Source organism: Fulvimarina fulva, assembly GCF_039652615.1.
GTDB lineage: Bacteria > Pseudomonadota > Alphaproteobacteria > Rhizobiales > Rhizobiaceae > Fulvimarina.
In genome coordinates this window covers 171,638-226,375 of sequence record NZ_JBDJAC010000005.1, presented here as the reverse complement: position 1 = coordinate 226,375, position 54,738 = coordinate 171,638, and the positions used below count along the sequence as shown (strand labels likewise).

The 54,738-nt window shown below is 62.7% G+C and carries 62 protein-coding genes (2 of these 62 only partly in view); 40 read left to right on the top strand and 22 right to left on the bottom strand.

Annotated elements, in window-relative coordinates:
- A protein-coding gene (gene bchI, locus ABDX79_RS09670; RefSeq protein ID WP_346220074.1) for a magnesium chelatase ATPase subunit I crosses the window boundary here: on the bottom strand, positions 1-277 show its beginning. The gene continues 749 nt to the left of window position 1, outside the view; 277 of the gene's 1,026 nt are visible here — the first part of the coding sequence; it begins with the start codon at positions 275-277; its stop codon lies off the left edge, out of view.
- 145 nt (positions 278-422) lie between these two features.
- Here bchI and ABDX79_RS09665 point away from each other — a divergent pair, with 145 nt between their 5' ends.
- Positions 423-1,550: an ATP-dependent DNA helicase gene (locus ABDX79_RS09665; RefSeq protein WP_346220073.1), complete on the top strand. Its 1,128-nt coding sequence runs from the start codon at positions 423-425 to the stop codon at positions 1,548-1,550.
- Position 1,551: 1 nt separating this feature from the next.
- Here ABDX79_RS09665 and ABDX79_RS09660 read toward each other — a convergent pair whose 3' ends face one another.
- From ABDX79_RS09660 to ABDX79_RS09635, 6 genes are all read right to left on the bottom strand, one after another.
- Positions 1,552-1,977 carry a DUF6691 family protein gene (locus ABDX79_RS09660; protein ID WP_346220072.1) on the bottom strand — a complete coding sequence of 142 codons (426 nt, stop codon included), beginning with the start codon at positions 1,975-1,977 and terminating at the stop codon, positions 1,552-1,554.
- A gap of 13 nt (positions 1,978-1,990) precedes the next feature.
- The gene (locus ABDX79_RS09655) at positions 1,991-2,425 is read right to left on the bottom strand and encodes a YeeE/YedE family protein (RefSeq protein ID WP_346220071.1); all 435 of its coding nucleotides are present in this window, start codon (positions 2,423-2,425) and stop codon (positions 1,991-1,993) included.
- Positions 2,426-2,496: 71 nt separating this feature from the next.
- The gene (locus ABDX79_RS09650) at positions 2,497-3,393 is read right to left on the bottom strand and encodes a hypothetical protein (RefSeq protein ID WP_346220070.1); all 897 of its coding nucleotides are present in this window, start codon (positions 3,391-3,393) and stop codon (positions 2,497-2,499) included.
- A 188-nt stretch (positions 3,394-3,581) separates the two neighbouring features.
- Positions 3,582-4,208: a DUF1254 domain-containing protein gene (locus ABDX79_RS09645; protein ID WP_346220069.1), complete on the bottom strand. Its 627-nt coding sequence runs from the start codon at positions 4,206-4,208 to the stop codon at positions 3,582-3,584.
- Entirely contained in the window at positions 4,201-4,788 is a 588-nt protein-coding gene (locus tag ABDX79_RS09640) for a DUF1214 domain-containing protein (RefSeq protein WP_346220068.1), read from the bottom strand. Before ABDX79_RS09640 ends, ABDX79_RS09645 begins: the two co-directional genes overlap by 8 nt.
- 43 nt (positions 4,789-4,831) lie before the next feature.
- Complete coding sequence (locus ABDX79_RS09635; RefSeq protein WP_346220067.1) at positions 4,832-7,012, bottom strand: transglycosylase domain-containing protein; 2,181 nt, start codon at positions 7,010-7,012, stop codon at positions 4,832-4,834.
- A gap of 136 nt (positions 7,013-7,148) precedes the next feature.
- On the opposite strand from ABDX79_RS09635, the gene ABDX79_RS09630 reads away from it, so the two are divergent.
- The 26 genes from ABDX79_RS09630 (at position 7,149) to ABDX79_RS09505 (ending at position 30,079) form a co-directional block, all read left to right on the top strand.
- Positions 7,149-7,652 carry a YcgN family cysteine cluster protein gene (locus ABDX79_RS09630; RefSeq protein WP_346220066.1) on the top strand — a complete coding sequence of 168 codons (504 nt, stop codon included), beginning with the start codon at positions 7,149-7,151 and terminating at the stop codon, positions 7,650-7,652.
- Between the two features lie 310 nt (positions 7,653-7,962).
- Positions 7,963-8,235: a hypothetical protein gene (locus ABDX79_RS09625; RefSeq protein WP_346220065.1), complete on the top strand. Its 273-nt coding sequence runs from the start codon at positions 7,963-7,965 to the stop codon at positions 8,233-8,235.
- A gap of 119 nt (positions 8,236-8,354) precedes the next feature.
- Complete coding sequence (locus tag ABDX79_RS09620) at positions 8,355-9,578, top strand: DNA-packaging protein (RefSeq protein ID WP_346220121.1); 1,224 nt, start codon at positions 8,355-8,357, stop codon at positions 9,576-9,578.
- Between the two features lie 120 nt (positions 9,579-9,698).
- Positions 9,699-10,910: a phage portal protein gene (locus ABDX79_RS09615; protein WP_346220064.1), complete on the top strand. Its 1,212-nt coding sequence runs from the start codon at positions 9,699-9,701 to the stop codon at positions 10,908-10,910.
- Between the two features lie 173 nt (positions 10,911-11,083).
- Positions 11,084-11,605 (top strand): HK97 family phage prohead protease, encoded by a 522-nt coding sequence (locus tag ABDX79_RS09610; protein WP_346220063.1) that lies wholly within the window; start codon positions 11,084-11,086, stop codon positions 11,603-11,605.
- A gap of 53 nt (positions 11,606-11,658) precedes the next feature.
- The gene (locus ABDX79_RS09605; protein WP_346220062.1) at positions 11,659-12,906 is read left to right on the top strand and encodes a phage major capsid protein; all 1,248 of its coding nucleotides are present in this window, start codon (positions 11,659-11,661) and stop codon (positions 12,904-12,906) included.
- An 85-nt stretch (positions 12,907-12,991) separates the two neighbouring features.
- The gene (locus ABDX79_RS09600; protein WP_346220061.1) at positions 12,992-13,543 is read left to right on the top strand and encodes a head-tail connector protein; all 552 of its coding nucleotides are present in this window, start codon (positions 12,992-12,994) and stop codon (positions 13,541-13,543) included.
- 1 nt (position 13,544) lies between these two features.
- A complete protein-coding gene (locus ABDX79_RS09595; RefSeq protein WP_346220060.1) occupies positions 13,545-13,883 on the top strand; it encodes a phage head closure protein in 339 nt (112 codons plus the stop codon).
- A 314-nt stretch (positions 13,884-14,197) separates the two neighbouring features.
- Positions 14,198-14,617: a DUF3168 domain-containing protein gene (locus ABDX79_RS09590; protein WP_346220059.1), complete on the top strand. Its 420-nt coding sequence runs from the start codon at positions 14,198-14,200 to the stop codon at positions 14,615-14,617.
- An 88-nt stretch (positions 14,618-14,705) separates the two neighbouring features.
- Complete coding sequence (locus ABDX79_RS09585; RefSeq protein WP_346220058.1) at positions 14,706-15,119, top strand: phage major tail protein, TP901-1 family; 414 nt, start codon at positions 14,706-14,708, stop codon at positions 15,117-15,119.
- Positions 15,120-15,123: 4 nt separating this feature from the next.
- Positions 15,124-15,567, top strand: a complete 444-nt coding sequence (locus tag ABDX79_RS09580) for a gene transfer agent family protein (RefSeq protein WP_346220120.1) — start codon at positions 15,124-15,126, stop codon at positions 15,565-15,567.
- A complete protein-coding gene (locus ABDX79_RS09575; RefSeq protein ID WP_346220119.1) occupies positions 15,564-15,710 on the top strand; it encodes a phage tail assembly chaperone in 147 nt (48 codons plus the stop codon). Before ABDX79_RS09580 ends, ABDX79_RS09575 begins: the two co-directional genes overlap by 4 nt.
- A gap of 12 nt (positions 15,711-15,722) precedes the next feature.
- On the top strand, positions 15,723-16,277 hold the full coding sequence (locus ABDX79_RS09570; RefSeq protein WP_463671143.1) for a phage tail tape measure protein: 555 nt from the start codon (positions 15,723-15,725) through the stop codon (positions 16,275-16,277).
- Positions 16,278-16,280: 3 nt separating this feature from the next.
- Positions 16,281-16,916: a DUF2460 domain-containing protein gene (locus tag ABDX79_RS09565; protein WP_346220057.1), complete on the top strand. Its 636-nt coding sequence runs from the start codon at positions 16,281-16,283 to the stop codon at positions 16,914-16,916.
- Positions 16,913-17,806 (top strand): DUF2163 domain-containing protein, encoded by an 894-nt coding sequence (locus ABDX79_RS09560; RefSeq protein WP_346220056.1) that lies wholly within the window; start codon positions 16,913-16,915, stop codon positions 17,804-17,806. The genes ABDX79_RS09565 and ABDX79_RS09560 overlap by 4 nt, the downstream gene beginning before the upstream one ends.
- Positions 17,807-17,820: 14 nt before the next feature.
- A complete protein-coding gene (locus ABDX79_RS09555; RefSeq protein ID WP_346220055.1) occupies positions 17,821-18,273 on the top strand; it encodes an NlpC/P60 family protein in 453 nt (150 codons plus the stop codon).
- Complete coding sequence (locus tag ABDX79_RS09550) at positions 18,273-22,166, top strand: baseplate multidomain protein megatron (protein ID WP_346220054.1); 3,894 nt, start codon at positions 18,273-18,275, stop codon at positions 22,164-22,166. The genes ABDX79_RS09555 and ABDX79_RS09550 overlap by 1 nt, the downstream gene beginning before the upstream one ends.
- Positions 22,167-22,193: 27 nt before the next feature.
- Positions 22,194-22,400: a hypothetical protein gene (locus tag ABDX79_RS09545; protein ID WP_346220053.1), complete on the top strand. Its 207-nt coding sequence runs from the start codon at positions 22,194-22,196 to the stop codon at positions 22,398-22,400.
- 173 nt (positions 22,401-22,573) lie between these two features.
- Positions 22,574-22,924: a hypothetical protein gene (locus ABDX79_RS09540; RefSeq protein WP_346220052.1), complete on the top strand. Its 351-nt coding sequence runs from the start codon at positions 22,574-22,576 to the stop codon at positions 22,922-22,924.
- A gap of 129 nt (positions 22,925-23,053) precedes the next feature.
- Positions 23,054-23,713 carry a response regulator transcription factor gene (locus ABDX79_RS09535; protein ID WP_346220051.1) on the top strand — a complete coding sequence of 220 codons (660 nt, stop codon included), beginning with the start codon at positions 23,054-23,056 and terminating at the stop codon, positions 23,711-23,713.
- A gap of 139 nt (positions 23,714-23,852) precedes the next feature.
- Positions 23,853-25,196 carry an ATP-binding protein gene (locus ABDX79_RS09530; RefSeq protein WP_346220117.1) on the top strand — a complete coding sequence of 448 codons (1,344 nt, stop codon included), beginning with the start codon at positions 23,853-23,855 and terminating at the stop codon, positions 25,194-25,196.
- A gap of 81 nt (positions 25,197-25,277) precedes the next feature.
- A complete protein-coding gene (locus tag ABDX79_RS09525) occupies positions 25,278-25,673 on the top strand; it encodes a hypothetical protein (protein ID WP_346220050.1) in 396 nt (131 codons plus the stop codon).
- 202 nt (positions 25,674-25,875) lie between these two features.
- On the top strand, positions 25,876-27,120 hold the full coding sequence (gene ccmI / locus ABDX79_RS09520; RefSeq protein ID WP_346220049.1) for a c-type cytochrome biogenesis protein CcmI: 1,245 nt from the start codon (positions 25,876-25,878) through the stop codon (positions 27,118-27,120).
- Positions 27,117-27,590 (top strand): cytochrome c maturation protein CcmE, encoded by a 474-nt coding sequence (ccmE, locus tag ABDX79_RS09515; RefSeq protein ID WP_346220048.1) that lies wholly within the window; start codon positions 27,117-27,119, stop codon positions 27,588-27,590. Before ccmI ends, ccmE begins: the two co-directional genes overlap by 4 nt.
- Positions 27,587-29,563, top strand: coding sequence for a heme lyase CcmF/NrfE family subunit (locus ABDX79_RS09510; protein ID WP_346220047.1), 1,977 nt, complete (start codon positions 27,587-27,589; stop codon positions 29,561-29,563). Before ccmE ends, ABDX79_RS09510 begins: the two co-directional genes overlap by 4 nt.
- Before the next feature lie 24 nt (positions 29,564-29,587).
- A complete protein-coding gene (locus tag ABDX79_RS09505; RefSeq protein WP_346220116.1) occupies positions 29,588-30,079 on the top strand; it encodes a cytochrome c-type biogenesis protein in 492 nt (163 codons plus the stop codon).
- Positions 30,080-30,127: 48 nt separating this feature from the next.
- Here ABDX79_RS09505 and ABDX79_RS09500 read toward each other — a convergent pair whose 3' ends face one another.
- The gene (locus ABDX79_RS09500; RefSeq protein WP_346220046.1) at positions 30,128-31,177 is read right to left on the bottom strand and encodes an aldo/keto reductase; all 1,050 of its coding nucleotides are present in this window, start codon (positions 31,175-31,177) and stop codon (positions 30,128-30,130) included.
- A 179-nt stretch (positions 31,178-31,356) separates the two neighbouring features.
- Between ABDX79_RS09500 and clpS the strand changes: the two genes are divergently transcribed.
- Positions 31,357-31,662: an ATP-dependent Clp protease adapter ClpS gene (gene clpS / locus ABDX79_RS09495; RefSeq protein ID WP_346220045.1), complete on the top strand. Its 306-nt coding sequence runs from the start codon at positions 31,357-31,359 to the stop codon at positions 31,660-31,662.
- A 7-nt stretch (positions 31,663-31,669) separates the two neighbouring features.
- Here the strand turns inward: clpS and ABDX79_RS09490 are convergent, their stop codons facing one another.
- From ABDX79_RS09490 to ABDX79_RS09470, 5 genes are read right to left on the bottom strand one after another with little or no spacing between them, the layout of a single operon-like run.
- Positions 31,670-32,878 (bottom strand): molybdopterin molybdotransferase MoeA, encoded by a 1,209-nt coding sequence (locus tag ABDX79_RS09490; protein WP_346220044.1) that lies wholly within the window; start codon positions 32,876-32,878, stop codon positions 31,670-31,672.
- A complete protein-coding gene (gene moaC, locus ABDX79_RS09485) occupies positions 32,875-33,396 on the bottom strand; it encodes a cyclic pyranopterin monophosphate synthase MoaC (protein WP_346220043.1) in 522 nt (173 codons plus the stop codon). Before moaC ends, ABDX79_RS09490 begins: the two co-directional genes overlap by 4 nt.
- Positions 33,393-34,223 (bottom strand): indole-3-glycerol phosphate synthase TrpC, encoded by an 831-nt coding sequence (gene trpC / locus ABDX79_RS09480; RefSeq protein ID WP_346220042.1) that lies wholly within the window; start codon positions 34,221-34,223, stop codon positions 33,393-33,395. The genes moaC and trpC overlap by 4 nt, the downstream gene beginning before the upstream one ends.
- Positions 34,220-35,251: an anthranilate phosphoribosyltransferase gene (gene trpD, locus ABDX79_RS09475; RefSeq protein WP_346220041.1), complete on the bottom strand. Its 1,032-nt coding sequence runs from the start codon at positions 35,249-35,251 to the stop codon at positions 34,220-34,222. The genes trpC and trpD overlap by 4 nt, the downstream gene beginning before the upstream one ends.
- The gene (locus ABDX79_RS09470; RefSeq protein WP_346220040.1) at positions 35,248-37,137 is read right to left on the bottom strand and encodes a SurA N-terminal domain-containing protein; all 1,890 of its coding nucleotides are present in this window, start codon (positions 37,135-37,137) and stop codon (positions 35,248-35,250) included. Before ABDX79_RS09470 ends, trpD begins: the two co-directional genes overlap by 4 nt.
- Before the next feature lie 171 nt (positions 37,138-37,308).
- On the opposite strand from ABDX79_RS09470, the gene tpiA reads away from it, so the two are divergent.
- The 3 genes from tpiA to ABDX79_RS09455 all read left to right on the top strand — a co-directional run bounded on the left by tpiA (position 37,309) and on the right by ABDX79_RS09455 (position 40,731).
- The gene (tpiA, locus tag ABDX79_RS09465) at positions 37,309-38,118 is read left to right on the top strand and encodes a triose-phosphate isomerase (RefSeq protein WP_346220039.1); all 810 of its coding nucleotides are present in this window, start codon (positions 37,309-37,311) and stop codon (positions 38,116-38,118) included.
- A gap of 64 nt (positions 38,119-38,182) precedes the next feature.
- A complete protein-coding gene (gene secG, locus ABDX79_RS09460) occupies positions 38,183-38,965 on the top strand; it encodes a preprotein translocase subunit SecG (protein WP_346220038.1) in 783 nt (260 codons plus the stop codon).
- Positions 38,966-39,102: 137 nt separating this feature from the next.
- The gene (locus ABDX79_RS09455) at positions 39,103-40,731 is read left to right on the top strand and encodes a CTP synthase (RefSeq protein ID WP_346220037.1); all 1,629 of its coding nucleotides are present in this window, start codon (positions 39,103-39,105) and stop codon (positions 40,729-40,731) included.
- 69 nt (positions 40,732-40,800) lie between these two features.
- Here the strand turns inward: ABDX79_RS09455 and ABDX79_RS09450 are convergent, their stop codons facing one another.
- A complete protein-coding gene (locus tag ABDX79_RS09450; RefSeq protein WP_346220036.1) occupies positions 40,801-41,454 on the bottom strand; it encodes an N-acetylmuramoyl-L-alanine amidase in 654 nt (217 codons plus the stop codon).
- Between the two features lie 153 nt (positions 41,455-41,607).
- On the opposite strand from ABDX79_RS09450, the gene ABDX79_RS09445 reads away from it, so the two are divergent.
- The 3 genes from ABDX79_RS09445 to eno all read left to right on the top strand — a co-directional run bounded on the left by ABDX79_RS09445 (position 41,608) and on the right by eno (position 44,711).
- The gene (locus tag ABDX79_RS09445; protein WP_346220035.1) at positions 41,608-42,477 is read left to right on the top strand and encodes a VOC family protein; all 870 of its coding nucleotides are present in this window, start codon (positions 41,608-41,610) and stop codon (positions 42,475-42,477) included.
- A gap of 11 nt (positions 42,478-42,488) precedes the next feature.
- Positions 42,489-43,322 (top strand): 3-deoxy-8-phosphooctulonate synthase, encoded by an 834-nt coding sequence (gene kdsA, locus ABDX79_RS09440; RefSeq protein WP_346220034.1) that lies wholly within the window; start codon positions 42,489-42,491, stop codon positions 43,320-43,322.
- A gap of 108 nt (positions 43,323-43,430) precedes the next feature.
- Positions 43,431-44,711 carry a phosphopyruvate hydratase gene (gene eno / locus ABDX79_RS09435; RefSeq protein WP_346220033.1) on the top strand — a complete coding sequence of 427 codons (1,281 nt, stop codon included), beginning with the start codon at positions 43,431-43,433 and terminating at the stop codon, positions 44,709-44,711.
- A gap of 115 nt (positions 44,712-44,826) precedes the next feature.
- On the opposite strand, the gene ABDX79_RS09430 is transcribed toward eno, so the two are convergent.
- The 3 genes from ABDX79_RS09430 to ABDX79_RS09420 form a co-directional block, all read right to left on the bottom strand.
- On the bottom strand, positions 44,827-45,228 hold the full coding sequence (locus tag ABDX79_RS09430) for a response regulator (protein ID WP_346220032.1): 402 nt from the start codon (positions 45,226-45,228) through the stop codon (positions 44,827-44,829).
- Between the two features lie 322 nt (positions 45,229-45,550).
- Positions 45,551-46,096, bottom strand: coding sequence for a hypoxanthine phosphoribosyltransferase (hpt, locus tag ABDX79_RS09425; protein WP_346220031.1), 546 nt, complete (start codon positions 46,094-46,096; stop codon positions 45,551-45,553).
- Entirely contained in the window at positions 46,093-46,821 is a 729-nt protein-coding gene (locus ABDX79_RS09420; RefSeq protein ID WP_346220030.1) for a hypothetical protein, read from the bottom strand. Before ABDX79_RS09420 ends, hpt begins: the two co-directional genes overlap by 4 nt.
- Positions 46,822-47,074: 253 nt before the next feature.
- On the opposite strand from ABDX79_RS09420, the gene ftsE reads away from it, so the two are divergent.
- The 4 genes from ftsE (at position 47,075) to ABDX79_RS09400 (ending at position 50,683) form a co-directional block, all read left to right on the top strand.
- A complete protein-coding gene (ftsE, locus tag ABDX79_RS09415) occupies positions 47,075-47,734 on the top strand; it encodes a cell division ATP-binding protein FtsE (protein WP_346220029.1) in 660 nt (219 codons plus the stop codon).
- Positions 47,718-48,716, top strand: coding sequence for a cell division protein FtsX (locus ABDX79_RS09410; protein ID WP_346220028.1), 999 nt, complete (start codon positions 47,718-47,720; stop codon positions 48,714-48,716). Before ftsE ends, ABDX79_RS09410 begins: the two co-directional genes overlap by 17 nt.
- A gap of 121 nt (positions 48,717-48,837) precedes the next feature.
- On the top strand, positions 48,838-49,545 hold the full coding sequence (locus tag ABDX79_RS09405) for a YdcF family protein (protein WP_346220027.1): 708 nt from the start codon (positions 48,838-48,840) through the stop codon (positions 49,543-49,545).
- Positions 49,546-49,885: 340 nt separating this feature from the next.
- Positions 49,886-50,683 carry a lysophospholipid acyltransferase family protein gene (locus ABDX79_RS09400; protein WP_346220026.1) on the top strand — a complete coding sequence of 266 codons (798 nt, stop codon included), beginning with the start codon at positions 49,886-49,888 and terminating at the stop codon, positions 50,681-50,683.
- Positions 50,684-50,700: 17 nt separating this feature from the next.
- Here the strand turns inward: ABDX79_RS09400 and ABDX79_RS09395 are convergent, their stop codons facing one another.
- Positions 50,701-51,240 carry a gamma-glutamylcyclotransferase gene (locus ABDX79_RS09395; protein ID WP_346220025.1) on the bottom strand — a complete coding sequence of 180 codons (540 nt, stop codon included), beginning with the start codon at positions 51,238-51,240 and terminating at the stop codon, positions 50,701-50,703.
- A 53-nt stretch (positions 51,241-51,293) separates the two neighbouring features.
- On the opposite strand from ABDX79_RS09395, the gene ABDX79_RS09390 reads away from it, so the two are divergent.
- A complete protein-coding gene (locus ABDX79_RS09390; RefSeq protein WP_346220024.1) occupies positions 51,294-52,304 on the top strand; it encodes a DUF2125 domain-containing protein in 1,011 nt (336 codons plus the stop codon).
- Between the two features lie 131 nt (positions 52,305-52,435).
- Here ABDX79_RS09390 and ABDX79_RS09385 read toward each other — a convergent pair whose 3' ends face one another.
- A complete protein-coding gene (locus ABDX79_RS09385; protein ID WP_346220023.1) occupies positions 52,436-52,654 on the bottom strand; it encodes a SlyX family protein in 219 nt (72 codons plus the stop codon).
- A gap of 181 nt (positions 52,655-52,835) precedes the next feature.
- Between ABDX79_RS09385 and ABDX79_RS09380 the strand changes: the two genes are divergently transcribed.
- Positions 52,836-53,243: a cytidine deaminase gene (locus tag ABDX79_RS09380; protein ID WP_463671142.1), complete on the top strand. Its 408-nt coding sequence runs from the start codon at positions 52,836-52,838 to the stop codon at positions 53,241-53,243.
- A 62-nt stretch (positions 53,244-53,305) separates the two neighbouring features.
- Here ABDX79_RS09380 and ABDX79_RS09375 read toward each other — a convergent pair whose 3' ends face one another.
- The 3 genes from ABDX79_RS09375 to ABDX79_RS09365 all read right to left on the bottom strand — a co-directional run.
- Positions 53,306-53,854, bottom strand: a complete 549-nt coding sequence (locus ABDX79_RS09375) for a retropepsin-like aspartic protease family protein (protein ID WP_346220022.1) — start codon at positions 53,852-53,854, stop codon at positions 53,306-53,308.
- Positions 53,855-53,999: 145 nt separating this feature from the next.
- On the bottom strand, positions 54,000-54,629 hold the full coding sequence (gene upp / locus ABDX79_RS09370) for a uracil phosphoribosyltransferase (protein ID WP_346220021.1): 630 nt from the start codon (positions 54,627-54,629) through the stop codon (positions 54,000-54,002).
- A gap of 49 nt (positions 54,630-54,678) precedes the next feature.
- On the bottom strand, positions 54,679-54,738 hold the 3' portion of the coding sequence (locus ABDX79_RS09365; RefSeq protein ID WP_346220020.1) for a phosphopentomutase. 1,137 nt of this gene lie beyond the right edge of the window; 60 of the gene's 1,197 nt are visible here — the last part of the coding sequence; its start codon lies off the right edge, out of view — the gene reads right to left on this strand; it ends in the stop codon at positions 54,679-54,681.

Genomic DNA, 54,738 nt, shown 5'->3' with positions numbered 1-54,738 from the left:
ACGCCTCAACCGTTTCCGGTGTCTCGCCGGCCTTCAGCTTCGCGCGGCATTCCGGGCAGAGCCGATCCTCGCGCGCAGGATCGCAGCGATAGGGGCAGTCGTTGGCGGAGAGTCGAGGCAGAACGGCGGCGAGGCCGCGCAAAGCGGTCGACTTCCCCGTTCCCCGATCGCCGAAGGCGAGAACGCCGCCGATGGCCGGGTCGATTGCGGCAAGCTTGAGCGCCGTCGTGAGGTCGCTCTGGCCGATGATGGCGGTGAAGGGGAAGTGACGTTTCATGGAAAAGGACGATACTTGATGGTGTTGCCGCGTCAAACGGGAAATGCGGACAAGGTGCTGGATCGTCAAGGAACATTGCGCCGGAAGAACGTGGCGGCTATTGCGGGAAGCGAACGAAACGAGAATCGTGGCGAGCGGCTTTCCCTTGGAATTTTCACCTCAGCAGGATGCGGCCCTCAAAGCCGTTGCCGAATGGCTGGAGAATGGCGATAGCCCGGTCTTCCGGTTGTTCGGCTATGCAGGGACCGGCAAGACGACTTTGGCGCGGCATTTTGCCGAAGGCGTCGATGGCGCCGTGCAGTTCGCGGCCTTTACCGGCAAGGCGGCCCAGGTGCTTCGCTCGAAAGGCGCAAAGAGCGCGCGAACAATCCATTCGCTGATCTATCGGCCGAAGGGCGAGGAGCAGGTCGAGGACGAGGGGACCGGGACGGCCCGGGTCTCGCCGACCTTTTCTCTCAACCGTCAGAGCCCGGTCGCCAAGGCCAAGCTCGTGGTGATCGACGAATGCTCGATGGTGGACGAGGCGCTCGGCCAGGACCTCATGTCCTTTGGAACGCCGATTCTGGTGCTCGGCGATCCGGGACAGTTGCCGCCGGTTTCGGGCGGTGGCTTCTTCACCGATGCCGAGCCGGATTTCCTTTTGACGGAAATCCATCGACAGGCGCGGGACAACCCGATCGTGCGGCTGGCGCTCGACGTGCGCGAGGGCAAGCAGATCATGCATGGCGATTACGGGACCGTGCAGGTGATCGGCAAGCGCGAGGTGGAGCAGGCCAGGGTGCTGGCGGCCGATCAGGTGCTGGTGGGGACCAACAAGACGCGGCGGGCCTATAACCGGCGGCTTCGCGAGCTGAAAGGCTTCACCGACGAGCTGCCCATGGTGGGCGACAAACTGGTCTGCCTGCGAAACGATCCGCAGAAGGGACTGCTCAACGGTTCGCTCTGGCAGGTGATGACGGCGAGCAAGGAATCGGTGAAGCCGGGCATCAACCTCATCGTGAAACCGGATGACGACGACATCGACAAGGGTGCGGCGAAGATCCGGCTCTTGAAGGCGGCCTTCGAGGACGCCGAGGCGGACATTCCCTGGGCGACGAAGAAGCGGTTCGACGATTTCGATTACGGCTATGCACTGACCGTCCACAAGGCGCAGGGCTCGCAATGGGACGACGTGATGCTGTTCGACGAGGGCTGGGCCTTTCGCGAAACCCGCGAGCGTTGGCTCTATACGGCGATCACGCGGGCCGCGAAGACGCTGACCATTGTCAGATAGGTCAGGCGAGCGCCGGCTTGCGGTTCTTCAGGACGGTGGCGAGTGCCATGCCGGCGAGCATGGCCGGAAGAAAGACCAAGGTTCCGGGCGCTGCGAGCGGCATGGCTGTCCAGGCCGGGCCCGGACAAAAACCGCCGATTCCCCAGCCGATGCCGAAGAGGGCTGCGCCCGTCAGTAGCGGCGCGTCCACATCGTTGCGGGTCGGCACCTGAAAATCGGTCAGAATGAAAGGGGCCTTGCGCCGCCAGACGAGGCGGTAGCCGATGAATGTCGTGAGCGCCGCGCCGCCCATGACGAAGGCGAGCGATGGATCGAACGTGCCGAAGACATCGAGGAAATTGAGGACCTTGGCGGGATTGGACATGCCCGCGAGGATGAGGCCGAGACCGAAGAGGAGACCCGAGAGAAAGCCGAAGAAGAGACGCATGATGTGTGTGTCCTCACATCGCGTGACGCAGGATGAAGACGGTGACGCCGGCAAACGCGATGAATGTGAGGACGGCGACAAGCGAGCGTGTGGAAAGTCGCGCGAGGCCGCAGACACCGTGGCCTGAGGTGCAGCCGGAGCCGAGTACCGTGCCGGCCCCGACGAGGAGGCCGGCGAGGGCCATCGCGGGCAGATTGTCAGGAACGGTCTGTCGGATGTCCTCACCCGTGACGAGCAGCGTGACGATCGGCGCTGCTACGAGGCCGAGGACGAAAGCGAGCCGCCAGTCCCAGTCATCGCGGCGCATGGGAAGTGCGCCGGTGGTGATGCCGGAGATGCCGGCGATGCGACCAAACAGCGCCATGACCATGACGGCCGAAAGACCGATGAGGATGCCGCCAAGCGTCGAGGCGAGCGGCGTGAACGGTGTGATGGTGTCGAGGGGCATGGCGGGATCCGAAAGTGCGCTTGCGGGCGTGCCTTCAGATAGAAAAGGAGAGGGCGTTCACCAAGTCCCGATCAGTTGCGGGTGCCGGTCCAACGGTTCTGATTGTCCGAGCGGCGTCCGAATTCCGAGCGGCGCGGTGCGGTCGATCGAATCGGCGTGAGGAGATCTGCCGAGGTCGGTTGCAGGCTCGGCGTCTGAGCCATCGGCTTCGCCTCCCGGCCGAAATGAGCCGCCGCAGCTTCCGCCGTCAGGCGATCATAGTGGTTCCTCGCGATGGCGAAGGCACTCATGTCGGATGCGATGGTCTTGTCTACGAACATCAGGACCGTCATTGCATCCGCGGTCGAGAGATCGAGGGCCTTCAGGGCCATTGAGAGGGCCGGCAGATTGTCGGGCTCGAGCAGAGCCTGGGCTTCGCTCGCGGAGAGCGACAGGTTTGTGGCGAGATATTCCAGAAGCAGAGCGCGATCACGGCTCTGGGCAATCTGGATGATTGGCCTTGGAGCCTTTTTCGGCGCAGCGGGACGGGCAGCGAGAGCACGCAGGGTCGCCCGGGCGTCCGCAGCTGTACGAGCCGTGCGGTCCGGATCGTCATCTGTCTTGCGCCGATCGGCGAGGGTTTCAAGATCACGCATGGAGATCGGCGAGGCTTCATCCGCGCCTTCGCGAGACTGATTATCGGCATCGGCTCCCTCAGCCGATGATGCCGGATCGTGTCCGATCAGGCTGGCGATGCTTGCCGGGACCATCGGGTGGGCGGACAGGAGCGAGGCGATGTGAATGCGCGTATCGCTCGCCAGATGGTGCCAGAGCGGTTCCAAGAGACGGGCATAGGCGTCTTTCTGGCGGGAGGAGGGCGCTGCAATCGAGAGAAAGTTGAGGCTGGCAGCCATCGCGATGGCGTCGTAGCCTTTCGCCGAACCACCCTTTTCCAGGGACCGGTAAAGGTCTGGCAGTTGGCTTCGCATCCGATGCTCCGATGGTTTCCCGAAGGTTTCGATGAAGTTGAGAATGCCGTAAGAAGTCTTGCCGCGCCGTTAAGCGGCATGGTTAACGCGATGATTAAATTTTGAGGAATTCCAGCGAAAACCCCTGAAGCGCAGGGCTTCGCGTCAAGCGGTCGGGTAGAGGCCGGGCTGTGGGAACGATTTGGCGCTTAGCTGTCCCGATCGGGACGGGCCGCCGTTGCAGTGGGACGGATGTCGATCGGAAGACAGGCGAGGGTGCGCAGGAAGCTATCCGCGGCCGCGCGCTTGCTCTCTTCTTCGATCAGCACTCGAACGGTCACATAGCCGCGCATGACATCGACGATGACCGGAAGGGCCGGGCTTTCCTCCAGGAGAGCGGTCGTGCGCACCTCATCGATCTGGTCGGCGGTGCCGATGACGAGATTGACGATGCCATCGATCGCGGCGCGATCGTTGATGGAATAGATGTTGCTGCCCTGGCTGTCGTAGATCGAGGCGGACCAGAAGTTATCGATCGTGCCGTTGGCGGTGATCTCGACAGGGCCCTCTGCAAGTTCGAAGCGGCAACTCGCGACGATGAAGGCAGGATCGGTAAAGGCGAAGCGCTCGCGGGGCGAGCGGGCAGAAGGCTGTGAAGGCCCGGCGGGCGCGTCGTTGAGCGGATTGATACGCACGACCTCGAAATAATCGCCAAGCGAGGAGAGGCGGCTCCAGGCGCTGTTGTCGGACAAGCGCGGAATCATGAAGACGATCGCGATATGGACAAGACCGGCACCGACCAGGCCGATCAGGAGTGCCAGGAAAAACCTACCCATCGTCGCGGCATCCTTCGAGCTGGATCGAGGGCATGGTGAGGCCGGCAGCACCCGTTATCGCGCTCGCTGGCGTATCGTAGAGCGCGAATGTGAGGCGATAGGGACCCGTGCTATCGGTCGCGAGCCAGTTGCCCGAGCGTGGTTCGGGCCCGACGGCGATCTCAAAGCTGTTGTCCTCCCTCCGCAGGAGCGAATTCGAGGTCAGCCAGCCGGGTCTCCCCGTCTGGGGAAGGTCGAGGCGCCCGGCATCCGAATGGGCGGACAGCGTGAAGAACCGGGCGGCGGGCGTGCCGCCTTTCAGGCGGTATGAGCATTCGAGGCGCAAGCGGCGCCCCTGATCGTCATCTTCCGCCTGGAACACGATGCCTTCGCCGCCGCCAAGGGTCAGCTGCGCCAGCTTGGCGAGGCGGGCTTTCGCGTACGGGTCGGCGGAACGGGTGCCGACGAGCGGGCTGGCCGTCCACGGCCCCAGCTCGACCGAATCGAAATTGGTGCCGCCGTCGATCGCGAGCTTGGCCGTCCAGCCGCCGAGACCAAGCGCGATCGCAATCGCCAGAAGTGATGCTGAGAGGAAACGCATGACTGCTTAAGATCGATCTCGGCTCGCTGCGCGCGGTTCCGTTCTAGTTTTCAACGGTCTGAGGCGCAGCGTTCGCGGCGGCAAGAGGCGTTGCGCTGTTCGACGAGGCTGAAGCCACCTGGTCGTTCGTCATGGGCTGCAGCGCTTCGAACCGCTCGTTAATCTTCGACAGCACGTCTTCCGATTCCACCGTAAGCCCTGTCTGGCCGGAGGCAATCAGCGGATTGTCCGACGACTCGGTGACGTTTCGCTGGCCCTTCGGGAACGGATTTTCGATATACGGGATCGGCTTGAGCGCAATGTTCTGGTGAGCCGCTTCCATGAACCGTTGCCAGGTCATGGCCGGCAGCGAGCCGCCCGTCACGCGGTTTGTCGGCCGGAAGCTGTCATTGCCATACCAGACGGCGGCGCTGAAATTGCCCGTGAAGCCGACGAACCAGCCATCGCGATAGGACTGGGTCGTTCCGGTCTTGCCGCCAGCCCGAGACATGGAGATCTGGGCGCGGCGGGCCGTACCGTTTTCGGTGACGCCGACCAGCATGTCGTTCATGTTCTTCGTGGCGTCTTCGGAGAGAATACGCTTGCGAACTGGAAGGTCGCGGCGTGCATCCCACACAATACGGCCTTCGGAATCAATCAGCTGATTGATGGCATGGCGTCGCGGCGTGAATCCGCCGTTGGCGAAGGTGGTGTAGGCAGTCGCCTGATCGAGGACCGTGACCTCCGAGGTTCCGAGCGCCATGGTCTTGTCGCCGCGAAGTTCGGACTCGATGCCCATTTCGTGGGCGAGCTTGACTGTGTTGTCGAAGCCGACCTTCTGGTAGAGGCGCACCGCCGGAATATTGAGCGAGCGGGCGAGGGCGTTCTGCAGCGTGACGCGGCCGGCAAAGGAGCGACCGTAGTTCTGCGGTGCCCAGTTTCCGATGCGCAGCGGGCTATCCATGATGGTATCGCTCGGCTTCATGCCCTGCTCCATGGCTGTCGCGTAGACATAGACCTTGAACGAGGAGCCCGGCTGGCGCAGAGCGCGCGCGGCCCGGTTGAACTGGGACTCGCCGTAATCGCGTCCGCCGACCATGGCGCGCAGGCTACCGTCGTCCGACAGAACGGCCATTGCCGCTTCCTCGACATCGTAGCTCTTGCCGAACTGGCGCATGTGATAGTCGATCGACTCGTCCGCCAGCGCCTGGAGCTTCATGTCGATCGTGGTTCGGGCGACGAGATTGCGGGTGCCGAGCTTGTTTTCGCGGACGAGGCGCTGAACTTCCTCGAACGCGAAGTCCAGAAAGTAATCCGGCGACTGACGCTGCGAGCGATCCACCGCCGCTGCCGGCTTGCGGCGTGCCGCGACGACCTGGCCCTCGGTCATGAAGTCCGCCTGAACCATGTTCGTCAGGACTTCGTTGGCACGTGCGCGGGCTGCCGGCAGGTTGATATGAGGGGCATATTTCGCCGGGGCTTTGAACAGGCCGGCGAGCATGGCGGACTCGGCGAGGTTCACGTCACGGATCGACTTGTCGAAGTAGAACTCGGCTGCCGCCGCCGCGCCGAACGTGCCGCCGCCCATATAGGCGCGGTCGAGATACATCGCGAGAATCTCGCGCTTGGTGAGGTTCGATTCCAGCCAAAGCGAGAGGAAGGCCTCGTTGACCTTTCGTTCAAGAGACTGCTCGGGCGAGAGAAAGACGTTCTTGGCGAGCTGCTGGGTGAGCGTGGAGCCGCCCTGAACGACGCCGCCCGCCCGCGCATTTTCGCCCATGGCCCGGGCGAGGCCAAAGAAATCGATCCCCCAATGTTCGAAGAAGCGCCGGTCCTCGGTGGCAAGGACCGCCTTGATGAACTGATCGGGAAGCTCGTCTATGGGAACGGCGGCCGCGCGCAGAATGCCGCGCTGGCCGATTTCGTTGCCCTTGCGATCGAGGAAGGTGACCGAGAAGTCGGCTTCTTCCGGCAGACCCTTTTGGGTCATCTTCATAGCGGGCTGGGCGAGAACCAAAAGAAGGATGAACCCGGCAACACCGAGTGTGAAGCCTTCACCGGCAAGTTCGAAGACTACGCGGGTGAAGCCGCGTGCGCGCAGCCGCCGCGACTGGATCGTGACCGTTTCCCAGAAGCGGGAGAAACCGTTCCAGAGCCGAAACATCGACGAGTCGATCCAGGCATCGACCTCGATCAGCCGCGATGGGCTCTTGTGAGAACGTTTGGCTTCGGTTTTGTCTGCCACGTGTCGATGCCGCCGTTGATCATGATGCCGGACAAGTCGACGCAATCGCGTGCGACCATTTCAAAAATTCCGTGCGTCCCCTTACTTTATAATCAAGGACGTAAAAAGTTGCGACACAAATCCAGAGAAATCAGCCATGCGTGATTCCGGCAACAAACCGTTTTGGCGGGAAAAAACCCTCGACGAGATGACCGAAGCGGAGTGGGAATCCCTTTGCGATGGCTGCGGGCGGTGCTGCCTGAACAAGCTCGAGGACTACGACACTGGCGAAATCGCCTGGACGAACGTCGCCTGCACGCTGCTCGATGGCCAATCCTGCCGGTGCAGCGACTACGAAAACCGGCAGGCAACGGTGCCGGACTGTGTCGGGCTCAATCCGCGCACCGTGCGCGAGATCGGCTGGCTGCCGCCGAGCTGTGCCTATCGTCTGGTTGATGAGGGGAAAGACCTCTACTGGTGGCACCACCTTCTGTCGGGAAGTTTCGAGACGGTGCATCAGGCCGGTGTTTCGGTGCGCGGCCGAACGGTGAGCGAAGAGGGCATGGAGCTGGACGAATTCGAGGATCATATCGTCGACTGGCCGGAACAGGATCCCGGTGCCGGAAACAAGCTGGTCGCAAAATATGAAAATAATCCTTGACACCGTCACGGTCCTCGGATAGGTAAAGGGCACAGTCGGAGAATTGGGAAAGGCGGAGCGGAATGCTTCGCCTTTCTGTGTTTCGATGGGTCTTTTCGCGGAAAATCTGGGGTAAGCTGGCGTGAAGCAAACAACAGCGGCGCGCGGGGGGACCGGCGTGTCTCGACAAAAGAGCTCGGTCGCGGAGCGGTTGATCAAGCTGCTAATGGCCGAGATCGCCGTGGTCGAAACAGATAATGAGGAAAAAAATCCTTCATCAGCCAAGTCGGACGCTCCGAACCGGGAGAGGAGCGGGAAGGAGCGGGTCGACATGATCGCGCAGATGACGAGGACGCTGGAAAAGCTGATCGACCTGAAACGCGCGGAGGCAGCAGAGGAAGCGGGCCGAGAGGGTGATCCGGCCGAAGCCGAGCGCCTTTCGAAAGAGCTCGTCAGGCGTTTGCAGGTCCTGGATCGGAAACGACGGAGCATCGAGGCTGCGGCATCCGATCCCAAGACACTCTCGGGGCAGGGCAGCGCAGCCGGCTCAACTGGCCAAACGACCGAAGCCGTTACCTCTGCGGCCGGTTCAGAGCCGAAATGACACTGGACGCGCTGCTCGAGGGTGCAACTTGGTCGAGCGACCCTGCCGAGCGAGAGAGGCAATACTGGGCTGCCGTGGAGCAAGCGGTTCGCGAACAGCCGCTTGCGGTCATCAGGGGGATGATGCCCGAATGGTGGCGCGTTGCGCGATCCGAGCAGCTGCCGCCGCGCGAGGCATGGCGCCATTGGCTGCTGATCGGCGGGCGCGGTTCCGGCAAGACGCGGGCGGGCGCGGAGTGGATCACCGGGCTTGCCTTCGGTCTCGCCCCCTTCGCGAGCGAGCCGCATCGCCGGCTCGCGCTTGTCGCCGAAACGCTCGCCGATGCGCGGGAGGTGATGATCGAGGGCGAAAGCGGGCTCAAGGCGATCTGCGGCTTTCCAAGGCCGGTGTTCGAGGTGGCGCGAAGACGCCTTGTTTTTGCCAATGGCGCGACAGCAAAGATCTTTTCGTCGGAGGACCCGGACTCGATCCGGGGATATCAGTTCGATGCGGCCTGGGGAGACGAACTGGGCAAATGGGTGAAGGCTGAGGAGAGCTTCGACAATCTGACGCTGGCCATGCGGCTTGGACGCCAGCCGCGCGCGCTCTTTACGACGACGCCGCGCAATGTGCCGGTCCTGAAACGGCTTTTGGTCGATCCTCAGACGTCGATGACCCGGATGCGCACCGGCGAAAACGCGGAGAATCTCGCGCCCGGCTTTCTGGAAGCGATGGCACAGCGCTACGGTGGAACCCGGCTCGGGCGACAGGAACTGGATGGCGAACTGCTGGCCGATCGCGAGGACGGGCTGTTCGAGCGCTCGCTGATCGAGGACGGCCGGGTTTCGGCGGCCCCGCCGCTGAAGCGGATCGTCGTGGCGGTCGATCCGCCGGCGACATCGACGAAAAGGAGCGATGCCTGCGGGATCGTTGCGGCGGGCAAGGATGCGACCGGCGTTATTTATGTCGTTGCTGACGAAAGCCGTCAGGGCGTGAAGCCGGAACGATGGGCGCGCTCTGCGGTGTCGCTGTTCGAAAGACTGGAAGCGGACAGGATCGTCGCGGAGGTGAACCAGGGCGGCGACATGGTGGAAGCCGTGCTTCGCAATGTCGCGCCAGATGTGCCCTTTCGAGCGTTGCGGGCAACACGCGGGAAATGGACGCGCGCCGAGCCGGTCGCGGCGCTTTACGAGCAGGGGCGGGTCCGCCATGTCGGCGCGTTTCCCGAACTTGAAGATGAGATGGCGGACTTTGGAGCCGATGGGCTGAGCGACGGACGCTCGCCCGACAGGCTGGATGCGCTGGTCTGGGCGGTGACGGCGCTGACCGGCGACGAGGCAAGCCCAAGGGTGCGGAACCTTTAATACGACATCCGTGCGATCGCTTCGCGGTGACGGACTTGCATGGTGCTCAAGCGCCGCGCGTGCCCGGTGCGACGGCCCCACGGGCTGACTTTCAAGACAATCGAACTGAGGAGAAGGCCGATGGGTCTGACTTCGACGCTTGCAGCCTTGTTTGGCGGCGGCGCCCGAACGCATGGCGAAGAGGCGGCGGCTAAAGTGGGGGAGGCGAAATCCGCGAGCCTTGGTTTGAGTAGCGGCGCGTTCCTGCTGACCGGACCTGTCGGCGGGACACGCGGTTCGAAAAGCTACGAGGCCCTCGCGCGAGCCGGCTTCATGGCCAATCCGGTGGTTTATCGCTCCGTGCGCCTGATCTCGGAGGCCGCAAGCGCGATCCCTCTCGTTCTCCATAAAGGTCAACAGGAGTTCGGTGATCACCCGGTGCTGGATCGGCTCCGGCGGCCGCATTCGGGGCAGGATCGGGCAAGCCTCTTCGAAACCCTGTGCGGGCATCTGCTGCTTGCCGGAAACGCCTATCTGGAGGCGGCCGGCGAGGTCGCGGCGCTCTATCCGTTGCGCCCCGATAGGATACGAACCATTGCCGGCGCGGATGGCTGGCCGGAAGCCTACGAATATCGCGTCGGCTCGACCGTGCGGCGGATCGCGGCGGAGGGGGAGGGAGATCGTCCGGCCGCGCTTCTCCACCTGCGCCAGTTCCATCCCCTGTCCGATCAGGTGGGGCTTGCGCCTTTGTCGGCAGCTCAGGCGGCGCTCGATCTGCACAATGCCGCCGCAACCTGGAACGCGGCCCTTTTAAAGAACTCCGCCCGGCCATCGGGGGCTCTGGTCTATCAGCCGGCCGACGGATCGAACCTGTCGGTGGAGCAGTTCGACCGGCTGAAGGCGGAACTGGAAAGCGGCTATGCCGGAGCGGGCGCTGCCGGCAGGCCGATGCTTCTGGAAGGCGGGCTAGACTGGAAGGCGATGGCCCTGACGCCCAAGGACATGGACTTCATGGAAGCCCGTAACGGAGCCGCGCGAGATATCGCGCTCGCCTTCGGCGTTCCGCCCATGCTCGTCGGCATACCGGGCGATCTTACCTATGCGAACTACGCAGAGGCGAACCGCGCCTTCTACCGGCTGACGGTATTGCCGCTGATCCAGCGGATGACCGGTGCGATCGGGAGCTGGCTCGGCGCCCATTACGGCGAGCCGGACCTCGTTCTCGGGATCGATCTCGATGCAGTTGAGGGACTGTCGGCCGAGCGCGAAGCGCTGTGGGCGCGTGTGAGTGGCGCTGACTTCCTGACGACGGACGAGAAGCGTCAGGCCGTCGGCTATGGCCGGGCGCGTTGAAATCAAGCTCCGCAACCAAGCCAGGCGTCGACCCGCACATAAAAAGACAGCACCGCTCGGAACGAGGGTGCTGTCAAATAACTGCCACGACATCAAGATTTCAGGACAGGTGCAAAGGTGCAACAGATCGCTCAAATTGTCAAGATCGAATCTGGCTGGTCGGGAACCTGACCATGAGAGGCCAGTCCTCATCGGCTCACGAGGCGAGCCAGCCTCTCGTCATCAAGGGATATGCCGCCCTGTTCGGCCGGCCGGATCTCACCGGCGACATCATCGAGCCGGGGGCCTTCGCGGCGTCCCTCATGAAGCGTGGCTCGGGTGATATCCGGATGCTCTGGCATCACGATCCTGCGCGGCCCATCGGCCGCTGGACCCTGATCCGGGAAGATCGCACCGGGCTTTATGCCGAAGGCGAGATCGCTGCCGCGGCGCAGGCCGGCCGTGAAGCCGCAGCGTTGATTTCGGCGGGGGCCATCGATGGATTGTCGATCGGCTTTCGAACCCGGCTCGCGCGCCGGGCAAGCCCGCCCGCTCGGCGGCGGCTGGTGACGATCGATCTCTGGGAAATCTCGCTCGTCTCTTTCCCCATGCAGGAAGGGGCCCGCCTGAGGGCGCCGGGCGAAGGGGGCCGATCGGGACTCTTCCCGATCGGCCAGGTCGGGACATCGGGCTCCGGCCGGGTTCTGCCGAACTGATCGCGACGCGATCGCAACTTTCAAGAATCAAACAGCAAGAGGAGTTCGCACGAATGAACGAGAGCATCAGCGCGCCTGAAATCAAGGCGCATGGAGCGGAGATGGACGCAGGTCACGAGCGCTTCATGAGCGTCTTCGAGAATTTTCGGGAAGCAAATGACGAACGGCTCGCCCAGCTCGAAAAGCGCATGAGCACGGATGTCGTGACCGAAGAAAAGGTCGATCGCCTGACCAAGGCGCTGGACGAACAGCAACGCCGGATGGAACGCCTGACGCTGAAGAGCACAAGGCCGCGCATCGGCCTGGACGAGAAGGGTGCGGGCACGGAACAGAGCGAGCATAGCCGGGCCTTCGGAGCCTATGCTCGCGGCGGCGATGAAAGCGGGCTTCGCCAGCTAGAGGCGAAGGCGATGTCCCAGCTGACGGGCGCCGATGGCGGCTTTCTGGTGCCGGATGAGACGGAGGCCGAGATCGGGCGGCGGCTTTCGGCAATCTCGCCGGTTCGTTCGGTCGCGACCATTCGCACGGTGTCGGCGGCGATCCTGAAGAAGCCGTTCGCAATTTCCGGCGCCCAGACGGGATGGGTGGGCGAGACTGATATTCGCCCGGAGACGGCGGCACCGCAGCTGGCGGAGCTGAGCTTCCCGACCATGGAGCTCTATGCGATGCCGGCCGCGACCAACGCCCTGCTCGACGATGCGGCAATCGATCTCGATCGCTGGATCGGTGAGGAAGTGGAGCAGGCCTTTGCCGCGCAGGAGAGCCAAGCCTTCGTCAACGGCGATGGCGTGAACAAGCCGCGCGGCTTCATGACCTATCCGACGGTCGCGGAAAACGCCTGGAGTTGGGGCAGCGTCGGCAGCCTGAAGACGGGGGCGGATGGCGGGTTCGCGGCGGGAGAGGCAGCCGATAGGCTGATTGATCTCGTCTACGCCCTGAAGGCCGGCTACCGGCAGAATGCTAGCTTCATGATGAACCGGCGCACACAGGCGATGGTGCGCAAGCTGAAGGACGCGGACGGCAACTATCTCTGGCAGCCGCCGAGCGCTGCTGGCGCACGCGCCTCGCTGATGGGCTTCCCGCTGGTCGAGGCGGAGGACATGCCGGACGCCGAGGCGGGATCGAACGCCATCGTCTTTGCGGACTTCAAGCGGTTCTACCTCGTCGTCGATCGCCAAGGCGTGCGGGTTCTGCGCGATCCCTATTCCGCCAAGCCGTACGTCCTCTTCTATACAACGAAGCGCGTCGGCGGTGGCGTTCAGGATTTCGATGCGGGCAAGGTGCTGACCTTCTCGGTCTGATCGCACGTCAAACCGCATCGAAACGGTGCCGGCGCTCCTCCCCGCCGGCACCGACTGTTTCCGTTCACAATGAAAGGATGGGGCCGTGGTCGTGATCGATCTTGGCGGTGGCGTCGCGCCGGTCGACGTCGAAGAGGTGAAGAGCTGGGCCCGAATTGCCCGCGACGACGAGGACGAATTGCTGACGCTTCTGATCGCGGCAGCGAACGCTGCGATCGAGGCCGAAGTGGGCCTGGTGCTGGCGCGTCGGCCGTTCCGGCTTATCGTCGAGGACCGGCCCGACGGAGGGCGCATCCGGCCGCCGCGGCCGCCGATTGCCAGCGTGGACGCAGTGTCCGGCTTCCGGTTCGATGGCGGTGAAACCGTCTTCGATCCTGCTCGGCACGCGACGCTCTCGCAAGACGGGCTTTCGTTCGTGCTGTCCGATCAGGTCTGGTTCGAAAGCCCGAACGGCGTCGACATCACCGTGACGGCCGGGTACGCGCCCGAAGATGTTCCGGCGACTGCAAAGCACGCGATGCTGGTCGCGGTGTCTAGCTGGTTCGAGACGCGGACAGAGGTGGACGGGGGCGCTGGGCAAATCCCGTCGAGTGGAGCGCTGCGGCTCGTGCGTTCCCTGAAGCGAGTGAGGATCTGAGATGGCGAGGACATTGTTCGTCGATCCGGGCCTGATGCGCGATCTTGCGGTTCTGGAAGAGCTGACCGAGACATCCGATGGAATGGGTGGCGCGCAAGTGGACTGGGCGCCATTGAGGTCACTGTCGATCCGCGTCGAGCCAGTGTCGGCGCGGCGGTTCGAGCGGTTCGAACAGGCTCAGGCGGATATCCGGCTGCGCGTCTTTTGCCGAAAGGTCGAGGAGGTCAGGCGCGGCTGTCGGTTTCGGCTCGACCAGCGCCTGCTTTTTGTCGAATCCGTCCATGATCCGGATGAGAGCGGGCGGTATCTTCTTTGTCTGTGCAGGGAGGAGACGGGGTGAAGATCGCTTGTCGAACGGATCTCGGAAGCCTGCGCTCGCGGCTTTCGGCTGCGATCGCGAAACGAGCGCTAAAGGGGCCCAAGGACAAATTCGTGGACGAAGATTTCGGCCCGGAGTGGGTGCTCGGCTTGCCTTCCACATCAGGCTTTCGAGACGCCGATCTTTCGGAACTGTCATCAGATGGTCGACCCGCTCGCACGGCGCCAACGAAACTGTGAACATTTTGAATGAATTTTTCGGTGCACGTGTGTTGGAAGCTTGTGATGATCACAACATATGAATGCTTGTGACATAGCGAGAATCGCTCGAAGGAGGTGACAGCTTTGGCGCATCCCAGTTCTGAATTGCAGCAATCGATCTTCAAAGCGCTCACCGGCGATCCCGCGCTGACGGGGCTTCTCGGCGGGCCGAAGGTGTTCGACCGCCGGCCCGAACGGGCGGCGTTTCCTTATCTGACGCTCGGTCGAACCTCGGTCATGGACTGGTCGACCGGCACTGAGGACGGCTCCGAACACATTCTCACCTTGCATGTCTGGGCCAAGGGCGGCGGCAAGCAGGAGACCTACGAGATCATGGATCAGGTCTCGAAGAAGCTCGACGATGCGAATCTTCCGCTCGAGGGCCATCAGCTGGTCAATCTGCGGCTACAGTTCGCGGAGGCGCGGCAGGAGCCGGAGAGCACGACTTATCACGGCATCCTGCGCTTCAGGGCAGTGACCGAACCCCTGGCCTGACGGCCGACCACGACATTATCCGAACTCATCGAAAGCGGCTCTCAAGGGCCGCTTTTTTGTTGTCTGTACTTATGAAGGGAACTCGCTGATGGCAGCGCAGAAGGGCAAGGACCTGCTTTTGAAAATGGACGAGGTCGGCGATGGAAGCTTTGCGACCATTGCCGGCCTCAGGGCGCGTAAGCTGTCTTTCAATGCCGAGACCGTGGACGTCACGGATACGGAAAGCGCTGGACGGTGGCGCGAGCTTCTGGCGGGTGCCGGTGTGCAGCGGGCTTCACTTTCGGGAAGCGGGATCTTCAAGGATTCGGGATCGGACGCCGCCTTGCGCTCTGCCTTCTTCGAGGGGCGCATCGAGGCGTTTCAGGCGGTGATCCCCGATTTCGGCCGCGTCACGGGGCCGTTTCAGGTGACCGCACTCGAATATTCCGGGGAACACAACGGTGAGCTGACCTTCGATATCGCGATGGAATCGGCCGGGATGTTGAGCTTTGCGGCGATCTGATCCGATTTTGGTGAACCGCCGGCGTGGCGAGGTTCCAGCTGTCATCGACGGGACGGAGCGGCGGCTTTGCCTGACCCTCGGGGCACTTGCGGAATTGGAGGCGGCATTTCAGGCGTCCGACCTTGCCGAGCTCGCCGTGCGTTTCGATTCCGGACGTCTGTCGGCGCGCGACCTGATGATCATCATCGCGGCGGGGCTGAGAGGCGGCGGCGAGCCGGTTTCCGTAGAAGACGTATCGGCGATGCGCTTCGAGGATGGCCTGGCGGGTGCCGCACGGATCGCCGTGGACCTTCTGACGGCGGCTTTCGGTTCCGGGGCCGAACGCGAAACGCATCAGCCGGGCGATGACGAGACGCCTGCAAACCCCCTGGCGCCGCGACGGGAGACGGCCCGGCCGTCGCGGCCTTTCCCTGGGACGACGCCCTCAGGTTCGGCCTCGGCGTCCTGAAGCTTTCAAGCGATGCCTTCTGGGCGATGACACCCTGCGAGCTGGCTGCGGCATTTTCCGCCCATGCGCCTGCGAGGCAGATGTTTGCCCCCTCGAAAGGCGAGCTTGAAAGCCTGATGCGGCGCTTCCCCGACACAAACTAGGATCAACAGACGATGGATCAGGATGAAATCATCCGCGTTCGTATGAGCGCGGATACGGCGGAGCTGACGGCTGCGCTCGACGATCTTTCCCAGCGGGCGAGCCAGTTCGGTTCGGCGCTGACCGGGGCGCTGAAGGGGGCTGTCAGCGGCGGCAAGTCGCTCGATCAGGTGATGCGAGGGCTTGCACAGCGAATGTCCGACATCGCCCTCGATGCGGCGCTGAAGCCCCTCGAAAATCTCTTCGCGAGCGCACTTGGTGGCGCTTTGGGAGGTGATGGTGCCGCACAGGTGATGCCCTTCGCCAAGGGCGGTGTCGTTGCCCGGCCGCACTTCTTTGCGAGCGGTGGTGGCCTTGGCGTGATGGGAGAAGCGGGGGCGGAGGCGATCCTGCCGCTTCAAAGGGGGGCGGACGGGCGGCTCGGCGTCGCCGCATCCGGCAAGCAGGACAGTGCCCGGACGATCGTGTTCAACGTCTCGACGCCCGACGCCCAAAGCTTTCGCAAATCGGAGATGCAGATCAACGCGATGCTGGCGCGGGCAGCGAGCCGCGGCCGGCGGGGGATGTAGGCGATGGGCGCACAGGCCTTCAGCGAGGAGCGGTTTCCGCAGCGCGTCGCCTTCGGGGCGAGCGGCGGACCGGAACGGCGGGTTGAGATCGTCCGGCTCTCGACCGGCTTCGAACACCGCAACCAGAGAACGGCTCACGCTGCGCGACGTTACGATGCCGGCTCGGGCATTCGCAGTCTCGCCGATCTGGCGGAGGTGGTCGCGTTCTTCGAGGCGCGGCGGGGCAAGCTGACGGGGTTTCGGTTCCGCGATCCCCTGGATTGGCATTCAGCCGCATTCGGCGCCGCGCCAAGCGCCTTCGATGTCGCGCTTGGGACTGGTGACGGGACGAAGACGCGCTTCGATCTCGTCAAACCTTATGGAACAGGTGCCGAGACTTATTGGCGGCCGATCGAGAAGGCGGTGCCGGGAAGTCTCCTGGTGGCGATCGACGGTGCCGCGATCGAGACAGGCTTTCAGCTGGCCGAGACGGGCGGGGCAGTTGTCTTCGATGCTCCGCCCGCTGCGGGAGCCCTCGTTCAGGCGGGATTTGCCTTCGATGTGCCGGTGCGCTTCGACATGGACCAGCTTTCGGTTAACGTCACGGCGTTTCAGGCCGGCGAGATCCCATCCATCCTGCTGGTGGAGGTGAGGCCATGAAACAGTTTCCTCAAGCTCTTCAGTCGGCGCTCGAAGGGCCGGTCACGACGCTCGCCGAGTGCTGGCGTATCACGCGTGAAGATGGCGTCGTCTTCGGCTTCACCGATCACGATGGCGATCTGACCTTCGACGGAACGCTGTTCGAAGCACGGACCGGGCTGACCGCCAGCGAGGTGGAGAGCGAGCTGGGCCTTGCGGGCGAGACCCGCGAAGTTGCCGGGGCGTTGACCTCCGCCCGGATCGAAGAGGCCGATATCGCGGCGGGACGCTATGACGGGGCAAAGGTGGAGACCTTCCTCGTCGACTGGACCAATCCGGGCGAAGCTCATGCCCGCACGGATGTCCTGTCCGTCGGTGAAATCAAGCGCGGCGATCTCGCTTTTTCCGCAGAGTTACGCTCGCGGATGGCGGATCTCGACCGGGTGCGCGGCCGGCTTTACCGGCGACAATGCGATGCGTCCCTTGGCGATCATCGCTGCGGGCTGAACCTCGGCGAACTCGGTCTTGTCGCAGCAGCGACAGTGACGACTTCGGGCAAGCGCTCGGTGACGGTTGCTCTCGCCGCGGCAGGGCCGATCGATCGATACCGCCATGGCCATGTGGTGTTTCGGACCGGTCCAGCGGCCGGCACCAAGGTGGAGATCGCCTATGCCGAGGATGCGGGCAGTGGGGCGATTGCTCTGGCCTTGACGCAGCCGCTGGCGGCAATGCTCGAAGCGGGGGATGCAGTCGATATCGTCGAGGGCTGCGACAAGCGATTTGCGACGTGCCGCGACCGGTTCGCGAACGCGGAGAACTTTCGCGGATTTCCGCATCTGCCGGGCGGCGATACCGCGCTTGGCGTCGCGAAGGCGACCGGCGGGCATGACGGGCGTCCTCTCGTTCCATGAATGGTGTCGGAAAGATGAGCGAGAGCGAATTTCGTTCGCGCGTCCTGGACATTGCCGAGACGTGGCTGGGAACGCCCTATCGCCATCAAGGCAGCCGCAAGGGTGTCGGGTGCGACTGTCTTGGTCTCATCCGGGGCGTCTGGCGGGAGCTCTACGCGAGCGAACCGGAGATACCGGCGCCCTACGCCATCAACTGGGTTCTCGACCGGTCCGGCGAGCCGCTGCTCGAAGCCGCGAAGCGGCATCTCATCGCGAGCGATCATGCAAGGCCTGAGGCGGGAGCCGTCGTAATCTTGCGCTGGCGCCGCAGGCTGCCCGCCAGCCATTGCGGGATCGTCGACGGCGGCGGCCGGCTGATCCACGCTTATGAAGGCAGCGCGGTCGTGCGGTCGGCGATGCCCGACGCCTGGCTACGGCGCGTGGCCGGGGTTTTCCATTTTCCGACGAGTCTTGAGGTGACCGGCTGATGGCGACGCTTCTTTTACAGACGGCGGGCTCCTTCATTGGCGGCAGTATCGGCGGTCCGCTCGGAGCCATTCTTGGCCGGGCCGCGGGCGCGCTCGCCGGATCGGCGATCGACAGCGCTCTCTTTGGCAAGACCGAAAAGCGTGAGGGGCCGCGCCTCGATGCGGTGCGCTTCATGCAGGCCGACGAGGGCGGCGGTATCGCGCGAGTCTACGGAACGGCACGGATCGCAGGTCAGATCATATGGGGTACGCGGTTCGAGGAGGATGTCGATACGGAGCGGCACGGCGGCAAGGGCGGACCGCCGAGCGTCGATGTGACAACCTACAGCTATTTCGGCAACGTCGCCGTCGGGCTTTGCGAGGGGCCGATCGCCGGTATCCGGCGGATCTGGGCCGATGGCGAGGAGATCGACCAGACGCGCTACGACATCAGGGTCTATCGCGGGAATGAAACGCAGAACCCCGATCCGCTGATCGAGGCAAAGCAAGGGGCTGGCAACGCGCCGGCCTATCGAGGGCTGGCCTATCTCGTCTTCGAGCGCTTACCGCTGGAGCTTTGGGGCAATCGTATTCCGCAGATCTCCTGTGAAGTGCTGCGCCCGGTGGGGGATCTGGAGAACCGGATCGAGGCGATCACGATCATTCCCGGCGCAACGGAGCACGGCGTCGATCCGGAGCCCGTGCGCGAGGAGATCGCGGAAGGCGAAGACCGCATCCTCAACCGGAATGTCACCTTCGGCGAAAGCGACTGGAGGGCCTCGATCGACGAGATGGATCGGCTGTTGCCCAAGCTGTCGCGCGCTGCCCTCGTCATTGCGTGGTTCGGGGACGATCTCAGGGCCGGCCATTGCGAGATCAGGCCCCGAGTTGAAATCCGCGAGCGCAAAGAGGACGAGGACTGGGGCGTTGGTGACCTCGACCGATCGGCGGCACGGCTCGTATCGCGGGTCGACGGGTCTCCAGCCTATGGCGGAACGCCGAGCGACCGAGGCGTGGTGCGGGCGATCGAGGATCTTCGGGATCGCCGCCTCGCCGTGACCTACTACCCGTTTCTTCTCATGGACGTGCCCCCGGACAATGAGCTGCCTGACCCTTACGGCGCGTCTCGTCAGGCAGCCTATCCGTGGCGGGGGCGCATGACGCTCGATGTGGCGGAAACCCTTGCCGGAAGCGCGGACGGGACGGCGGCGGCGCGGACCGATATCGAGCGGTTCGTCGGAACCGCGACGGGGAGCGATTTCGTGTGGGACGGGGGCCGTCTGCGTTATTTTGGACCAAGCGAATGGTCCTATCGCCGGATGATCTTTCATCAGGCCCATCTCGCCGTTCGCGGTGGGGCTTCCGCCTTCGTCATCGGATCGGAGATGCGCGGGCTGACCCGTATCCGCGATGGGTACGGGCGCTTTCCGTTTGTCGAGTCCCTGATTGCGATCGCCGAAGAGATCAAGGCCATGATGCCCGGTGGTATTGTTACTTATGCGGCCGACTGGAGCGAATACGCCAGTTACAGGCCTGCGGACGGGTCGGGCGAGGTGCATTTCAATCTCGATGCGCTCTGGGCGTCTGATGCGATCGACGTTGTCGGGATCGACAACTACCTGCCGCTGTCCGACTGGCGCAGCGACGGCGAGCCGGGGAGCGAAACGCCGTCTCAATATGATCGGGAGGCGCTCGCCGACGATCTGGACAGCGGTGAATGGTACGACTGGTACTATGCGAGTTCGGCGGACCGGGTCGCGGGCGTTCGGACCCCCATTACCGATGGAACGGCGGGCAAGCCCTTCGTCTATCGCGCCAAGGATATTCAGGGCTGGTGGGCAAATCCGCACTATAATCGCGAGAACGGCGTCGAGACTGGTCAAGCCTCTCCGTGGGTGCCGATGTCGAAGCCGATCTGGTTCACCGAACTGGGATGTCCGGCCATCGATCGCGGTGGCAATCAGCCGAACGTGTTCGTCGATCCGAAGTCCTCGGAGAGTTTCACCCCCTATCACAGCCGAGGTTTTCGCGACGATCTCGCCCAGAGGCGGTTTCTCGAGGCTTCGCTCAAGGGGTGGGCCGAGGGCGTCGGTTCTCTCGGGGATGCTCTGAACCCGGTTTCTCCGCTTTATGGCGGTCCGATGGTCGATCCGGGTGCCATTCATGTCTGGACCTGGGATGCGCGACCCTATCCGGCCTTTCCGCAGCGAACCGATCTTTGGACGGACGGCACGAACTGGCGGCTGGGGCACTGGCTGAACGGGCGTCTTGCCAATGCACCCGCAGACGGGCTGGTCGCGGCCATCCTCAAGGACCATGGAATCGCGGATTTCGATGTGTCGGCGCTGGAGGCGATGCTCGACGGCTACATAATCGATGGACCGCGAACCGCGCGTGAAGAGATCGAGACCATCCTTTCGCTGATCGGCGGAATTGCGCTTTCATCGGACGGTATCCTGACATTTCGCTCCCTTTCGAGGCGGCAGGGCGACCACAGGATCGACGCCTTTGTCGACGGGGAGCGCCCATTGGTGGAGAAGCTGCGCGGGGATGCGGGTGAGCCGCCCGACGAGATCGCCATCCGGTATCTCGATCCGGATCGGGCTTATCAGGCGAGCACGTCGACCGCGGCACGCGATGGCATTCTGACGCCGCGCACGGGTGTTTCGACCTTTCCGGTATCTCTCAACGCGGAGCTTGCCGAACGCTACGCCGCCCGGCTGATGGCGGAGGGCGGGCCGGCACGGGAGGAGATGCGCTTCGCGCTTCCACCGAGCGACGCGGCAATCGAGCCGGGAGACATCCTGATCTTCGAGGGCCGTGAGGGGCGATGGCTGGCGGTGCGGATCGAAACCGGCGACGAGCGGCGGATCGAAACCCGGCGGCTCGATTCGGCGGAGGCTGGCGGGTCGGGTGTCGGGCGCACAACGGAAGGCATCGTCCTGCCGAAGACGCCGGCCATCGCCTCCCGGCCGGCCTTCAGTCTTCTCGATCTTCCCGTGTTGCCGGGGCGGGACCAAGGCGGTGCCGCGATCGCGGTTCACGCAAAACCCTGGTTGCCGTTCGTGCTCTTCGCCGGCAGCGACGCGGGACGCCTCACTTCGCGGGCCATCATCGATGGTCCAGCCGTGATCGGTCGACTGACGGAGGAGTTCGCCGCTGGTGTCTTCGGCATCGTCGATCACCGGACGCAGCTGACGGTTCGGCTTGCGCGCGGAGCGCTCTCCTCGACCAGTTTGGACGGGCTTCTCGCAGGTGAAAATGCCGCTGTCCTTCAAGGCGACGATGGGCGACTGGAGGTTCTGCAATTTCAGAACGGCGAGGAAGTTGAGCCCGGCGTTTTCAGGCTCCGCGACTTTCTGCGCGGTCAGGCCGGTACGGAAGACGCCGCGCGCCTCTCGTTTCCGGCCGGCTCGCGTTTCGTGCTGCTGAACGAGGGGGTTCGTGGTCTCGACCTCGATCCCGGAGAGACCGGGCGGACCTTGCAGATGAAGATAGCGCCCGCAGGCAGACCTCTCGATGATCCTGCGGTGATCGAGACCAGTGCCGCGATGGGGCTTCGAGCGGTCAGACCCTATTCGCCCGTTCATCTCAGCGGACGATTCGAAGTGAACGGCGACGTCCGGTTCGCCTGGATCCGGCGAACGCGGATCGGCGGCGACAGCTGGGAGAACGAGGAGGTGCCGCTGGGTGAAGACCGCGAAGTCTATCGATTGACGATCGCGCCATCCGGCGCCTCGGAGCCGGCGTTTTCCACCGATGTGACGAGCGCCGACTTCATATTCGAACGGAAACGCCAGATCGAAGCCTTCGGTGCGCTCCCATCCGGGCTTGCGGTGAACGTTGCCCAGGTTTCGCCGGTCTGGGGGCCGGGTGGGACAGTTTCTGGCACATTCACGCGCCCTCAAGCTTGACCTCAACCACCACGAAAGGAGTAGGTAATGCAGAACGAGAAGAAATGGTACGAGTCGCGAACCGTATGGGGCGGGCTTGTGGCTCTTGCCGCAGCGCTGGCTGGCCTTGCTGGTGTTCAGGTGCCCGGTCCGGCGCAGGAGGCGTTGACCACGGCGCTGCTCGATACGGCCGCGGCGATTGGAGCCCTGGTCGCGATTTATGGACGTCTGGCTGCGGACAAGACGCTTCGCTGACGGATCGAAAAGGAACGAGTTATGCGTGAGATCTGGCCTTTGATCGCGGCATGAAAACCAACAGCCTATGGTTAATTTACCCTTTCCATCGTTCATTCAGACGGGGTTCACTGAGTGAGCTATAGGTAAGCGTCACGGCCGGCTTCGGCTGCCTGAATGGAACGGCGAACAAGATGACAGTAACGAACATCCTCTCTCGTCTGCTGATTGCCGTCGTCCTGTTTGGTTTCACGGCGGACGGGACCGCATTTGCCCAGGGCAATGGGCGCGGCCAGGGCAATGGCGGCGGCCCCCAACAGTCTCAGGGTAACGGCAACGGAAACAAAAACGGCAACAATGGCGGCGGCAATCAGAAGAGTTGCTCGCAGGCGGAAGTGCAAGAAGCGGAAAGCCGTAGCGGCGGTCGCATGATGTCGGTCAGCCAGTCTTCCGAGGGCGGGTCCACTGTTTGCCATGTCACCGTTCTCGTGCCGTCTCAGGGCGAGGGCAAACCGCGCCGCACCGTGGTGACCGTTCGCCCCTGAACTGCCAGGCAAAACGTGACATCAGGTTTCCTCACGAACGGCGCGTCATGGAAAGTTAGGAAAGCATTGGGCGATCCTGGTTTGTCGCCCAATGCTGCAGCAGATACCGGACATTGAAAGGGATGTGACATGCGGGTTCTCGTTGTCGAGGATGACGACAATCTGCGCCGCCAGTTACGGGAGGCGCTCGAGGCCGGAGGCTATGTCGTGGACGAGGCATCCGATGGCGAGGAAGGCCATTTTCTTGGCGATACCGAGCCATATGACGCGATCGTCCTGGATGTCGGCCTTCCTGTGATGGACGGCATCAGCGTTCTGGAGCGCTGGCGTCGCGATCAGAAGAAGACGCCGGTTCTGATCCTGACCGCGCGTGATCGCTGGAGCGACAAGGTGGCCGGCATCGATGCCGGTGCCGACGACTACGTGACGAAACCGTTCCATATCGAGGAAGTGCTTGCGCGTGTGCGGGCTTTGATCCGCCGGGCTGCGGGTCATGCGACCTCCGAGCTCGAATGTGGTCCGCTGCGGCTCGATACCCGAACGGCTCGTGTGAGCGTCAACGGAACGCCGCTGAAACTGACCTCGCATGAATATCGGCTGCTTGATTACCTGATGCACCATCAGGACAGCGTCGTCTCGCGCAGCGAGCTGATCGAGCATCTTTACGATCAGGATTTCGACCGGGACTCCAATACGATCGAGGTCTTCGTCGGGCGCCTTCGCAAGAAGATCGGGCTTGATCTCATCGAGACAATCAGGGGCCAGGGATACCGCTTGCGGCATGAGTAAGGCCATGGCCGACAGGAGACCGGACGCAAGACAGTCTGGGACGGCGAAGCCTGCGTCCAAGCGGGCGGCAGCCGGACGGTCGAGGTTTGGACGGATATGGCGCATTATCGGCCGGTCGCTTGCCGTCCGCGTCGTCGGAATGTCGAGCCTCTGGACCGTCGCAGCCCTTCTGGCGGTCGGTCTTCTCATTTCCGCGCTTTACCGGCAGGCGGCCGAAGACGGGTTCTCCGCTCTTCTCGAAGCCCAGCTCTTCAACCTGATCAACAGCGTTTCCATCAGCGATACGGGCTACCTGGCCGGAAGCCCGAATCTCGGCGATCTGAAATATGTTCAGCCCCAATCGGGCTGGTACTGGGAGATCGTGCCAGTGAGTCAGGATCTGCGGGGTCGGTTGAGCTCGTCCTCGCTCGGATATTCGTCGATTCCCTCCGTGCCGGTCCAGAAGGTTCCCTTCGAATTTAATTATCAGCGGACCTACACCCAGCCCGGCCTCAACGGCGAAGAACTCCAGATCCTCGAAACCGAGGTCGTGCTGGACGACTCGAACCGCGCCGCGCGCTTTCGCGTCATGGGCAACAAGAGCGAGTTGGCTCAGCAGATATCCATCTTCGACAGGCGCCTTGCGCTGTATCTCGCGATCGTCGGGCTTGGCGGCGTCATCATCAATGCCGGCGTCATCCTCTGGGCATTGCGGCCCTTGCGGACCGTTCGGCAATCCCTTGCGAGGGTCAGGGCCGGCAAGGCCGAGAAGCTGGAAGGCACGTTTCCGGTCGAAATCGCGCCGCTTGCCGAAGAGATGAACGCGCTCGTCGCCAACAATCGGCGGATCGTCGAGCGTGCGCGCACCCAGGTCGGCAATCTGGCACATTCCCTGAAGACGCCGATCGCGGTTCTCGTCAACGAAGCGGACCGTATCGGTGGCCCGAGCGGACAGATCGTCAGGGATCAGGGCGCGCGGATGCGCGAGCAGGTTCAGCACTATCTGGATCGCGCGCGTGTTGCGGCCCAGAGCGAAAGCGTCATCTATCGCACGCCTGTGTTGCCTGTGCTCGATCGGTTGGTGCGGGTGATTGGGAAGCTCAATCCGGACCTTGAATACCTTTTCGATAAAGACACCGCCGCCCACCTGATCTTCGCCGGCGAGCGGCAGGATTACGAGGAGATCGTCGGCAATCTTCTCGAAAACGCGTCGAAGTGGGCAAGCAGTCAGGTGTCGCTCACCTGCCGCATTGCCGGAGAGGGCTTTTTCGAGACGATCATCGAAGACGACGGACCGGGACTCCCCCAGGACGAGCGCGAGCGGGCCGTCAAGCGCGGTCAGCGGTTCGACGAGACGACACCGGGCAGCGGGCTCGGCCTGTCCATCGTTTCGGACACGGCGAAGGAATACCAAGGCAGCCTGCGCCTCGAGGAGTCGAGATTCGGAGGGTTGGCGGTCATCGTGGCGTTGCCGCACTTGCGCGCCGCCTCCGGCTTGACATGATAGCCGAGACGAAAGAACCAAGGCGCACGCATTCCCTCTCGCGCTGCCTGCCTGTTCGACCGAATTCGAAGCTGAAGATCGATGATGTCTCGACGCCTTCTCTCTCCCCTGATCGCCTGCATGTTTCTGACGTTTGGCGGCTGCCTGAGCGCAGGCTCCGGGTTTGCGCCGTCCTCGCCGGGCGCGGCGTCCCTTGATGGCGGGATCATCGGTCGAAGCGCCTATGCGCCACAGCTTTCGTCCGGCGCGAAGGCACGTGCGGTCGAAGCGGAATATCAGGCTCTGCAATTTGCGCCCGCCGGCGAGGCGATCAGCTGGTCGGCAGGAGACGCTTCCGGACGGGTTGTTCCAACGCAGGTCTATCGGGTGGGGTCGCAGGATTGTCGCGGCTATACCCAGTTTCTCGACGGCGGAGGGGCCGCAGGCCTCACCGCGACGGCCTGCCGGGCAGGCGACGGGACATGGATTCTCGTCTGACGCCGTTCTGCCAACGAAGACACAAGTCACGGTTATGGACCTGTGGATCGAACTCTCGTGTTCACCGCCTTTATGACGAATTCGTAAGCCCGGTTTTGCTTGGGGGTGTCAGGCCCATCTGCTAGAGAGGACCTAAGCCAAGACCCGCGACAAGCCAAATTCGTTCGCGGGCCAAGAGAAGCAACGGGTACAAGTCGGTTTAATGGTCTTCTGGTTCATCGTAGCGGCCATGACGCTCGGCGTCGTCCTGCTCCTCGTCTATCCGGTTGTCTCGTCGTCCATCGATCCCGCCGCGGATCGTGCCTCTCACGACGTGGAGGTCTATCGCGCGCAGCTCGTCGAACTCGAAGACGATGTCGAGCGCGGAACCCTTTCGAGGGAAGAAGCCGAGACTGCGCGCGCCGAAATCGGGCGTCGACTGCTCAAGGCGAACGCTCTGGCCGAATCTGAGACCAGGCGGCGCGGCAGCATGATTCCGGCAGGCCGCAAGAGCCTCTTTGCGGGTCTGGCGATCGTCATTCTCGTTCCGGCCATCTCGATTCCGGCCTACCAGTATTTCGGGGCGTCTGGCTTGCCGGACCTGCCATTGGCCGCGCGATCCCAACCTGCTCCCAGTAACGGGGATGGCGCACCGGACGAAATCATGCGGCTTATTGCCGGAGCGGAAGAGCGCTTGAAGAACAATCCCGAAGACGGGCAGGGCTGGAACGTGCTCGCCCCGATCTATCTGCGCATGGGGCGATCCGAGGATGCCATCGAAGCGTTCAGGAACGCCAATCGCCTTCTTGGACCAAGCGTCACGCGCAATGCCGGGCTCGGCGAAGCGCTTTCGCAGGCGGCAGATGGCGAAGTGACCGACGAAGCGCGGGGCTATTTCGACCGCGCGCTCGAGGCGCAGCCCGATTATCTGCCCGCTCGCTTCTTCGTCGCGCTCGATCTTAGCCAGGAGGGCGAAAACGCCGAAGCTGCGAAAGCCTGGGAGACCCTGATCGAAAAAAGTCCGGCGAATGCACCCTGGATGCCGATCGCCGAACGGGCCCTGGTCGATTCTCGTCAAAAGGCGGGTCTGCCGGAACTCGCCGAACTGCCCCAGCCAAAACCGGAGCCCGAGCGGTCTTCGTCTTCGTTGACGTCTTCGGCGTCATCCGGTCCCGCGCCAAGCCAGGAGCAGATCGCGGCTGCCGCCGAGATGAATGCAGGCCAACGGCGCGACATGATCGAAGGCATGGTGTCGCAACTTGCCGACCGCCTTGAAGCCGACCCCAATGACGCGCAAGGATGGCAACGTCTTATCCGGTCCTATTCCGTTCTCGGAAAGAAGGAAGACGCCGCAAAGGCGCTGAATACCGCGCTGGGCGTGTTCTCGAACGATGCCGAGGCGCGCGATCAGATCGCCGCGCTCGGGCGCTCGCTGGGGATCGAAGGGAGTGAGGGAGAAAAGCCATGACGCGCAAAGGTAAGCGCCTGCTCTCGATCGGCGGCATGTTTTCGGTGGTCGCGCTCGCGGCGGCACTTGTGCTGACAGCGATGTCGGACTCGGTCGCCTATTTCAATTCACCGACGGATATCGTCGAAAAGACACCCGGACCCGGCCAGCGTATTCGTCTTGGCGGGATGGTCGAGACCGGTAGCGTCGTGCGCGATCAGGGCGAGACAATCACCTTCCGCGTAACCGATACGGTCCAGAGCGTGCCGGTGACCTATACCGGAATTCTGCCGGACCTCTTCCGGGAGGGGCAGGGCGTCGTCGCCGAGGGCACGCTCGGTCCGGACCGCCTTTTCATGGCCGATACCGTGCTCGCCAAGCATGACGAGAACTACATGCCGAAGGAAGTCGTCGACGATCTGAAGGCGCGTGGTCTCTGGGATCACGAAAGTTCGCGGCCCAAGGCGGCTGCCGAGGGAGCCGGAACATGATCGTCGAACTCGGGCATTACGCTCTTGTGCTGGCCCTTGCGGCCTCGCTCATTCAGTCCGTCATCCCGGCGCTCGGGGCCTGGCGCGGCGATGCGAGAATGATGGAGGTGGGGCAGTCTTCAAGCCTTGGAATCTTCCTTCTCCTTGGCTTCGCCTTCTCGGCTTTGACCGTGGCCTATGTCACATCGGACTTCTCGGTTCTGAACGTCTTCGAGAACTCGCATTCGGCCAAGCCGATGCTCTACAAGATCACCGGCGTCTGGGGAAACCATGAGGGCTCGATGCTCCTCTGGGTGCTGATCCTCGCCTTCTTCGGCGCGCTGGTGGCGAGCTTCGGCCGCGACTTGCCGCCGACCCTGAAGGCCAATGTGCTCTCCGTTCAGGCCTGGATCCTGACGGCGTTTCTCGCCTTCATCCTGTTCACCTCCAATCCGTTCACGCGGCTGTTTCCGGCGCCGTTCGAAGGGCAGGACCTCAATCCGATCCTTCAGGATGTCGGCCTCGCGATCCATCCGCCGCTCCTCTATCTCGGCTATGTCGGCTTCTCGATCGCCTTTTCGTTCGCGGTCGCTGCCCTGATGGACGGCAAGATCGATGCGGCATGGGCGCGCTGGGTGCGGCCCTGGACGCTGGCGGCCTGGATTTTCCTCACCCTCGGCATCTCCATGGGCTCTTACTGGGCCTATTACGAGCTCGGCTGGGGCGGCTGGTGGTTCTGGGATCCTGTGGAGAACGCCTCCTTCATGCCATGGCTTTCCGGGACCGCGCTCCTCCATTCGGCGGTCGTCATGGAAAAGCGATCGGCCCTCAAGGTCTGGACGATCCTGCTCGCGATCCTCACCTTCTCGCTGTCGCTGCTCGGCACATTCCTCGTGCGCTCCGGCGTTCTGACCTCCGTGCACGCGTTCGCGACCGATCCTTCGCGCGGCATCTTCATCCTGATGATCCTGTGCTTCTTCATCGGCGGCGCGCTAGCGCTGTTCGCCTACCGAGCCTCGGTGCTCGAATCGGGCGGGTTGTTCCAGCCTGTGAGCCGGGAGGGATCGCTGGTCCTCAACAATCTCTTCCTAACCACGGCCGCGGCGACCGTTCTCATCGGGACTCTCTATCCGTTGCTGCTGGAGATGGTGACCGGCGAGAAGATCTCCGTCGGCGCGCCCTTCTTCAATCTCACCTTCGTTCCCCTGATGGTGCCGCTGCTGCTCGCCGTGCCTTTCGGGCCGTTGCTCGCCTGGAAGCGGGGCGACATCCTGGGCGCAACACAGCGGCTCTATTGGGCGATCGGCGCGGCGCTTCTGACGGCAATCATCGCGATCGCCCTGACGCAGGGCACCGAGGTGCTGGCATCGCTCGGCCTCGGGCTCGGCGTCTGGCTTCTGATCGGAAGCCTCACCGATCTCGCCGAGCGCGCCAGTTTCCGGAAAGCCGGTGTTTCGAAGGGATTTGCTCGCCTGAAAGGCCTGCCTCGTTCGGCTTTCGGAACGACCCTTGCCCATTTCGGTCTCGGCGTCACGGTCATCGGTATCGTGTGCGTGTCAGCCTTCGAGACCGAGATCGTCACCTCGATGGAGCCTGGGGCAACCCGCGACGCGGGCGGTTATGAAATCCGCTTCGACGGTATGACCGAGCGCCCGGGGCCAAATTATTCCGAGGAGGTCGGGCATTTCGCGCTGCTGGATGGCGGACGCGAGATCGGTATGATGGAAAGCGCTCGCCGCCTTTATACGGCGCGACAGATGCCGACCACCGAGGCGGGAATTCGCACGAGCTGGTTCTCGCAGCTCTATATCTCGCTCGGCGATTCGGCGGCGAATGGTGGCGCGACCGTCGTCCGCATCTGGTACAAACCCTGGGTTACGCTGATCTGGATCGGGACGCTGTTCATGGCGTTTGGCGGCATGGTTTCGCTGGCCGACCGACGTTTGCGGGTCGGAGCTCCGGCGGCGCGAAAAGCCCGGATTGCGGAGGCGTAGAGGATGTTCCGCTGGTTTCTTAACGTGATCTATATGGCGTTTGCGATCACGCTCTTCATGGCGCTCGCCATGCCGGTGACGAAAACAGCCTTTTTTGCACCTGCGGCCTACGCCGTCGAACCAGACGAGGTTCTCGATGATCCCGCGCTGGAAGCGCGGGCGCGTGAACTTTCGGCGGGGCTTCGCTGCATGGTCTGCCAGAACCAGTCGATCGACGATTCCAATGCCGGCCTTGCGAAGGATCTCCGCGTTCTCGTGCGCGAGCGCCTCGTTGCCGGCGATTCGAATGACGAAGTCATCAATTATCTCGTCTCGCGCTACGGCGAATTCGTCCTGCTGCAGCCGCGCGTTTCCGCCGGCACGATCGCGCTTTGGGCGACACCGTTCGCGGTTCTTCTCGCAGGTGCCGGCTATGCTTTCGTTTCGATGCGCCGCCGCCGCAAGGATCAGCCAAACGCGCCGACCTTGAGCGAGGAAGAACAGCGCGAGCTGAACAAGGTCCTGAAGAACGGGTGATACCGCGTCCGGCTGTTTCAACCGGGCACGGTATCATCGACCTGGCCATCACATCGGGATCGGCCAGCGCTTGTAGACTGCCATAATGTCGTCGAGCACTGCATCGCTCAGTGTCACATCGGCCGCATCGATCGCGTTGTCGAGCTGCGCCATCGTCGTCGCGCCGATTATCACGGAAGCCATGAAGGGACGCGTCAGGCAGAAGGCGATCGCCATCTGGGCCGGATCGAGACCGTGATTCCTGGCGACGGCGACATATTCGTCCGCAACCTCGATCGCATTGCCCGTCGAGGTCAGGCGACCGCCGAGCCCCTCGTTGATCGCGCCGCGAGAGCCATCCGGGATGGCGCCGCCCGAATATTTTCCGGTCAACAGGCCTGCCGCGAGCGGCGTGTAGCACATCAGCCCGACATCTTCGTGGATCGAGGTCTCGGCCATATCGAGATCGAAATAGCGGCAAAGCAGGCTGTATTCGTTCTGGATCGAAACCGGGCGCGGCAGCCCATGCGCCTCGGCAAGCGTACAGAACCGGGTCGTGCCCCAGGCCGTATCGTTCGACAGGCCGAAATGCTTCACCTTGCCGGCCTTCTGAAGATCGCCGATGGTTTGGAGAATCTCCAGCATCTCGTCCTTGGCCCGCTCTCCATCCTGATCACTCGGATCGAAGGTCCAGGACTTGCGGAAGTGGTAGGAACCACGGTTCGGCCAGTGCAGCTGATAAAGATCGATCTCGTTCGTCTGAAGACGCTTCAGGCTGCCCTCGACCGCCTCGGTGATCGTTTCACGGCTGATGCGCGCACCGTCGCGGACCTTCATATTGCCCTCGCCGGTGATTTTCGTGGCGAGAACCACCTTTTCGCGATTGCCGGGCTTGGAGAGCCATGTGCCGATATATTCTTCCGTACGGCCCACCGTCTCCTTTGCCATCGGCGTCGTCGGATACATCTCGGCGGTATCGATAAAGTCGACGCCGCGTTCCACGGCCCTGTCGGCCTGCTGATGGGCCTCCGCTTGCGTGTTCTGGCTACCGAAGGTCATGGTGCCGAGGCAGATTTCGGACACGGAAAGGCCAGTGCGGCCGAGCGGGCGTTTCTTCATGGGGGACCCTCTGGGATCGGAGATTGTTGCAGTTGCGGCGAAGGCCGCGTGTCGCGCACTTATGTATGGCGGAGCGTCGTTCAAGCGAGGCGCTGTGCACCTGCGCCGCGTTGTAAGCAGCGGTCATTAGGGATAGGGGAGCGGCAAGCCCGTCAACAAAGCAAATCCTGGAGCCCGCCATGGCCGACACCAATGTCGATCTCAAGACCCGGGTCAAGCCGAAAGTCGAACGGCCGAAACTCTATAAGGTCCTGCTGCTCAACGACGATTACACGCCGCGCGAATTCGTGGTCATGGTTTTGCGTGCCGTCTTTCGTCTGAATGACAGTCAGGCCGACACCGTCATGATGACGGCCCATCAGAAAGGCGCCTGCGTCGTTTCCGTCTATCCGCGCGATGTCGCCGAGACCAAGGCGACCGAGGCGACGGATCTTGCCAAGGAACATGGCTATCCGCTGCTCTTTTCGACCGAACCGGAAGAGTAGAAAAAACTCAGTCGATCGCGATGTAGCGGCACGGATCGCCGGCCTTCCCCGCCGGCGCATCGACGGGGCGCATGAGAAGCGCATCGGCCTTCGCATAGACCGAGAGCAGCGAGGAATCCTGCTTTCCAAGCGGCCTCAAACGCGGCCTTGTCCCGTCGAACCCTTCGAAGACCGCACGCACGAAATTGGCGCGCACCCCATTGGGCGGCATCGCTTCGGCAAGAAAGCCATCATGGAAGAGCGGACGATCGGGAAGGCCGGCGAGCCGTCTGATGAGCGGTGCCAGAAACAGGGTCGCAGCCACAAGCGAAGAAGCCGGATTGCCGGGAAGCCCCGCGATCCGCATCGCGCCCTTGCGGCCCGCCATGAAGGGTTTGCCCGGCCGCATCGCGACCTTCCAGAAATCGAGATCGACATCGCGCGAGGCAAACACCTTGCCCACGAGATCGTGCTTGCCCACCGAGGCGCCGCCGATGGTGACGAACACGTCTGCCCCGTTGTCCAGCGCATGGTCGAAATGGGCGACGATGTCGTCCTGATCGTCTCGCGCAATCCCGCAATTCAGAACGTCGCCGCCGGCTTCTTCCGCAAGCGCCGCAATGCCGAAGGTGTTGGACGCGACGATCTGGTGCGGTCCGACGGTTTCGCCGGGCAAAACCAGTTCGTCGCCGGTCGCAAGAATTGCGATTTTCGGTCGTGCCAGAACCGTCAACTCAGGATGGCCACCGCTCGCCGCAAGCGAGAGCGCGCCGACCGAGAGGAGGGTTCCCGCGGACAGAAGCCGGGCCCCATCGACAAAATCGACACCCGCCTTGCGAATATGGTCGCCGCGCGCCGGCGCTTCCTTGACACGAACCTGCCTTTCGCCGGCAGCTTCGGTATCCTCCTGAATGAGAACCGAATCCGCGCCTTCCGGCATCGGCGCGCCCGTGAAGATCCGAAGCGCCTGGCCCTTGGCAATCGATCCGCTCCAGCCATGTCCGGCTGCCGCCTCGCCGACGACATTCAGAACTGCACCGACCGACGCATCCTCGGCCCGAACAGCATAGCCATCCATGGCCGACGCGTCGAAACCCGGTTGTGTCCGCCTTGCGAAGAGATCGCCCGACAAAACCCGGCCGCGAGCGGCTCGCAACGGAACGATATCCTTCCGATCGATCGGCTCTGCACCGGAAAGGATCCGGGCGTATGCGTCCTCGACGGGAAGAAGGCTCATCGGGTTGCTTTCCTCTCGGTCTCGGCCCGAAAATCGCCGGACTTGCCGCCCGACTTGGTGAGAAGCCGGATGCCACCGATCTCCATCTCGCGATCGACGGCCTTCGCCATGTCATAGACGGTGAGGCAGGCGACGGAGACGGCGGTCAGCGCCTCCATCTCAACGCCGGTCTTGCCGGAGACGCGGGCAAGGGCCGTGAGGCGCAGGCCGGGCAGCGCCTCGTCCAACTCGATTTCGACGCCGATCTTGTTCAACAGAAGCGGATGGCAGAGCGGGATCAGTTCGTGCGTGCGCTTGGCGGCCATGATGCCGGCGATCCGCGCAATGCCCACGACATCGCCCTTCTTGGCCTGGCCGTCGCGGATCAGCGACAACGTCTCGGGCTTCATGCGCACGAAGCCCTCCGCCGTTGCGACCCGAACGGTCTCCGCCTTGTCGCCCACATCCACCATGGAGGCCGAGCCGGTCTCGTCGAGATGGGTCAGCCGGTTGCCGGCCTGTCGGTTCTCATCGCTCAATGGGGCATGTCCGGACGATGTTCGCCGAGGAGCACACGCGTCGCGGCCTCGACATCGTCTTGTCGCATCAGGCTCTCGCCGACAAGGAAGCTCCGAATGCCGCGATCGCAAAGCCGCAGGCAATCGGCATAGGTGAAGATGCCGCTTTCGCCGACGATGGTCCGGTCGTCCGGAATCATCGCGGCCAGGGTTTCGGCCGTTGCGAGACTCGTCTCGAAGGTGCGCAAATTGCGGTTGTTGATCCCGATCAGCGGCGATCGCAGCTTCAGGGCGCGTTCCGTCTCGGCCTCGTCATGAACTTCCACCAGAACATCCATGCCATAGGCGATCGCGGCGTCTTCCAGCGCAAGCGCTGTTGCATCGTCCACCGCCGCCATGATGACGAGGATCGCATCGGCGCCCCAGGCCCGCGCTTCGGCGACCTGATAGGTGTCGAACATGAAGTCCTTGCGCAGCGCCGGCAATTGCGTCGCCTCACGCGCATCCTTCAGGAACTGCAGGCTTCCCATGAAGCTCGGTTCGTCGGTGAGGATAGAAAGGCAGGCCGCGCCGCCCCGCTCATAGTCTTTCGCGATCGCTACCGGATCGAAGTCGTCGCGGATGACCCCCTTGGAGGGGCTTGCCTTCTTCACTTCGGCAATCAGCGCAAGACCGCCGGTCTCCGTGCGATTGCGGATCGCTTCGAGAAAGCCCCGCGGCGGGCCTGCGTCCGCCGCCAGGCGCTCGAGCTCGTCGATACCTGTCCGCGATTTCGCCGCGGCGATCTCATCGCGCTTATAGGCTTCGATGCGGCTCAGAATGTCGATGGCGGGCTGGGTATCACTCATGATGTATTTTTCCCAAGGCGCTGGGTCACGCTGACCAGCCTGTCGAGAGCGGCCTGGGCCTGTCCCTCGTCGATTGCGTTCTGGGCCATCCGCACGCCCTCTTTGAGGTCGCCGGCCTTGCCCGCTACCACCAGCGCGCCGCCCGAATTCAGGCAGACGATATCGCGATAGGCGCCGGCTTCGCCCGAAAGAAGTGCCGACAGCCGCAGCGCGTTGTCCGCAGCCTCGCCGCCGCGAATTTCGGACAGATGGGCGACCTTCAGTCCGACATCTTCGGGTTTGACCGTAAAGGTCCGGATTTCGCCGTTGATCAGTTCGGCCACCTGGGTTTCGCCGGTTGTCGTCATCTCGTCGAGACCGTCACCATGGACGACCCAGGCACGTTCCGTGCCGAGTTCGCGCAGCGTCAGAGCCATGGGCTCGATCCATTCGGGCCCGAAAACGCCGATCAGCAGGCGCGTGACGCCCGCCGGATTGGTCATCGGCCCGAGAATGTTGAACATGGTCCGCGTTCCGAGCTCCTTGCGGGTCGGCCCCACATGACGCATCGCGGCATGGTGGTTCGGTGCGAAGAGGAAGGCGAGACCCGCTTCCTTGATGACGTCGGAGAGCTGGTCCGGCTTCAGGTCGATGTCGACGCCGAGGGCCGCCAGCACGTCCGCAGCGCCGGAGCGCGAGGAGAGGGCGCGATTGCCGTGTTTGGCGACCGGCACGCCGCAGCCCGCGATGACGAAGGCCGAGGCCGTCGAGATGTTGACGGTGCCGGAATTGTCGCCGCCGGTTCCGACGATATCGACTGTTCCTTCGGGAGCTTCGACGCGGGTCATGTTCGCCCGCATGGCCGAAACCGCGCCGGCGATCTCGTCGACGCTTTCGCCGCGGACCCTCAACGCCATCAGGAGACCGCCGATCTGCGACGGCGTCGCTTCGCCCGACATCAGGATCGAAAAGGCAGTTTCAGCTTCCGAGCGCGTCAGCGCCTTTCCGCTCGCAACCTTGGCGAGATAGGGTTTGATCCGTTCGCTCATCGCAGCAGGCTCTTGGCGTTCTCGATCCCGTTCGGATAGATTTCAAGCGGATAATCCTTCTGGACCCGCGTTACGTAGCTCTGGACCAGATCGTTGGTGAGCCCGGACTGCACCTGTCCGATCTGCGTCTGGTTGACGTTGTCGAGCGGCGAGGCCGGCGGTGCCACCTCGTCGATCTGCAGCACGACCTGTTCGAGCGCGCCCCGACCCTTAGCGGCTTCGATCGTGCCCTTGCCGCCGGAAAAGGCCGCCTGGCTCGCCTGCGCGCCGATCTCGCCCGCGCCGCTCTGGCGCGTGATGCCCATCGCGCTCTGCACTTGAAGACCGTTTTCCTCAGCGACGCCCTGAAGCGATTTGCCACTTCGGACCTCGTCCGCAAGCGCCTGAGCCCGTTCTTCGACAAGGCGCAGGGTTTCAGCCTGCGTCCAGTCGTTGACGACCTGCTGACGCACTTCGTCGAGGGTTCTGTCGCGCGCCGGCTGGACGTCCGTCACATCGAAGAAGAGATAGCCACCGTCATCGGTCGTGAGCGGAATATTATCGAAGCCGGGTTCGCTCTGGAAGGCTTCCGTGAGGAGTTCGTTCTCTCCCGACAGGGCTGTGACCGGTGCACCGGATGGATCGCGCCCCTGGCGGTCAACCGCCTTGTAGGTTTCGACGGTAAGGCCTGCCTCCTGGGTCGCTTCCTCGAAGCTCGCCCCGCCTGCGCGTGAATCCTCGTAGGTCTGGTAGGCCGTATTCAGGGCATCGCTTGCATTGTTGAGCGCAAGATCGCGGCGAATATCGTCCGCAACCTCTTCGAGCGGCGTCACCCTTGCTTCCTGAATTTCGGACACCCGAACGATCGTGGGGCCGAAGCGGCCGTCGATGACGTCCGAGGTCTGTCCGCTATCCAGCGAAAACGCTGCCTGACGAATATCGGGGTCTGGAATATCCTCTTCGGTGACGAGACCGATCGCGGTATCGCCCGGGTTCTTGCCGGCAGCACGTGCGACATTCTCGAAAGTCGCCCCGCCAGCGAGTTTTTGAGCCGCTTCATCAGCCGCCGCCCGATCGGAGAACACGATCTGGCTGACCTGCCGCCGCTCCGGTTCGCCGTAGCGGCTTTGATACTGCTCGTAATCGGCGGCGATCTGCTCGTCCGTGACCGCGCTTTCGTCTGCGATCGTCTCACGCGTCAGCCGCGCAACCTGAAGGCCGCGAAATTCCGGCGCAGCGTAATTGGCCTTGTGTTCCTCGAAATAGGCCTGAAGCTCTTCGTCGCTTGGTTGTGGTTCGCTCTCGAGGGCACCCGGTCCGACCGAGATATAGCTGACATTGCGCCGCTCGCCATTGAAGAGACCGAGCGCTTCTTCGTAGGCCTTGGGAAGGGTAATGCCGTTGCTCACCGCATCGACGATCTGCGTGCGCATCGCGGAATCTTCCTGATACGCGATATAATCGGACTCGCGCAGGCGGATCTGGTTCAGGAGATTGCGGAACAGCGAGCGGGAGAAATTGCCCGAGGCATCCTGAAAACTCGGATCGTCCGCGATAATCCGCGCAAGCCGTTCATCCGAGATCCCGAGGCCGATATCGCGCGCCTGTTCGGTCAGGACAGCGCCGGAGACCAGCTGAGAGAGTACGGCCTGATCGATCCCGAAGGCCGAGGCCTCTTCCGGTGTCAGCTCACGCCCGAGCTGCCGGGTGATGCCTGAGCTCACCTGATTATAGGTGAGGGCGTATTCGGGCAGCGGCACATCGGTCTTGCCGACGCTGAGGACGGCATCCTGATTGCCGCCCCGGAAGACATCGCCGATGCCCCAGACCGCAAAACTCAACACGAGAAGGCTGAGCAGGATCTTGGCAGTCCAGCCGGTCGTCGCTTTTCTTAGCGAATTGAGCATGTCACTCCCTTGAATATCCAGCCGCTCTTCTTGCGGGGCGGCGTATCCGGGTTCTTATTAGGAAACAAGGCTCGACCGGCGCAAGGCACCGGCTGCCGATTGATTTCGGCTTTCCCAGGCGGTAGTTCCAGAACCGAGTTGAGAGATTTATCGGTCCCTGAAGGGGTAAATATGACGACGCCACTGATTGCCGGCAATTGGAAGATGAATGGCACCCTCAGATCCCTCACCGAGCTGAAGGGGATCGCGGATGCGATCAAGGACGGCCGGACGGAGGGCACGGATGTGGTCGTCTGCCCGCCGGCAACCATGCTTTCGGCAAGCCGCGGTATTCTGCACAACGCCGCGAAGGTGGGCGGGCAGGACTGCCACGCCGAAGTCAGTGGTGCCCATACGGGTGATATCGCGGCCGAAATGCTGAAGGATGTCGGTGCTTCCTATGTGATCGTCGGTCACTCGGAGCGTCGCGGCGACCACGGCGAAAGCGACGAGATGGTTCGCGCCAAGGTGAAGGCGGCCTGGCGGGCGAAACTCGTCGCGATCGCCTGCATCGGAGAAAGCCAGGAAGAGCGCGACGAGGGCCGGACACTCGATCGTCTCGGCGAGCAGCTTGCCGGATCGCTTCCTGATGGCGTCGAGGCCGATAATCTGGTCGTCGCCTATGAACCGATCTGGGCGATCGGCACCGGCCGAACGGCGACGTCCGAAGATGTCGCCGAAGCCCATGCCTTCATCCGCAAGACCCTGATACAGCGCTTTGGGAGCCAGACCGGATCGGCCATTCGCATTCTTTACGGCGGGTCGGTGAAGCCCGACAACGCCTTCGAGCTGATGCACACCGAGAACGTCAATGGCGCGCTAGTTGGCGGGGCGAGCTTGAAGGCGGCGGATTTTATTGCGATATGCGAGGCAGCGGCGCGGCCCGATGGTCGCGATCCATTCGAACCCGACTTTTCTGACCTTGAAATCGGCTTGGAATAACAAGCCATTTTCTATAGAAGGCGCGCCATTCACGTAAGACTGCGCAGCGCGTCCTGGAACATTCATGGAAACCATCCTTATCGTCGTCCACCTGATGATCGTCGTCGCGCTCGTCGTGGTGGTGCTCCTCCAGCGCTCGGAAGGCGGTGCTCTCGGCATCGGCGGCGGCGGTGGTGGCATGATGTCCGCACGCGGCGCGGCGAATGCGCTGACCAAGACGACGGGTATTCTCGCCGCGGGCTTTTTCGTCACCTCGCTGACCCTCGGCATCCTTGCCCGCTACAGCTCCCAGCCGACCGATATTCTCGATCAGCTTCCGTCCGGCCAGGGCCAGTCGACCGATGGCGGCAGCCTGCTCGATCAGCTGGGTGGCCTGCCTGGCGACAATGGCGGGGCCAATGGTGCTGCCTCGGGTGATGCCGGCGCTGCCGGCAGCGAGGCTCCGGCCGATAGCGGTGCCGCCGGAAACACATCCGGTGCTGCGCAGACCGAATCGCAGTCTCTGATCCCAGGTGCGTCGGGTGGCGCGTCCGGCGCATCGTCGACGCCATCGTCTCAGACCGAGGCTCCGGCAAACGAATCGCCGGCCAGTGCGACCGGTGCCGACAACAGCTTGTTGCTCGACCAGCCCGCGCAATCGGGCAATGGCACTGATACATCGAACGATGCCGGCGTAATTCCGGCCAATCCCGGCGAGAGCGCGCCGAATGCGGCCGACCCGGCCCCCATTCCGCCAGTCGAGGATCGCTCGGCTGTCGAACAGGCGCCGGATCAGCCGCTCTCGGGCGGAAATGCGCAGGGCGAGGCTCAGGCCGACCAGCAGGGCGAGAGCCAGACAGGCCAGTAAGGCCTGGGCTATAACGCTTTTACGAACGCGACGAGACCCGACGGGGTGCCTTTGGCGCCCCGTTTTGTTTGTGAATAAGAGACGCGTCCAGTTTTTTGACTGGCATCACCGCGCGTCTCACGATAACGGGAAGGCCCATGGCGCGATATATCTTCATCACCGGCGGCGTGGTCTCCTCACTCGGCAAGGGCATTGCTTCTGCAGCCCTCGGCGCACTCCTTCAGGCGCGCGGCTACCGCGTGCGCCTCAGGAAGCTCGATCCCTATCTGAACGTCGATCCGGGCACGATGAGCCCGACCCAGCATGGCGAGGTCTTCGTCACCGACGACGGAGCCGAGACCGATCTCGACCTTGGCCATTACGAGCGCTTCACGGGCCGCTCGGCGAACAAGGCCGACAACATCACCACCGGCCGCATCTATCAGAACATCATCGCGAAAGAGCGCCGCGGCGATTATCTCGGCGGCACGGTGCAGGTGATTCCGCACGTTACCGACGCCATCAAGGAATTCGTCCTCGACGGCAACGAGGATTACGACTTCGTCCTCTGCGAGATCGGCGGCACCGTCGGCGATATCGAGGCGATGCCTTTCATGGAGGCGATCCGCCAGCTCGGCAACGACCTGCCGCGCGGCGGGGCGATCTACGTTCACCTCACGCTGATGCCGTATATCCCGGCGGCGGGCGAACTGAAGACCAAGCCCACCCAGCACTCGGTGCGAGAACTGCGCGCCATCGGCATTCAGCCCGACATTCTCCTCGTGCGCGCCGACCGTCCGATCCCGGCCGACGAGCGGCGCAAGATGAGCCTTTTCTGCAATGTCCGTTCGACGGCGGTCATTCAGGCGCTGGATGTCGCGACGATCTACGACGTGCCGATCGCCTACCATAACGAAGGCCTGGATTCGGAAGTGCTGGCGGCATTCGGAATCGATCCCGCGCCCAAGCCGCAGCTCCAGCGCTGGCATCAGGTGGTCGACAATATCCGCAATCCCGAAGGCGAGGTCACCATCGCCATCGTCGGCAAATATACCGATCTGAAGGATGCCTATAAGTCGCTCATCGAGGCGCTCCAGCATGGCGGCATCGCCAACCGGGTGCGCGTCAAGCTCGACTGGATCCCCTCGGAAGTCTTCGAGAAGGAGGACCCGGCTCCCTATCTGGAGCGGGTGAACGGCATTCTCGTCCCCGGCGGCTTCGGCGAGCGCGGCTCGGAAGGCAAGATCCTCGCGGCCCGTTTCGCGCGCGAGCGCAACGTTCCCTATTTCGGCATCTGCTTCGGCATGCAGATGGCGGTGATCGAGGCCGCGCGCTCGCTCGCCGGTATCGAACAGGCCTCCTCCACGGAATTCGGCGAGACCAAGGAGCCGATCGTCGGCCTCATGACCGAATGGCTGAAGGGCAATGAGCTCGAACAGCGCGCGGCGGAAGGCGATCTCGGCGGCACCATGCGCCTTGGCGCCTACAAGGCGGCCCTCAAGGAAGGCTCGCGCATCGCCGGTATCTACGGCGACACCGAGATCAGCGAGCGCCACAGGCACCGCTACGAGGTCAACCGGGCCTATCGCGAGCGCCTGGAAGAGGCGGGCATGATCTTCGCCGGCATGTCGCCGGACGGACTTTTGCCCGAAACGGTCGAATTGCCCGACCATCCTTGGTTCATCGGCGTCCAGTATCATCCGGAGCTGAAGTCGCGCCCGTTCGAACCCCATCCGCTGTTCACCAGCTTCATTCAGGCGGCGGTGGAACGAAGCCGGCTGGTGTGATCCGTCGGACCGAGACGTGATGCCGTTCTCGATCCGAACTTTCAGGCCTCGTGGTCGAAAAGGCCATCCTTATCCGTAGACGGCGTATCCACCCGTTTCCTCGCTCCGGAGATTTGCGACCTGTGCGTCGGACTGAGAGCCGCCCAGAACGAGCGACTTGAACCTATCCCAGGGAAACAGCTTTCTCGGATCGGATCGACGATCCGGGTCAAGTTTCGCATGGGCGACGACGTGTTTGAGGTTAGGATATTTGAGCCAACAGTATCGGACGATCGCGGCCGTGGCTTCTATCTGCCATGATGAGAACGGATCCCTGTCATCCTGAGCGTTGACGACCTCGATGCCCAGAGAGAAGTGATTGACCTTCTTCTCTCCGTTCCAGACATCTGGATGGGATGCGGAGTTGCGCACATGCCAGGCCGCCCGAGTTTCGGGAGCGCAAGCCCAGACATGATGTCCATGAGCGTTTTCGTTTTCGTCCGGAACCAGCCAGTGGAAGCTCGCCCGACCTGCGCGCATTACGGAGACGGCGCCGTCGGAACTCGAGCCTGCCGTTCCGTGGATCACAACCGCGCGGATGCCTTCAATTGGATCGTAGAGCCGTGTCGACGTGCAATTCGCCCACGTATCCTGAATGTTGGGATACCAACGCTCCGACAGATCTTCGTCGTCGGGTTTAGCTCCATTTGGGAGATCGAATTGCCAAGTGCGAGAAACGTTCATCTCTTTCGTTCCTTCTCCTCAAAGTAGATATTAAATTTACTATTCAACTATCGGTTGATTTTTCTCGATAGGCAAGGTCAAAAATTTCAGGTGGAAGCGGCGCATCCCTGATCTCGGAGCGAGCGGACGATGGGAGGCGGAAGGCAATAGTGCTTGAGCGCTTCGGACAGGGCCTGTACGTGTGATCTCATGCGCCAGCTCGATCACATCGTCATGCCATTCGCCGCACTGTCTGAAGCGCGCGCGTTTTTCGAAAGCCTCGGCTTTACGGTTGCACCGGATGCGCAGCATCCATTCGGTACCGGCAATGCCTGCATCTATCTGGCGGACGGGCTCTTCATCGAGCCGCTTGCGCGCGTTGACGAGGACGCCTGCGAGGCGGCGGACCGCGACGGCAATCTCTTCGTGCGCCGCGATGCCGCGTTCCGCGCGGAGCATCCGTCAGCGTTTTCCGGCCTTGCTTTGAAATCCGATGACAGCCTCAAGGACCGCGAGAGCCTTGCCCTTGTCGGGCTCGCCGAAGAGGCGACCGTCGACTTCGAACGGACGTTGACGCTTCCCGATGCCACCACCGGCGAACTCGCCTTCCGCCTTGCCTTCGTGAAGGATTTTGCGCCGCGCGCGCCGAACATCTTCCTGTGTGAGGTGAGACGTTCTGCGACCGTCGATCGCGGCGAGCTGACAAGCCATCGAAACGGGGCAACGGGTCTTGCCGGCATCGAATTCGCGACGACGGACATCGAGGCGGCCGAGGCTTACTTCCAGGCCGTGCTCGACGGTGATTCGGACGAAGACGAGGACGGCAATCTCTTCTTCGACCTCCCGAACGGGAGGGTCACGGTGACGGAAGTCGGCGGGGAGGGCGTGCCGGCTTTTTCTCTGAGCGCGATCGTCATTCGCACAGGCGATCTCGGGGCCGTTCGCGGCGTTCTCAGCGAGGCCGCCGTCGACTTCGAGGCCGAAGAGGACTATCTCGCCGTTACCTGTCCCAACGGGGCGGGCCGCATCGTTTTCACCGGCTGAGCGACTCCCCCATGAACAAGATCAACAATCAGGTCGCGGCAGCGTCCGTGAACTTTGCCAACGACAAGCCCCTGGCGCTGATTGCCGGCCCCTGCCAGATGGAAAGCCGCGATCATGCGATGATGATCGCCGAGCGGATGAAGACCATCACCGAGGACCTCGGCATGGGCTACGTCTTCAAGGCAAGCTTCGACAAGGCGAACCGCACGAGCCTGAAGGGCCGGCGGGGCATCGGTCTCGGCAATGCACTGCCGGTGTTCGAGGAAATTCGCGATCAGCTGCAGCTGCCGGTCATCACCGACGTTCACACAGAAGAGCAATGCCGGGAAGCGGGCGCGGTCTGCGACATCCTGCAGATCCCGGCCTTCCTCTGCCGCCAGACCGATCTTCTTATCGCCGCCGCGAAGACCGGCTGCGTCGTGAACATCAAGAAGGGTCAGTTCCTCGCGCCCTGGGATATGAAGAACGTTCTTGCCAAGGTGACCGACAGCGGAAATCCGAACGTGCTTCTCACCGAGCGCGGCGTCTCCTTCGGCTATAACACGCTGGTCTCGGACTTCCGCGCGCTTCCCATCATGGCCGAGACGGGTGCGCCGGTCGTCTTCGACGCAACCCATTCGGTCCAGCAGCCGGGCGGACAGGGCGGCTCGTCGGGCGGTGAACGCCGCTTCGTGGAAACGCTCGCGCGAGCTGCCGTCGCGGTCGGCGTCGCCGGGCTCTTCATCGAGACCCATGAGGACCCGGACAACGCCCCCTCCGATGGGCCAAACATGGTGCCGCTCGACCGGATGCCGGAGCTGCTCCGTCGCCTGAAGGCGCTGGATGATCTCGTGAAAGGGTTTTGATTTCGATCCGGTCAGGTTGCTGAATTTGCCGGTTTCGACTGTTCAGCCTCAATCGCCTGTCATAAAAGCCACCTAACAAGAAACGCGCAAACCGTGAGGACCCATTTTATGACCGCCATCATCGATATTATTGGCCGTGAAATTCTCGATAGCCGGGGCAATCCGACCGTCGAGGTGGACGTGGTCCTCGAAGACGGCTCCATGGGCCGGGCGGCTGTGCCATCGGGTGCCTCCACCGGCGCATATGAAGCCGTCGAGCTGCGCGACGCCGACGAGCGCTATATGGGCAAGGGCGTCCAGAAGGCGGTCTATGCGGTCAATAACGAGATCGCGGAAGAAATCGTCGGCATGGAAGCCGAAGATCAGCTGATGATCGACGCGGCTCTTTGCGACCTCGACGGCACCGACAACAAGAGTCGCATCGGCGCGAACGCCATTCTCGGCATCTCGCTCGCTGTCGCCAAGGCGGCCGCCGAGTCGGCCGGGCTTCCGCTTTATCGCTATGTGGGCGGCCCCTCGGCCCATGTCCTGCCCGTTCCGATGATGAACATCGTCAATGGCGGGGCTCATGCGGACAACCCGATCGACTTTCAGGAATTCATGATCATGCCGGTCGGCGCGGAGCGCTTCTCCGATGCCCTTCGCATGGGGGCCGAGACCTTCCACACGCTGAAGAAGATGCTGAAGGATGCCGGCCACAACACCAATGTGGGCGATGAGGGCGGTTTTGCGCCCAGCCTCGGTTCGCCGAAGGAAGCGCTCGACTTCATCATGCAGGCCGTCGAGAAGGCCGGCTACAAGCCGGGCGACGACATGTTCATCGCGCTCGATTGCGCGGCGACGGAGTTCTGCAAGGACGGCACCTATGATCTTACTGGCGAGGGCCGCAAGCTCTCGGCCGACGACATGGCCGGCTATCTCAAGGAGCTGTCGGACGCCTATCCGATCATCTCGATCGAGGACGGCCTCGACGAAGACGACTGGGAGGGCTGGACGAAGCTGACGAAGTCGATCGGCGACAAGGTGCAGCTGGTCGGTGACGATCTGTTCGTCACGAACTCCAAGCGCCTGAAGAAGGGCATCGAGATGGGGGCGGCCAATTCGATCCTCGTTAAGGTGAACCAGATCGGCTCGCTCTCCGAAACGCTCGATGCTGTTTCCGTCGCCCATCGCGCCGGCTATACGGCCGTGATGTCGCACCGTTCGGGCGAAACCGAAGACTCGACCATTGCCGATCTCGCCGTCGCGACGAACTGCGGACAGATCAAGACCGGCTCACTCGCCCGTTCGGACCGGGTCGCCAAGTACAATCAGCTTCTGCGTATCGAGGAAGAACTCGGCAGCCAGGCGGATTATGCCGGCCGCAGTGTTCTGAGGTCTGGCCGATAAGCTTTTAGCGTCGAGGATCAGACGACCATAAAAAAGCCCGGGCCGCATTCGGCTCGGGCTTTTGATTGTCTGTGGGTGATTTTATCAGCCGCGACGACAGCCTCCGGCGCGGTTCTCAGGCCGAAGCCGCGACCGATCGGGGCGCTGGCCCGCGTGCGGCAAGGATCTCGCCGACGCGCATGCGCACATCGCCAATGGCGAACGGCTTGTCGAGCACGTCCTCGACGATCCGGCTCAACTCGCTGGCGGCTTCCTTCTGCTCGGCATAGCCGGTCATCAGCAGGATCTTGATATGCGGCCATTTCCGCGCGGCCTCATGGGCGAGCTCAATGCCCGTCATGGCCGGCATGCGGATATCGGACAAGATCAGATCGAACCGCCCGCCGGCTTCATCCAACAGGTCGAGCGCTTCCTCGCCATCCTCGGCTTCACAAACGTCATGACCATCCATGCGCAGGGCGCGAGCGACGAGATGGCGGACCGCCTGTTCGTCCTCCGCAATCAGTATGTTCGCCATGGTCCGCACCTCCAATGCCGGCTTTGAGACACAACTCGAAGCCGCTTCTTCTTGCCGAACGCACGCTTCGGTTCGATGATGGCGGCAATGAGTCCGCTCCGGTCTATCGGTTTGTTTTCAACACTTTGTGAAGCGCGCATCGGTTTTTCAGCGTACAAACTGCACGTCGAAGCTGTCCCCGGACTGGATTGCCGCCTGCCGAACCGGGAAGCTTCGCGTTATCCACAGCTTATCCAGCGTCGATTCACAGCGTTCGGCCTGGCTGAAGAGGTCCGTCCCTCCGGTCTCGCGCCTGCCCGGTCGCCGTTTTGTCCGCAGGCGCCTATTCTTCGACGAGATATCCGATGAAGGGCAGTTCCCGGAACAGATATGCCGCATCGAGGCCGTAGCCGACGACAAACTTGTCCGGACAGGAAAAGCCGACATGATCGGCCTCGATGTCCACCTTTCGATGACCTGGCTTGTCGAGAAGAACGGCGAGACCCACGGATTTCGCACCCCGTTCCCACATCAGCTTCTGCGCGAGCGCGACCGTGCGTCCGCTCTCCAGAATGTCCTCGATCAGGATCACGTCGCGACCGTCCACCGGTCGTTCGATGTCGCGGAAGAGGCGAACTTCCCCACCTTGGGTGCCGGCGCCGTAGCTCGACAGCGAAATGAACTCCACTTCCGCCGCAACGCCCTTCCGGCTCAGAGCCCGCATCAGGTCGGCGGTGAAGACGAACGCGCCTTTCAGCACCGAAACCAGCATCAGATTGCCGGCGTCCGCGCCATAGCGGGTCGCGATCTCATCAGCGATCCGGTCGACCTCGGTCCTGATCTCATTCTCGCCGAAGAGTTCGAGAACCGTTCGTCCGTGACGTCTCATTTCAGATTTCCATTGCTTGGAGCGACCGGCCTCAAAGACAGTTCGAGCGGTCCCTTGATCGTGTCGGGTAGCAGAACCGAGGATGAAAAGCCCAGCTGCTCTCCGGATCGAAGCGGGCTCCGCGTAACCTCGATCCGCCGCACGACGCGCCCGCCCTCGCCATCCGTCAGGACGATCTCGATCGGCGGCACGGACTGTTCGCTCGCCGCATTCGAGACGTCACCCGTCAGTGTCAGGATCGATGCGCCGTCGCGGGGAAGGAGTTCCGCCTTGACGTTTGACACGTCGAGGCCGTTTCCAAGCGTGGTATCGCTAACGGTGTCGGAGACGCGCGTTGCAGCCGATCCTCCCGCGAGGTCGAGGAGACTTGGCAGAATGAAAAGCGCCGCCATCACCGCGCCAGCGATACAGGCAATCTTCAACGGAGCGCTGGAGGCATACGCGGGCTGCTCCTCGATCGTCTCTTCTAACGGCCGGGCACCGCCATGGCGAAAGAGATCGACCTCGGGCTCTGGCCGGCGTTTGAAGAAGGTGGTTCGCTTGCCCGCGTCCCCGGCAAGCGTCTGGGACGGGTTCGTCCAGCGCGGCGTGCCGAGATGCCGGTAACCGCTGTTTCCCGGCAGCCGGTCGCGCGGGTCCTTGTCGTTCAGCCGCCGCGCATGGCCTTCGATGACGAGCGGCTTGCGCGGAAGGTCGCTCTCTCGCCGGTCGTTCGGTGTCTTCATCGCGTGCTCGCTCATCGGGGGCGGCCTGTTTTGCCGACTGCGCTTGAAGAGCCTATACCAAGCATTCAAAGCTCGTGCGAGGCTCACGCAGGGTGGATGGACGATAGTTGGCCGATGCGGCCTTCATCTTCGCGATCGAGGGTCGATGCGTCCCCAAAGAGACTCAAGCTGAAATCGTCGGAGTTTTGCCGCTTTTTCGGCCAAGGTCGCGGGCAGCAGAAACGGTTTAAGACGTTCAGGAAAGCGACGTTTCGTGATTAGGTTCGAGAATGTCGGTTTGCGCTACGACGCCGGGGAGGAAATCCTGAAGGATCTCAACTTCGAGATCCGCAGGCAGTCGTTTCAGTTTCTCACGGGCCCGTCCGGCGCGGGGAAGACCAGCCTTCTGCGCATGCTTTTCCTCGCCCTTCGCCCGACACGTGGTTCGATCAGCGTGCTCGACCGCGACGTCTCGACGCTGTCGCGCCGGGATCTGCCGTCGATTCGACGGCGTATCGGCATCGTCTTTCAGGATTTCCGCCTGCTCGATCATCTGACGACCTTCGAGAACATCGCATTGCCGCTGAGGGTGCGGGGCCGGTCCGAGGAGAGCTACAGGCAGGACGTCGTCGACCTGATCGAATGGGTTGGGCTCGGCGCGCGCAAGGACGCCTTCCCGGTCACCATGTCCGGCGGCGAAAAACAGCGCGCCGCGATTGCCCGCGCGCTCATCGACCAGCCGGACATCCTCCTTGCCGACGAGCCGACCGGCAATGTCGATCCGCCCATGGCGCGTCGCCTGCTCCGCCTGTTTCTGGAGCTCAACCGAACCGGGACGGCGGTCGTCATCGCAACTCACGACTTCGGCCTGATGGACCAGATCGGCGCGCGCCGCATGATGCTGGAGGAGGGGCGGCTTGCGATCCAGGACTGATTATCTGGCCGCGCTTCAGCCTGTCTTTGGGCGCATCCGGGATATTACCTTGCGCCGCAAGGCCGGTCGTCAGGCGCCGATCGTTCCCTCTTCGAGTGTGTCCGGCCGCGCGCTCGTCATCACCGTCGCGATCATGACCTTCCTCGCCAGCCTCACTGTCGGTGCCGTGACTCTGGTTTCGGAGACCGCGGAAGACTGGCAGAACGACATATCGCAGGAGATCACAGTCCAGATTATTCCGCGTGAAGGGCTCGATATGGACGTCGCGCTTGCAACCGTGGAACAGCTTGCGCGCGAAACACCTGGCGTCACCAGCGCCGCGCGGCTGACCGATGCCGCGACCTCGCGGCTCCTCGAACCATGGCTCGGCGCGGAACTCGAATTGACCGAACTGCCGGTGCCGCGCCTCGTCGTGATCTCGATCGATGGCGACAATCCGCCAGATTTCGACGGCCTTCGGCGAGATCTGGAGGAAGCCGTTCCGCAGGCCGAGCTCGACGACCACCGGGCCTGGGTCTCGCGGCTCGTCGCCATGGCGAATGCGATGATCATCACGGGGGCGGGCGTCCTCATGCTCGTCCTCATCGCGACCGCGCTGACCGTGGTCTTTGCGACGCGCGGTGCCATGGCCGGCAATCGCCAGATCGTCGAAGTGCTGCATTTCGTGGGCGCCCGGTCCGAGTTCATCGCCGAGCAGTTTCAGTGGCATTTCCTGCGGATGGGGCTCATCGGGGCGCTGGCGGGCGGTGTCTTCGCCATCGTTCTCTTTTGGACGATCGGGCTCTGGACGGCCAGCAATCAGGCACGACCCGAGGCTGACCAGATCTCGGCTCTTTTCGGTTCCTTCGCGATCGGCTGGACCGGCTATCTTGGCGTTGCCCTGATCATCGCTATCGTCGGACTTCTCACAGCCCTCACGTCACGGTTCACGGTTCTGAAACAGCTTTCCCTGATCGATATGCTATCGCCTGTGGAAAACTGAGTTCTATATATGACAGACCCACCTAAGACGCAGGTCCGGCATCAGCCTGCGGCTTTAGGCTCCACGCGATATGGACGCGTAACTGACGGAGACGTTGAGACCCGATGTCGATGAGGCGAACATGATAGGCCGCGGTGGCCGAAAGGATGGCAAGGTTCGGCCCGAGAGGGCGAACTGGGCCGAAATGCTGCGCCGCGGTCGAAAGCGGCGCTTCGCGCTCCTGTGTGCCGTCATCCTCGTTGTCGGCGGTTTCACGGTCGGCAGCTTCCTGCGTTACACCGAAACGACGGCTGCGGTCTCGCGCCTCGAAAACGTGCCGAAGGCCGATGCGATCGTGGTTCTGACCGGCGGTGCCAATCGTATCGAGCGGGCGCTCACCCTCCTGAAGAACGGATATGGCAAGCGCCTTCTGATCAGCGGCGTCAACGAGAATACGAGCGCCAGCGCGATCGCGCGCATGACCAATACCGATCTCGCTCTCTTCAAGTGCTGTGTCGACATCGATGTCGCAGCCCTCGACACCGTCGGCAACGCGATGGAGGCTGTGCGCTGGGCGGCCCGGAACAATTTTAACGATCTGATACTCGTCACCAGCGATTATCACATGCAGCGTTCGCTGATCGAGTTCGAGCGGGTGGGCAATCTCGATCGTATCACGCCCGTTGCCGTACGCCTCGACGAGCTCTGGCAGGACGATGCGATCCCAAGCCGGCGAGGGCTCGAGGTGCTCGTGACCGAATACGCAAAGCTCATGGCGGCGCGGGTCAGAGCTGCGATCGTCGGCGTCGATCCGATGGTGTCGTCCGCCAATGCGGAGCCCTCCGCCTGAGGTTCGAGAGCGTTCCCGCGTCCTCTGCCGGTTCAGTGCGCGGGCCGAGGTCAATGGCCTTTCCGCGGTTTCCCTCGCGCCCGAGACACCATTGACTGTCTCGCCTCGATCGGCTTTCCAAGATCGGAGCTCGTCCCTCTGTTGCGCGTTGCAGCGTTGCGCGAATGGGACCAATGCTTTCTCGACCGGGCCCTGGCTCTCAAGGAGACAAATCCCGCCCCAGAGCGAAATGCGGTAAGTCCAAGTCGGCATTTCGCTCTCAATCTTTGGTTTGCCGCATGATGTGATCCGAAAAGCCATGCAATTTTTCGGATCACATCATGCTCTAGAGGCCTTTTTCATGCTGATCGTGCGTTCGATCCTTTTTCAGATCGCCTTCTACCTCAATTTCATCATCCGGTTGCTATTCGCGGTACCGGTGATGTTTTTTGTATCCGAGGAGACCAACTGGCGGATCATCAAGAGCTGGTGCCGATCGAGCCTCTGGATCCTGAAGACCTTCGCCGGCACGGGCTCTAGGGTGACGGGGCTCGAGCATCTCCCGGACGGCCAGGCGATCATCGCATCGAAACATCAGTCGTTCTGGGACATCATCGCCCTCGTGCCGCATCTGGACCGCCCCTCCTTCATCCTGAAGAAGGAGCTCTTGAGCATCCCGCTCTTCGGCCAGTACGCAAGGCTCATGGGTATGATTCCGGTCGATCGGAAGAAGCGTGGCGGCGCCATCGCCTCAATGCTGGAAAACGCCAGGGTCGCCGCAGCGGCGGGGCGACAGATCGTGATCTTTCCCGAAGGCACACGCAGTGAGCCGGGATCGGCTCCCGACTATCGGCAGGGTATCTACCGTCTCTACGAGACGCTTGATCTCCCGGTCGTGCCGGTGGCCCTCAATTCCGGGCTCTACTGGCCAAGGCACGATGTGCGTCGCTGGCCGGGCACGGCGCATGCCGAATTCCTCGAGCTGATCCATCCCGGCCTGTCGCGCATGGATTTCTTCAAGCGCCTTCGCGGATCGATCGAGGAGAGGTCGGGCGAACTTCTCGCCGAAGCCTATCGCGAGGACGGTTTGAAGCCGCGCACCGAAGTCGGGCGGCGGAAGCTGGAGAGCGCGTTGACAGGCGACAACGTCTCGGAGTGATCCGGCATTCGTCTCAATCAGCCGGGATGGGGCTGATTGAGACGGCTGACCACGCTTTCGAGCCAGGCGTCTTTCAGGCCCATGCGATGAATTTCCTTAAGGGCATTGGTCACATACTCGGTATTCGGACCTGAACGTCCGTGGGCGCCCATTACGATCCGCGCGGCGTTCTCTGCGGAAATCTTGCCGCCATACTGGCTATGGCCGCGATCGACGACATAGGTGATGGCGTTAAGGCCAGTGCCATCCTTGAGACGGATCGAAACGGTCTTTTCAAGATAGACATGGGTCACGAGTTCGCGTGCCCTCAGATAGGCCATCACGCTTTCGCGGTTGCGGCCATTCACCCTAAAGGCCATGCCGACACAGGAGCCACCCCGGTCCAAACCAAAGACGAGCCCCGGCCTTTCGGGGGTGCCGCGATGCACATGGCTGCGAACGCACAGCGCGCGATGGAAACCGGCAAGGCGTGCGACCGATCGTTCCTCGTAATCAAAACCGGGGTTCCAGATCAGCGAGCCGTAGCCGAACACCCAGAAGTCATTATTTTCGCCCATTCCTGCCCGTTATGCCTCTTACCACGTCATCCGTCTTTCAAAGGGGAGCTTCGTTGTCTTCGTCAACCTCGGAACCACGCCGTATCCGCCGCGCCTATATCTGGATTGCCGCAATTGTCGTCGTTCTCTTCGCAATCCTGACGGGGTTCTGGTTCTACGCCGCCTCCGAACTCGATCGGGTCACCAGCCGGGCGATCGAGAATGCCGAGCGAGACGGCATCCTTGTCTCTTGTGACGGCCGCGATGTCGTGGGCTACCCTTTCCGTCTCGGACTTGTCTGTGACGATCTCTCGGTCATCGTGCCGCGCAACGGGGTCGAGGTGGATGCCGGATCGTTCCGCAGCGCCGCCCAGATCTATCAGCCGAACCTCGTCGTCAGCGAACTGAGTGCGCCTGTGCGGATCGAAACCGCGGGCGAACTCCCGGTCGATCTGAATTGGGAGCTTGCCCAGTCGAGCGCGAGCTTCTGGACGGAAGGGCTCGACCGGATTTCCATCGCCATCGATGCGCCGCGTATCGCCATCGGCGGCGAGCTCGTTTTCAACGCGAGTTCGGGCGAACTGCATGCCCGGCGCCGCGACGGCGATCTCGATATCGCAGGCAATCAGCGATCGGCGAAAATCGATATTCCTCAACTCAGCAGCATCCCGGATTTCGACCTCTCGACCGATCTCACGATCCAGAATGCGGCGGATTGGCTTTCAGGAACGGCCTCGGGGCGCTCGGCGCGCGAACTATTCGCCGGCCGGAGCGGCACGCTTCGCTCCTTGCAGCTGCAGTTGAGCGGCGATCCGGCCGGTGCCGATCTTGCGGGCGATTTTTCGTTCTCTCAGGAAGGCCTCCTGTCGGGAACCTTCGATCTCGCCGTGACATCTCCCGAACGGCTGGCTTCGATCATCGGCTCGATCGCGCCTGAAGCCCAGTCGATCGCGAATACGGTCGCATCGGTCGTTCCCTATGTCGGAACAACCGAGAACGGCCGGACCACGATCCGCGTGACAGCGAATGACGGTCAGCTCGCGGCGGGTGTCATTCCGCTTGGCCAGATCCCGCCGCTGAAGTGATACCGAGGGGCCTTTGAAACCGATGGTTTCGAAGGTCCGGCGGTATGATTTGGCGACCGCCTCATTCATATGGACGCTGATAAACGCCTGCGAAGCGGAGGCCGGCGCCTCGGGTGAAGGCCATATGATGGTCAGTAGTGAGGCGGTTTCGTCACTTCCGGCTTGCCGCCGCCGTCCTCGACGGCGCCGACCCGGTCTGTCAGATGCTCGATCTTCAGCTGCAGATTCCGGATCGCGCCATAGGCTTTCGCCAGCTCCTCCGACAATTCCTCGATCGTGTTCGACTGGTGGCTGGTCAGCACCTCGAGATCCTCGAGCCTGCTTTCTACGGATGAATCGTGTTCGGCCATGGCCCTTGCTTCATTCGCTTTCTCGTCCCGATCCGAAAATTGGAGAAAAGCGTCTGCCTTGTCCATGGCAAGACCGAAAGATAGGCGAGATCGCATAAAGATCGGTCGACAAAGAGAGCGTCAGCCTATCCTATGGCGGCGGATATGATTGACAGCAATTTCATCGAAGCGAGACACCGAAATGGCCGATGACCTCTTCGCCAAGGCCAAATCCGCGATGCGCAAGGCTCACGCGCCCTATTCCAAATTCCCGGTGGGCGCTGCTCTGAGGACGTCGGACGGGCGAATCTATGCCGGCTGCAACGTCGAGTCGGTCAGCTTTCCCGAGGGTTGGTGCGCGGAGACGACGGCGATCGGGCATCTCGTCATGGACGGGGGCGGTCGCATCGCCGAAATTGCGGTCGTCGCAGAGAAGCTCCCTGCATGCAGCCCCTGCGGCGGATGCCGCCAGCGCATCGCCGAGTTTGCCAGCGCCGAGACGAGGGTTCATCTCTGCGACGTCGATGGCGGCGTGATCAAGACGGTCACCATGGGAGACCTTCTGCCGCTGGCCTTCGATACCGAGGAGCTGAGAGGGGAGGCCGGCTAGGGGAGCGATGCAGGTGGGTCGGGCTTTTTCGGCCCGCGAGAGCTTGGCGTCGTGCCGCAGCCCTAACGTTCCATCGTCAGCCGCCCGTCTTCGACGGAAAAGCGGTCGAGCTGGGACAGGAAGCTCATCCCGACCAGCGTGACGCCGAGCGTTCCTTCCTCCAGCACCAGCGCATCGACGTCGCGCACGACGATCGTTCCGATCTCGACCCGGTCGATTCGCGCGCTCGCGCCTTTCGCGACCCCATTCGCGGTCTGGACGGGAACGGTCCAGTCGCTTGGCTTCACATAGATGCCGATCTGCCGCGCTGTCTTCTCGTCGATTGCGACTTGTGTCGCGCCCGTATCGATCAGGATCGGGTTGCGCATGCCATTCAGCCGGGCATCCGTTCTGAAATGTCCCATCAAGTCTGCGTTCAGAACGACGCTGCTGCGAAAACTGCCGCTGTGAGCGTCCGCCGGTGCGGTCTGGATCGCAGCGTCCAGAACGGGCGTTGCCGGCTCGACCCGCTCTGGTCCCGAGCGCTGCTTGTCGAGATAGCTCTGCAGGACCGAAGGCACTGCCAATCCCCCAAGGGAGCAAAGGGTCAGGAGAAAGATCGCACGGGACATCACGGCAGGGCGCCTCGACTTTCACTGAAACATGAAGGCCAAGCCTGCCATGGGCTCACTTACCGGGTTCGAAACGCGGCGTCTTTCCATTCCCCTTGTTGCGAAAAGGGTAAAGGATTGGAGAACGTCGCTTCGCCCTTTGAACCTATTTCGTTCCGTACATGCGATCGCCCGCATCGCCGAGACCCGGCACGATATAGCCAAGCTCGTTGAGATGGCTGTCGATCGACGCGGTGAAGACCTGAACGTCCGGATGGGCTTCGCGAAACCGCTTCACGCCTTCGGGGGCTGCAAGCAGACACAGAAAGCGCAGATTGGTGGCGCCCTGCTGCTTCAGGCGCTCGACGGCCAGAATGGCCGAGTTCGCCGTCGCGAGCATCGGGTCGACCACGATGACGAGACGGTTGCCCATCTGCTCCGGTGCCTTGAAATAATATTCGACGGGTTCGAGCGTCTTCTCGTCCCGGTAGAGCCCCACATGGGCGACGCGCGCGGCCGGCACGAGATCGAGCATGCCCTCAAGGAGGCCGTTTCCGGCGCGCAGGATCGAGGCGAAGACGAGCTTCTTGCCCTCCAGAACCGGGGCGTCCATCTCCATCAGAGGCGTTTCGATGCGCTCGGTCGTGATTTCGAGCTGCCGGGTGACCTCGTAGCAGAGCAGCGTCGAAATCTCGCGAAGAAGGCGCCGGAAACTGGCCGTCGAGGTCTCCTTTTTCCGCATGATTGTCAGCTTGTGCTGCACAAGAGGGTGATCGATGACCGTGACGCCGTCCATGCTGGCTCCCATCGTTTGAGTCCGTCAGCGCGCAGATAAAGCAGGTTGGTCAGAGAAAGGAAGTTCCGAATCGACCGGGCTTAAGTCCAAGAAGAGCTGCGACGCTCGC

Excerpts from the sequence above, each read along its gene's own strand:
- ABDX79_RS09455 (WP_346220037.1), top strand. The coding sequence starts at position 39,103 with ATGGCGCGATATATCTTCATCACCGGCGGCGTGGTCTCCTCACTCGGC.
- secG (WP_346220038.1), top strand. The coding sequence starts at position 38,183 with ATGGAAACCATCCTTATCGTCGTCCACCTGATGATCGTCGTCGCGCTC.
- ABDX79_RS09550 (WP_346220054.1), top strand. The coding sequence starts at position 18,273 with ATGGCGACGCTTCTTTTACAGACGGCGGGCTCCTTCATTGGCGGCAGT.
- ABDX79_RS09400 (WP_346220026.1), top strand. The coding sequence starts at position 49,886 with ATGCTGATCGTGCGTTCGATCCTTTTTCAGATCGCCTTCTACCTCAAT.
- ABDX79_RS09530 (WP_346220117.1), top strand. The coding sequence starts at position 23,853 with ATGTCGAGCCTCTGGACCGTCGCAGCCCTTCTGGCGGTCGGTCTTCTC.
- trpC (WP_346220042.1), bottom strand. The coding sequence starts at position 34,223 with ATGAGTGATACCCAGCCCGCCATCGACATTCTGAGCCGCATCGAAGCC.
- ABDX79_RS09645 (WP_346220069.1), bottom strand. The coding sequence starts at position 4,208 with ATGGGTAGGTTTTTCCTGGCACTCCTGATCGGCCTGGTCGGTGCCGGT.
- ABDX79_RS09555 (WP_346220055.1), top strand. The coding sequence starts at position 17,821 with ATGAGCGAGAGCGAATTTCGTTCGCGCGTCCTGGACATTGCCGAGACG.
- ABDX79_RS09500 (WP_346220046.1), bottom strand. The coding sequence starts at position 31,177 with ATGAAGAAACGCCCGCTCGGCCGCACTGGCCTTTCCGTGTCCGAAATC.
- ABDX79_RS09560 (WP_346220056.1), top strand. The coding sequence starts at position 16,913 with ATGAAACAGTTTCCTCAAGCTCTTCAGTCGGCGCTCGAAGGGCCGGTC.
- ABDX79_RS09450 (WP_346220036.1), bottom strand. The coding sequence starts at position 41,454 with ATGAACGTTTCTCGCACTTGGCAATTCGATCTCCCAAATGGAGCTAAA.
- ABDX79_RS09525 (WP_346220050.1), top strand. The coding sequence starts at position 25,278 with ATGATGTCTCGACGCCTTCTCTCTCCCCTGATCGCCTGCATGTTTCTG.
- ABDX79_RS09625 (WP_346220065.1), top strand. The coding sequence starts at position 7,963 with ATGATCGCGCAGATGACGAGGACGCTGGAAAAGCTGATCGACCTGAAA.
- ABDX79_RS09605 (WP_346220062.1), top strand. The coding sequence starts at position 11,659 with ATGAACGAGAGCATCAGCGCGCCTGAAATCAAGGCGCATGGAGCGGAG.
- ABDX79_RS09570 (WP_463671143.1), top strand. The coding sequence starts at position 15,723 with ATGGATCAGGATGAAATCATCCGCGTTCGTATGAGCGCGGATACGGCG.
- ABDX79_RS09540 (WP_346220052.1), top strand. The coding sequence starts at position 22,574 with ATGACAGTAACGAACATCCTCTCTCGTCTGCTGATTGCCGTCGTCCTG.
- ABDX79_RS09395 (WP_346220025.1), bottom strand. The coding sequence starts at position 51,240 with ATGGGCGAAAATAATGACTTCTGGGTGTTCGGCTACGGCTCGCTGATC.
- eno (WP_346220033.1), top strand. The coding sequence starts at position 43,431 with ATGACCGCCATCATCGATATTATTGGCCGTGAAATTCTCGATAGCCGG.
- ABDX79_RS09405 (WP_346220027.1), top strand. The coding sequence starts at position 48,838 with ATGATAGGCCGCGGTGGCCGAAAGGATGGCAAGGTTCGGCCCGAGAGG.
- ccmE (WP_346220048.1), top strand. The coding sequence starts at position 27,117 with ATGACGCGCAAAGGTAAGCGCCTGCTCTCGATCGGCGGCATGTTTTCG.
- ABDX79_RS09385 (WP_346220023.1), bottom strand. The coding sequence starts at position 52,654 with ATGGCCGAACACGATTCATCCGTAGAAAGCAGGCTCGAGGATCTCGAG.
- ABDX79_RS09630 (WP_346220066.1), top strand. The coding sequence starts at position 7,149 with ATGCGTGATTCCGGCAACAAACCGTTTTGGCGGGAAAAAACCCTCGAC.
- ABDX79_RS09660 (WP_346220072.1), bottom strand. The coding sequence starts at position 1,977 with ATGCGTCTCTTCTTCGGCTTTCTCTCGGGTCTCCTCTTCGGTCTCGGC.
- upp (WP_346220021.1), bottom strand. The coding sequence starts at position 54,629 with ATGGACGGCGTCACGGTCATCGATCACCCTCTTGTGCAGCACAAGCTG.
- tpiA (WP_346220039.1), top strand. The coding sequence starts at position 37,309 with ATGACGACGCCACTGATTGCCGGCAATTGGAAGATGAATGGCACCCTC.
- ccmI (WP_346220049.1), top strand. The coding sequence starts at position 25,876 with ATGGTCTTCTGGTTCATCGTAGCGGCCATGACGCTCGGCGTCGTCCTG.
- ABDX79_RS09615 (WP_346220064.1), top strand. The coding sequence starts at position 9,699 with ATGGGTCTGACTTCGACGCTTGCAGCCTTGTTTGGCGGCGGCGCCCGA.
- ABDX79_RS09510 (WP_346220047.1), top strand. The coding sequence starts at position 27,587 with ATGATCGTCGAACTCGGGCATTACGCTCTTGTGCTGGCCCTTGCGGCC.
- ABDX79_RS09375 (WP_346220022.1), bottom strand. The coding sequence starts at position 53,854 with ATGTCCCGTGCGATCTTTCTCCTGACCCTTTGCTCCCTTGGGGGATTG.
- kdsA (WP_346220034.1), top strand. The coding sequence starts at position 42,489 with ATGAACAAGATCAACAATCAGGTCGCGGCAGCGTCCGTGAACTTTGCC.
- ABDX79_RS09545 (WP_346220053.1), top strand. The coding sequence starts at position 22,194 with ATGCAGAACGAGAAGAAATGGTACGAGTCGCGAACCGTATGGGGCGGG.
- ABDX79_RS09620 (WP_346220121.1), top strand. The coding sequence starts at position 8,355 with ATGATGCCCGAATGGTGGCGCGTTGCGCGATCCGAGCAGCTGCCGCCG.
- ABDX79_RS09585 (WP_346220058.1), top strand. The coding sequence starts at position 14,706 with ATGGCAGCGCAGAAGGGCAAGGACCTGCTTTTGAAAATGGACGAGGTC.
- ABDX79_RS09420 (WP_346220030.1), bottom strand. The coding sequence starts at position 46,821 with ATGAAGACACCGAACGACCGGCGAGAGAGCGACCTTCCGCGCAAGCCG.
- ABDX79_RS09470 (WP_346220040.1), bottom strand. The coding sequence starts at position 37,137 with ATGCTCAATTCGCTAAGAAAAGCGACGACCGGCTGGACTGCCAAGATC.
- ABDX79_RS09610 (WP_346220063.1), top strand. The coding sequence starts at position 11,084 with ATGAGAGGCCAGTCCTCATCGGCTCACGAGGCGAGCCAGCCTCTCGTC.
- ABDX79_RS09490 (WP_346220044.1), bottom strand. The coding sequence starts at position 32,878 with ATGAGCCTTCTTCCCGTCGAGGACGCATACGCCCGGATCCTTTCCGGT.
- ABDX79_RS09640 (WP_346220068.1), bottom strand. The coding sequence starts at position 4,788 with ATGCGTTTCCTCTCAGCATCACTTCTGGCGATTGCGATCGCGCTTGGT.
- ABDX79_RS09650 (WP_346220070.1), bottom strand. The coding sequence starts at position 3,393 with ATGCGAAGCCAACTGCCAGACCTTTACCGGTCCCTGGAAAAGGGTGGT.
- clpS (WP_346220045.1), top strand. The coding sequence starts at position 31,357 with ATGGCCGACACCAATGTCGATCTCAAGACCCGGGTCAAGCCGAAAGTC.
- ABDX79_RS09655 (WP_346220071.1), bottom strand. The coding sequence starts at position 2,425 with ATGCCCCTCGACACCATCACACCGTTCACGCCGCTCGCCTCGACGCTT.
- ABDX79_RS09380 (WP_463671142.1), top strand. The coding sequence starts at position 52,836 with ATGGCCGATGACCTCTTCGCCAAGGCCAAATCCGCGATGCGCAAGGCT.
- ABDX79_RS09565 (WP_346220057.1), top strand. The coding sequence starts at position 16,281 with ATGGGCGCACAGGCCTTCAGCGAGGAGCGGTTTCCGCAGCGCGTCGCC.
- ABDX79_RS09535 (WP_346220051.1), top strand. The coding sequence starts at position 23,054 with ATGCGGGTTCTCGTTGTCGAGGATGACGACAATCTGCGCCGCCAGTTA.
- ABDX79_RS09430 (WP_346220032.1), bottom strand. The coding sequence starts at position 45,228 with ATGGCGAACATACTGATTGCGGAGGACGAACAGGCGGTCCGCCATCTC.
- hpt (WP_346220031.1), bottom strand. The coding sequence starts at position 46,096 with ATGAGACGTCACGGACGAACGGTTCTCGAACTCTTCGGCGAGAATGAG.
- ABDX79_RS09595 (WP_346220060.1), top strand. The coding sequence starts at position 13,545 with ATGGCGAGGACATTGTTCGTCGATCCGGGCCTGATGCGCGATCTTGCG.
- trpD (WP_346220041.1), bottom strand. The coding sequence starts at position 35,251 with ATGAGCGAACGGATCAAACCCTATCTCGCCAAGGTTGCGAGCGGAAAG.